44 protein-coding genes and 1 tRNA gene are annotated in these 45,735 nt (G+C 64.2%); 19 read left to right on the forward strand and 26 right to left on the reverse strand.

From position 1 onward, the window contains the following. Positions 1-190 precede the first annotated feature (190 nt). The 12 genes from BLA15945_RS35235 to BLA15945_RS35290 all read right to left on the reverse strand — a co-directional run bounded on the left by BLA15945_RS35235 (position 191) and on the right by BLA15945_RS35290 (position 13,797). Entirely contained in the window at positions 191-847 is a 657-nt protein-coding gene (locus tag BLA15945_RS35235; protein WP_059233656.1) for a TerD family protein, read from the reverse strand. 100 nt (positions 848-947) lie between these two features. Continuing rightward, a complete protein-coding gene (locus BLA15945_RS35240) occupies positions 948-1,964 on the reverse strand; it encodes a DUF475 domain-containing protein (protein WP_059233655.1) in 1,017 nt (338 codons plus the stop codon). Positions 1,965-2,007: 43 nt separating this feature from the next. Continuing rightward, positions 2,008-2,748 carry a VWA domain-containing protein gene (locus BLA15945_RS35245; RefSeq protein ID WP_059233654.1) on the reverse strand — a complete coding sequence of 247 codons (741 nt, stop codon included), beginning with the start codon at positions 2,746-2,748 and terminating at the stop codon, positions 2,008-2,010. 20 nt (positions 2,749-2,768) lie between these two features. Next, complete coding sequence (locus tag BLA15945_RS35250; protein WP_174994529.1) at positions 2,769-3,866, reverse strand: toxic anion resistance protein; 1,098 nt, start codon at positions 3,864-3,866, stop codon at positions 2,769-2,771. A 54-nt stretch (positions 3,867-3,920) separates the two neighbouring features. After that, positions 3,921-4,229, reverse strand: a complete 309-nt coding sequence (locus tag BLA15945_RS35255; RefSeq protein ID WP_174994530.1) for a hypothetical protein — start codon at positions 4,227-4,229, stop codon at positions 3,921-3,923. A gap of 33 nt (positions 4,230-4,262) precedes the next feature. Continuing rightward, positions 4,263-5,600 carry a virulence factor gene (locus BLA15945_RS35260; protein WP_174994531.1) on the reverse strand — a complete coding sequence of 446 codons (1,338 nt, stop codon included), beginning with the start codon at positions 5,598-5,600 and terminating at the stop codon, positions 4,263-4,265. 47 nt (positions 5,601-5,647) lie between these two features. After that, the gene (locus BLA15945_RS35265) at positions 5,648-5,911 is read right to left on the reverse strand and encodes a PAAR domain-containing protein (RefSeq protein WP_027784933.1); all 264 of its coding nucleotides are present in this window, start codon (positions 5,909-5,911) and stop codon (positions 5,648-5,650) included. A 9-nt stretch (positions 5,912-5,920) separates the two neighbouring features. Beyond that, positions 5,921-7,402 (reverse strand): virulence factor, encoded by a 1,482-nt coding sequence (locus tag BLA15945_RS35270; protein WP_174994532.1) that lies wholly within the window; start codon positions 7,400-7,402, stop codon positions 5,921-5,923. Continuing rightward, positions 7,399-9,660 carry a T6SS effector phospholipase Tle3 domain-containing protein gene (locus BLA15945_RS35275; protein ID WP_059233650.1) on the reverse strand — a complete coding sequence of 754 codons (2,262 nt, stop codon included), beginning with the start codon at positions 9,658-9,660 and terminating at the stop codon, positions 7,399-7,401. The genes BLA15945_RS35270 and BLA15945_RS35275 overlap by 4 nt, the downstream gene beginning before the upstream one ends. A gap of 23 nt (positions 9,661-9,683) precedes the next feature. Beyond that, the gene (locus BLA15945_RS35280; protein WP_059233649.1) at positions 9,684-12,461 is read right to left on the reverse strand and encodes a type VI secretion system Vgr family protein; all 2,778 of its coding nucleotides are present in this window, start codon (positions 12,459-12,461) and stop codon (positions 9,684-9,686) included. Positions 12,462-12,700: 239 nt separating this feature from the next. Then, complete coding sequence (locus BLA15945_RS35285; protein WP_059233648.1) at positions 12,701-13,114, reverse strand: hypothetical protein; 414 nt, start codon at positions 13,112-13,114, stop codon at positions 12,701-12,703. Positions 13,115-13,167: 53 nt separating this feature from the next. Next, the gene (locus tag BLA15945_RS35290; protein WP_059233647.1) at positions 13,168-13,797 is read right to left on the reverse strand and encodes a LysE family translocator; all 630 of its coding nucleotides are present in this window, start codon (positions 13,795-13,797) and stop codon (positions 13,168-13,170) included. A gap of 349 nt (positions 13,798-14,146) precedes the next feature. Here BLA15945_RS35290 and BLA15945_RS35295 point away from each other — a divergent pair, with 349 nt between their 5' ends. Both BLA15945_RS35295 and BLA15945_RS35300 read left to right on the forward strand, forming a co-directional pair. Next, entirely contained in the window at positions 14,147-16,327 is a 2,181-nt protein-coding gene (locus BLA15945_RS35295) for a TonB-dependent receptor (protein ID WP_174994533.1), read from the forward strand. Positions 16,328-16,384: 57 nt separating this feature from the next. Beyond that, a tRNA-Ser gene (locus BLA15945_RS35300) sits at positions 16,385-16,475 on the forward strand. 241 nt (positions 16,476-16,716) lie between these two features. Here the strand turns inward: BLA15945_RS35300 and BLA15945_RS35305 are convergent. Further along, on the reverse strand, positions 16,717-16,929 hold the full coding sequence (locus BLA15945_RS35305) for a hypothetical protein (protein ID WP_174994534.1): 213 nt from the start codon (positions 16,927-16,929) through the stop codon (positions 16,717-16,719). Positions 16,930-17,140: 211 nt separating this feature from the next. Between BLA15945_RS35305 and BLA15945_RS35310 the strand changes: the two genes are divergently transcribed. Continuing rightward, the gene (locus BLA15945_RS35310; protein ID WP_174994535.1) at positions 17,141-17,761 is read left to right on the forward strand and encodes a DUF2939 domain-containing protein; all 621 of its coding nucleotides are present in this window, start codon (positions 17,141-17,143) and stop codon (positions 17,759-17,761) included. A 99-nt stretch (positions 17,762-17,860) separates the two neighbouring features. Continuing rightward, entirely contained in the window at positions 17,861-18,463 is a 603-nt protein-coding gene (locus BLA15945_RS35315) for a hypothetical protein (protein ID WP_059233644.1), read from the forward strand. 28 nt (positions 18,464-18,491) lie between these two features. Here the strand turns inward: BLA15945_RS35315 and BLA15945_RS35320 are convergent, their stop codons facing one another. The 3 genes from BLA15945_RS35320 to acs form a co-directional block, all read right to left on the reverse strand. After that, a complete protein-coding gene (locus BLA15945_RS35320) occupies positions 18,492-20,507 on the reverse strand; it encodes a sodium:solute symporter family protein (protein ID WP_059233643.1) in 2,016 nt (671 codons plus the stop codon). A 3-nt stretch (positions 20,508-20,510) separates the two neighbouring features. Then, a complete protein-coding gene (locus tag BLA15945_RS35325) occupies positions 20,511-20,855 on the reverse strand; it encodes a DUF4212 domain-containing protein (protein ID WP_059233642.1) in 345 nt (114 codons plus the stop codon). 83 nt (positions 20,856-20,938) lie between these two features. After that, positions 20,939-22,921: an acetate--CoA ligase gene (gene acs / locus BLA15945_RS35330; protein ID WP_174994536.1), complete on the reverse strand. Its 1,983-nt coding sequence runs from the start codon at positions 22,919-22,921 to the stop codon at positions 20,939-20,941. Between the two features lie 318 nt (positions 22,922-23,239). On the opposite strand from acs, the gene BLA15945_RS35335 reads away from it, so the two are divergent. The 9 genes from BLA15945_RS35335 (at position 23,240) to BLA15945_RS35375 (ending at position 30,538) form a co-directional block, all read left to right on the forward strand. Further along, positions 23,240-24,148, forward strand: a complete 909-nt coding sequence (locus BLA15945_RS35335; RefSeq protein WP_174994537.1) for a DMT family transporter — start codon at positions 23,240-23,242, stop codon at positions 24,146-24,148. 113 nt (positions 24,149-24,261) lie between these two features. Continuing rightward, the gene (locus tag BLA15945_RS35340; RefSeq protein WP_059233639.1) at positions 24,262-24,870 is read left to right on the forward strand and encodes a TIGR00645 family protein; all 609 of its coding nucleotides are present in this window, start codon (positions 24,262-24,264) and stop codon (positions 24,868-24,870) included. Between the two features lie 34 nt (positions 24,871-24,904). Continuing rightward, positions 24,905-26,428 carry a fumarate hydratase gene (locus BLA15945_RS35345; protein WP_174994538.1) on the forward strand — a complete coding sequence of 508 codons (1,524 nt, stop codon included), beginning with the start codon at positions 24,905-24,907 and terminating at the stop codon, positions 26,426-26,428. Between the two features lie 193 nt (positions 26,429-26,621). Then, positions 26,622-27,098 carry a bacterioferritin gene (gene bfr, locus BLA15945_RS35350; RefSeq protein ID WP_174994539.1) on the forward strand — a complete coding sequence of 159 codons (477 nt, stop codon included), beginning with the start codon at positions 26,622-26,624 and terminating at the stop codon, positions 27,096-27,098. A 28-nt stretch (positions 27,099-27,126) separates the two neighbouring features. Then, a complete protein-coding gene (murI, locus tag BLA15945_RS35355; RefSeq protein ID WP_174994540.1) occupies positions 27,127-27,990 on the forward strand; it encodes a glutamate racemase in 864 nt (287 codons plus the stop codon). 151 nt (positions 27,991-28,141) lie between these two features. Then, entirely contained in the window at positions 28,142-28,378 is a 237-nt protein-coding gene (locus BLA15945_RS35360) for a (2Fe-2S)-binding protein (RefSeq protein ID WP_039370093.1), read from the forward strand. Positions 28,379-28,596: 218 nt separating this feature from the next. Then, complete coding sequence (locus tag BLA15945_RS35365) at positions 28,597-29,328, forward strand: energy transducer TonB (protein ID WP_059233637.1); 732 nt, start codon at positions 28,597-28,599, stop codon at positions 29,326-29,328. Between the two features lie 36 nt (positions 29,329-29,364). Further along, entirely contained in the window at positions 29,365-30,096 is a 732-nt protein-coding gene (locus BLA15945_RS35370) for a MotA/TolQ/ExbB proton channel family protein (protein ID WP_059233636.1), read from the forward strand. 13 nt (positions 30,097-30,109) lie between these two features. Beyond that, on the forward strand, positions 30,110-30,538 hold the full coding sequence (locus BLA15945_RS35375) for an ExbD/TolR family protein (protein WP_006478310.1): 429 nt from the start codon (positions 30,110-30,112) through the stop codon (positions 30,536-30,538). A 446-nt stretch (positions 30,539-30,984) separates the two neighbouring features. On the opposite strand, the gene BLA15945_RS35380 is transcribed toward BLA15945_RS35375, so the two are convergent. After that, complete coding sequence (locus tag BLA15945_RS35380; protein ID WP_059233635.1) at positions 30,985-31,959, reverse strand: LysR family transcriptional regulator; 975 nt, start codon at positions 31,957-31,959, stop codon at positions 30,985-30,987. Positions 31,960-32,081: 122 nt separating this feature from the next. Between BLA15945_RS35380 and BLA15945_RS35385 the strand changes: the two genes are divergently transcribed. The 3 genes from BLA15945_RS35385 (at position 32,082) to hemP (ending at position 33,922) form a co-directional block, all read left to right on the forward strand. Then, entirely contained in the window at positions 32,082-32,954 is an 873-nt protein-coding gene (locus BLA15945_RS35385) for a pirin family protein (RefSeq protein WP_059233634.1), read from the forward strand. 100 nt (positions 32,955-33,054) lie between these two features. Then, positions 33,055-33,537: an SRPBCC family protein gene (locus BLA15945_RS35390; protein WP_059236679.1), complete on the forward strand. Its 483-nt coding sequence runs from the start codon at positions 33,055-33,057 to the stop codon at positions 33,535-33,537. Between the two features lie 139 nt (positions 33,538-33,676). Next, positions 33,677-33,922, forward strand: a complete 246-nt coding sequence (hemP, locus tag BLA15945_RS35395; RefSeq protein ID WP_034190354.1) for a hemin uptake protein HemP — start codon at positions 33,677-33,679, stop codon at positions 33,920-33,922. A gap of 274 nt (positions 33,923-34,196) precedes the next feature. Here the strand turns inward: hemP and BLA15945_RS35400 are convergent, their stop codons facing one another. The 5 genes from BLA15945_RS35400 to uvrB form a co-directional block, all read right to left on the reverse strand. Beyond that, positions 34,197-35,594 carry a 4Fe-4S binding protein gene (locus BLA15945_RS35400; RefSeq protein WP_059233633.1) on the reverse strand — a complete coding sequence of 466 codons (1,398 nt, stop codon included), beginning with the start codon at positions 35,592-35,594 and terminating at the stop codon, positions 34,197-34,199. Beyond that, positions 35,591-36,433, reverse strand: coding sequence for an FTR1 family iron permease (locus BLA15945_RS35405; RefSeq protein ID WP_059233632.1), 843 nt, complete (start codon positions 36,431-36,433; stop codon positions 35,591-35,593). The genes BLA15945_RS35400 and BLA15945_RS35405 overlap by 4 nt, the downstream gene beginning before the upstream one ends. A 58-nt stretch (positions 36,434-36,491) precedes the next feature. Further along, entirely contained in the window at positions 36,492-36,824 is a 333-nt protein-coding gene (locus BLA15945_RS35410; RefSeq protein WP_034190351.1) for a cupredoxin domain-containing protein, read from the reverse strand. Between the two features lie 55 nt (positions 36,825-36,879). Further along, the gene (locus tag BLA15945_RS35415) at positions 36,880-37,431 is read right to left on the reverse strand and encodes an iron transporter (RefSeq protein WP_059233631.1); all 552 of its coding nucleotides are present in this window, start codon (positions 37,429-37,431) and stop codon (positions 36,880-36,882) included. 227 nt (positions 37,432-37,658) lie between these two features. Then, positions 37,659-39,749, reverse strand: a complete 2,091-nt coding sequence (uvrB, locus tag BLA15945_RS35420) for an excinuclease ABC subunit UvrB (protein WP_174994541.1) — start codon at positions 39,747-39,749, stop codon at positions 37,659-37,661. Positions 39,750-40,009: 260 nt separating this feature from the next. On the opposite strand from uvrB, the gene BLA15945_RS35425 reads away from it, so the two are divergent. After that, positions 40,010-41,209 carry an amino acid aminotransferase gene (locus BLA15945_RS35425; RefSeq protein ID WP_059233629.1) on the forward strand — a complete coding sequence of 400 codons (1,200 nt, stop codon included), beginning with the start codon at positions 40,010-40,012 and terminating at the stop codon, positions 41,207-41,209. A gap of 117 nt (positions 41,210-41,326) precedes the next feature. Here BLA15945_RS35425 and BLA15945_RS35430 read toward each other — a convergent pair whose 3' ends face one another. Further along, positions 41,327-42,115 carry a 3-hydroxybutyrate dehydrogenase gene (locus BLA15945_RS35430; protein WP_174994542.1) on the reverse strand — a complete coding sequence of 263 codons (789 nt, stop codon included), beginning with the start codon at positions 42,113-42,115 and terminating at the stop codon, positions 41,327-41,329. 165 nt (positions 42,116-42,280) lie between these two features. On the opposite strand from BLA15945_RS35430, the gene BLA15945_RS35435 reads away from it, so the two are divergent. Then, positions 42,281-43,252: a potassium channel beta subunit family protein gene (locus tag BLA15945_RS35435; RefSeq protein WP_174994543.1), complete on the forward strand. Its 972-nt coding sequence runs from the start codon at positions 42,281-42,283 to the stop codon at positions 43,250-43,252. 111 nt (positions 43,253-43,363) lie between these two features. Beyond that, positions 43,364-44,209, forward strand: a complete 846-nt coding sequence (locus BLA15945_RS35440; RefSeq protein WP_059233626.1) for a 23S rRNA (adenine(2030)-N(6))-methyltransferase RlmJ — start codon at positions 43,364-43,366, stop codon at positions 44,207-44,209. A 15-nt stretch (positions 44,210-44,224) separates the two neighbouring features. On the opposite strand, the gene BLA15945_RS35445 is transcribed toward BLA15945_RS35440, so the two are convergent. From BLA15945_RS35445 to cueR, 3 genes are all read right to left on the reverse strand, one after another. After that, positions 44,225-44,590: a hypothetical protein gene (locus BLA15945_RS35445; RefSeq protein ID WP_174994544.1), complete on the reverse strand. Its 366-nt coding sequence runs from the start codon at positions 44,588-44,590 to the stop codon at positions 44,225-44,227. A 115-nt stretch (positions 44,591-44,705) separates the two neighbouring features. After that, a complete protein-coding gene (locus BLA15945_RS35450) occupies positions 44,706-44,852 on the reverse strand; it encodes a DUF3563 family protein (protein WP_006478295.1) in 147 nt (48 codons plus the stop codon). Positions 44,853-45,067: 215 nt separating this feature from the next. After that, the gene (cueR, locus tag BLA15945_RS35455) at positions 45,068-45,472 is read right to left on the reverse strand and encodes a Cu(I)-responsive transcriptional regulator (RefSeq protein WP_059233625.1); all 405 of its coding nucleotides are present in this window, start codon (positions 45,470-45,472) and stop codon (positions 45,068-45,070) included. Between the last annotated feature and the right edge of the window lie 263 nt (positions 45,473-45,735).

Here is a 45,735-nt window from a genome sequence, read left to right on the forward strand (position 1 = left end):
CCTGCGGCGCGGGCCGCTCGGGCGCACGCGCGGCCTGCGCGCCGGCCGCGGGCGGTGCGTCGAACGCAAGACGCCCGGGCGTGCGCCCGGGCGTCGTATCGAACTCGAGCCGCTTCGGCTCATCGGACGGATTCGTCATCGCTGCTTCCTGCCCGGCGCGGCGGTGTTCCGCACGCCGGGCTGCCGCCAGTCAGACCGCGCCGCCGTATGCGCGCACGAAATCGCCGAGGCCGCGGTTGTAGCCGGCGCCGACCGCCTTGAACATGAAGTGGCCGTCGCGGCGATAGAAGCTGCCGACCTGCACCGACGTCTCCATCGAGAAATCCTCCTCGAGTGCGTACTTCGCGATCACGGCGCCCGTCACCTCGTCGGCGATCTGGATGTAGCTGTTGCGAACCTGCCCGAAATTCTGGCGGCGCGCTTCGGCCTGGTCGATCGTCACGACCACCGAGATTTCCTCGACGTCGGCCGCAAGCTTCGTCACGTCGATGAAGATCACTTCGTCGTCGCCGTCGCCGCTGCCGGTGCGGTTGTCGCCGCTATGCACGACGCCCAGGCACTTCGACGCGGGCATCCCGCGCTTAGGGAAATCGTCGCCCGGCTGGATGAAGGTTTCCTTGCGCTCCATCGTGCGCACTTCGCTGTTGTAGAACACGAAGTGCTGATCGGAGATCAGCCTCGGATTGCTTTGCGTGTCGTACTTGCACAGGAACACCGACACGTCGAGGTCGAAGTCCGTGCCCGTGTCCGTTGCGTTCGCGTCCCAACCGAGACCGATGCGGAATTTCTGCGTGCCGGGCGCTTCCTTCGACAGGTTGACGCGACCGCCTTTCGACAAATTGATCATCTGAACCTCTTCTGCTGGAACCGCCGTTGCGCCGGCGGCAATGCCGGGCCGCACGGTGCGGCCCTTCGTTGATGGTGTTCGCGCCGCGCGTGACGCGTGCTTACTCGCCCGCCACCGCGGTGCGGTCTTCCCTGCGCTGCACGACGATCGACGACCATACGGCCGCGGCGATCATCGCTGCGCCGATCAGGCCCGTGACGACCTCGGGCACCTCGAACTTCACGCCGAGGAACATGATCGTTGCGAGCGCACCGATTGCCCAGAACGCGCCGTGCTCGAGAAAACGGTACTGCGCGAGCGTGCCCTTCTTTAGCAGCACGAGCGTCATCTCCCGGATGTAGGCCGCACCGACGCCGAGGCCGAGTGCGATCAGGAAGATGTTGTTCGACAACGCGAACGCGCCGATCACGCCGTCGAAGCTGAACGACGAATCGAGCACTTCCAGGTACATGAAACCCGCGACGCCTTCGCGCACCACGCGCGTGCCCGTCTCCCCGCCGCCGACCAGGTCGCCCACGCCGTGCGCGATCACGAAGCCGATCACGCCGAACGCGCCCGCGAGCAGGAAGCTGACCTGCTCGGCCGCCGGCACGTAGAACGACGCGACGATCACGATCGCGAGCGTCAGCGCCACTTCCAGTGCGGTGATGCGGCCGAGATGGCGCATCGGGCCTTCGAGGAAGCCGATCCAGTGTTCGTCCTTCTCGGTGTCGAGCATGAACTTGAAGAACACCATCAGCAGGAACGCGCCACCGAATGCCGACACCTCGTGATGCGCGGACGTCAGCACGGCCGCGTACTTCTCCGGCGATTCGATCGCGAGCGTCAGCGCATCCCACAGGCCGATGTGGCCGATCACCGCGACGATCAGCAGCGGGAACACGAGCCGCATGCCGAACACCGCGACCGGCAGGCCGAACACCATGAAGCGGTTGCGCCACTTCTCCGACCAGTTCTTGAGCACCGATGCGTTGACGACCGCGTTGTCGAGCGACAGCGAAATTTCGAGCACACACAGGACCGCAACGATCAGCATGTCCTTCACGCCGCCGAGGAGATAGGCCGCGATCAGCGCGAGCACCGTGAGCGACAACGGGATCTTGAAGTCTTTCAACATGATGGGGTAATCGAGTTCGGAAAAATGGGCGTGCGGGCCGCGCTTACTTCGCGCGCACCCAGTCGCAGAATTCTTGCGTGATCAGCTGTTCGTAGATCTGTTCGTCGCTGATGTTCAGCGATTCGAGATGCAGGAAGCCGACGTTCGGCATTTCGTCCGCGATTTCCGCGAGGAAGCCGAATTCGCTCGGATCGCCGACGCCGACGAGCGACCAGTACAGCGGGAAGTGCTGCGACTCGGCCAGCAGCTGGCGCACGCGTTTGCGGTCGTTCTTCGGGTTCTGGCCGTCGGTGACGAACAGTACCCACGCGGGCAGATGGCCATTCGCCGGTGCGGAGGCGGCCGGCGTGGACGGTTCGTCCGTACTGCCGAACAGCCGGCTCAGGAAACCGCGCCTGGCTTCGCGCTTCGGCTCCGGCGCGCGAAAGAAGAAGTCGACGATGTCGTTCATCACCGGCGCGTACTGCGTGCCGCCCCACTTCTCGATCCGTGCTTCGAGCACGTGATCGGAGATGTACGAGCCGTAGTTGTCCGGCGTCGCGGTCGGCAGGCGGTCGTAGCCTTCGGTGAAGGTCCACGTGTCGACTTCGCCGTTGTCGTCGAACTTCAGTGCGATGCCGAGGATCCGGTCGTGCGTCTCCTGGATCACGCCCGACTGGTACAGCGGCTTCGCGGAGCCCGAGATGTCGAGCGCCGCGCCGACACGCACGACGGGCGGCTTCAGGATCTGGCGTTTTTCGAGGACGATCGCGACCTTCGCCGCGCGTTTCTCAAGCGTAATCATGCGGTGTTCTCTCAGTTCTCTCAGTTGTGCTTCGGAGCGAATCGGGTGATCAGGTCCTGTTCGAGCTGGCGCAGGCGCGGCGCGTCCTGTTCGCGCTGGCGCTTGCCGTCGGCGATGATCTGCGTGATGTCGTCGAATGCGCCGAACAGCTGCTGCTGCGCGTATTCGAACGTGTCGGTCGAGATCACCGGACGCTGGCCGAGCTTCGCGACTTCCTGCGCGTTCTGGCGGTTCAGGTCGGCCTGCGCGCGGATCGCCTCGTCGGCCGCGTCGTACGTCGCGTTCGCGAGCGCCGCCGCGCGCTTCGTGCTGAGTTGCTCGAGATAGAGCGCGAACGCGTTGGTCCACGCGGGGATCAGCACGGTCTTGATCGTCATGAACTTCGACGTCAGCGTGCGTTTCTGGTCCTGCTCCATCCGGATCTGCGGCGCGAGCTGCTTCGACATCAGCATCGCGCGGTCGAGGTCGTCGAGCTTGCTTTCGAGTGCGTCGACCTTGCGCTTCACGTCGAGCAGGCGCTGTGCCGCGAACGCATCGTCCGCCGGCTGCTGGCCTGCCGCGAGGTGCGCGCGCAGCGTCGCGAGCGCCGTTTCGCCGTGCGCCTTCGACTGCGCGAGCTCCTGGTGCAGCGCGTAGTTGTCGTTGTACATCCGCTCGAGTTCGTCGATGCCGGCTTTCTGACGCTGCGCATGGTTCTCGAGCTCGACGACGAGCGTGTCCATCCGTTTGCTCACCGACTCGTATTGCGACAGCAGCTTCTCCTTGGTCGAGCGGAACAGCCGCGTGACCTGCGTGAGCAGCCCGCCCTTGTCGGCGCCGCGCGGGTCGAGCCCCTTCGCGGTCGCGATCAGTTCGTTGAGCTTGTCGCCGAACTGGTCGGCATCCGACGCGCGGACACTCGCGAGAATCTGTTGGGAAAAGGCGGCGATCCGCGTGCCCTGCGTCGCGCCGAGCTGGTCGATCTCGTCGACGGTGATCAGGCGCGCGTGCTCCGTCGGCTGCGCGGCCGGCACGACGACGTTCGCGACGGCGGCAGGCACTGCGACGGGTGACAAAGACGGGGTGGAAGGACGATCGCTGACCGCATCGGATTTCTTGTCATCGAATAGCGGCTTCATGTGGCTACCACGTTTCCTTTTCTGCTTTTTGCTACGTGTTGTCGTCGTGCTCTCTCACGGGCGGCAGACGGACAATAAATGGCGACGGTGCGGTGCGTCAAGCGACGCAAATCTTTCAATCGCCATACGCTTTGTAATGTATTCGATGAAAACCTCGATGACGCTTCTGGTGACGCGGGGGCCAATGCCTTGATGGAGCGAGAATCCGGATTTCTCGGGAAGTACCAGCAACGAGAAATAGAAAGTAGTTTGAAAGAATTTGCTTCTCGCTATTCCGCTGATTGTTACAGATTGCTTAACGCCGGAGGGGCGTCGCACCGCATCGGTCGACGGCGTATCCGTCGATGCCTGACGTGCGGACATGCGATGTATTGCGGCAGTCGCCTGCGCCAGGTCCTACTCCGAATAGCCTTGCGACGCTGGACGCGCATCGTGACGACGGCCCCACCACGGCAAATACGCGTTGTTTCCGCCGCGAGCGCGGAACCAGTTCTTGCTGGCGTCGATCGGTGTCAGCTTCGATGGCGCGACCACCACCACTGCTGTCGGATGCTCGGCGTCGGTCGTTCCCGCCACGAGCACGTTTCCACCGAGGTGATTCGCGCGACCGATCGCGAGTGCCACATTGGTCAAGGCCGCACCGGCCCCCATGTCACCGAGCAATGCCGACGTGTTGAAGGTATTTCCGCGAAGGTCGTTTTCCGGCAAGGCTTCCGCGAGTCCTTGCGAGAAGGCCGCAGCCCTTGCCGACGCGGCATCGCTGCCCTTGCCCGCGTCATGAATGACATAGTTCAGCGACGAAACCGTGACGCCGGCATTGCTTGCTGCCGCATCGATAATCGTCGATCTCCACGCATGCGCCGCACGCATTGCATCGTTGCTCCCGTCGAAATCCCGAAGGTTGCCCCGTGCGGCCTTGCCGATCCAGGCGAGCGGCTCTCGTTCGGTCTTCAAACCCGGACCCGCGAGGAACAGCACCACCATGTTTTCGTTGATCTGTTCGTCCTGCGGCGGAAAGCTCGGCGCGTCCCAGTTCATCACCCATGCGCTTTTGTCGGGGTGCGCGGCGAGGTAGTCCAGCGCAGCGTTCAGCGACGTGAAGCCGGCATTGCCCCGACCCGAGGTCACGTGCACATCGGGCGGCGTGTCACGACTCCATAGATCTTTTGCGGAGGGGTTGCCGATTTCATACGCACTCACCATTTCGTCGCGCAAGAACGCTCCGGCAGCTACCGGGTCGAGCCGGCCGGCAGGAAGTGCTAATTCGACACGCACCCCGGCCAGTTCGCGCCACTCTCTCTTGTACTTCGAGCTGACGGTGTAAAAATAGTCCGGGTTCATCACATAGCGCGTCCGAAACAACACAAGAAGTTCGCTAATATATTTCTCGTAGAAACCCACGAACGACTCGCGCCCCCGCGCCCCGTCCGCCACGATAGAGATCGCCTGCAACGTCGAGTATTTTTGGGGATTTGTCCGCACCATATCGTCGTCGACGTTCGGCTTCACCAACCCGAGCGTCCACAGCAATTGCCACTCGGTCGGATAGTCACGGCGCTGCAGCGGATTGAGCCATTCAAGTCCGACTACCTGGGCAACGAACGGCGCGGCAGCCCCCTCTTCGACAGATGGCGCCAGCGCAGTACTCGTCTCGGCCCGCAACGGCGAGACCGACAGAAGTGCCGCCATGGCGAGTGAGACGAATCCAAAGCGTCCGGCAAGAATGCGATACATGAATATTCCTGGTCGAACCGGCCAACGACGGAGGCCGGTTCGACAATTCATTCCCGTCCGGACGACGCCAGACTCGAAATCAGCGTCGCGCCACACGATGTCTTGTGGCCATCGAATGCAGCGGGTTTGCCATCGACGATGACCTGCGGATCGCCTTCGGCGATAAAGCAGGCCTGATGGCCCGCGATCGGGCAGACACACGTATCACCGAGTCGGGCGACCGGCCGCCCCATCACTTCACTGACCGCGCTGCCGGTTACGACCTGCCCACCATGGCTCGTCGCGTCGCCGACTCGAATGATTCCGCGCATGCGTGCTCCTTATTCCGAATAGCCTTGCGATGCCGGACGCGCGTCATGACGGCGGCCCCACCACGGCAAGTACGCGTTGTTCTCCCCGCGTGCGCGGAACCAGTCCTTGCCTGCGTCGATCGGCGTCAGCTTCGAAGGCGCAACGACTACCACTGCCGTCGGATGCTCGGTGTCGGTCGTTCCTGCGACAAGCACGTTGCCGCCGAGGTGATTCGCCCGGCCGATCGCCAGCGCCACATCGGTCAGCGCCGCGCCAGCTCCCATGTCGCCGAGCAACGCCGATGTGTTGAAGGTCTGCGTACGGAAATCGTATTCCGGCAGCACTTCCGTCAGCGTCTGCGACAGCGAGGCAATCCGTGTCGATGCAGCATCGCTGCCCTTGCCTGCGTCGTGCACGATGTAATTCACCGACGACACCGGCACGCCTGCATTGATCGCCGCTTTATCGAGCGTCGACTTCCATGCCTGCACCGCGCGGCTCGCGCCTTGCTTCGCCTCGAAATCCTTGACGTTGCTTCGCGCGGCTTTGCCGATCCACGCAAGCGGCTCACGTTCCGTCTTCAGGTCCGGACCCGCCAGGAACAGCACCACCATGTTCTCGTTGATCTGTTCATCCTTCGGCGGAAAGCTGGGGGCGTCCCAGTTCATTACCCACACGCTTTTGTCGGGGTGGGCAGCCAGATAGTCCAGTGCCGCGTTCAGCGACGTGAAGCCGGCATTCCCCTGGCCCGTCGTCACATGCACATCGGGCGGCGTATCGTGACTCCATAGGTCTTTCGCGGACGGATTGCCGATCTCATACGCATTGGTCATTTCGTCACTCAAGAATGATCCGGCAAGCACCGGATCCAGACGCCCCTTCGGAATGGCGAGCTCGACGCGGACACCAGCCAATTCGCGCCACTCCTTTTTATTATCAGACTTTACCGTATAAAAATAATCAGAACTCGTTACATATCGAGCACGAAAAAGCACGAGCAATTTTCTAACATACTTCTTATAAAACCCAACAAATGACTCACTACCCCATTGACCATCGGCCACAATAGAAATTGCTTGCAACGTCGAATATTTCTTCGGATTTGCCCGAACCATATCGTCGTTGTTGTTCGGCTTCACCAATCCCAGCGTCCACAACAATTGCCACTCTGTCGGATAGTCACGCCTCTGCAGTGGATTCATCCACTCAAGGCCCACCACTTGAGCCACGAAAGGCTTGGACGGCTCTGCCCCCGCACCTGCGGAAGCCGATCCGGCAGCCGGCGCAGCGATCGCTTTCGGTGCTACAAGAACGGTCGTCAACGCCAACACCACAATTGCCAGAAGTCCCGGCAGCAGCACCAGTCGCTTCATCAATTCCCCCAAATTCAATAGCCCACCAGTCGAATCACCGGTCGAAGTCGCCAGTACAAGCGAAACGATAGAGGTTACGATCATCACAACGCATGCCATTCCTACACGACGAGGCCATGTGGCGATGATCGTTCTCACAGAATACCCCCGATCTTCAGGAAAAGCCCTCCATCGCGTTCGTCATATATCTTAGATGGCATCATTGCATCCTTGTCCTTCTTCACCCAATTCTGAAGGAAATCCTTTTTATATTTACCGTACGAGAGATATTCAGAAAATTTCTGACTCGGATGACTGTCATCCAGATCACCGATAAACCTCCAGTCAGCCTCAATGCGAAGCTTATAGAAATCAAGCTCCGTCAGATAGCAAAGACCAATTGCCACATCATAAGCGAGTGCCTTTTCAGCATGGTCCTTGTTGGTCATGATGGTCGAATGGTTGGTGGGGTTATTTTTGTCCCCACCGTTCAGAATCTGAAAAATCTCCTTGTTCCGCCATTCGGTGTAGTCAGCACTTGCTGACTCTGGATTGTCCTCTCCGACTACCTTTCCATCTTTGTCGACCCAGCGGCGATTTCCGGATCTCCGCGCCTCCATACGGAGAATGGAGTGATCCTCGTACCGCTGCGCAGCCTCGGATGCGGCATCCCCCTGCGCTTTCAGCGCGTCGCTTTCGGTCGCAAATTTTTCCGACTTCGTGTCGAAGTTGTCGTATGGGTCGTCATCCCGCTTACCCTCCTTATTGGCATCGCGGCCAGCCGACGGCGGATCGTAACCCTCGTTGAAGCGCCCTTCCTCGATCGGTTTCCCGTGCGCATCACAAGCGCCTGATGGTTTGCCGTAACGCAACGCCTTTGGAAAGAAGCGTGTTTCCTTGTCGAGCATCGGAGCCGTAATCGGGATTTCCCATTCTTTCGGCGGCAGGGCATTGACCTCCATGTCCGACAAGTTGAACAGGTAGAGGGCGGGGCTCGTTACAAACGTGACAAACTTCGCGAACCACCCCTCGTTGGAATGCATGCCTCGCGCAAAACCGTATCGCGCGGGCGGTGACGGGGGATACCAAAACCCCTCCGTTTTGTTCTTGCCACTACGCCAGTCATCCTCCCAATACCGGTATAGCTTATTGTCACCGCCGACCTCGAAATTCGACGCGAACACACGTTGCGAGAAAACACCCCACGCGTTCGTCGCACTGATCTCTTCGATATTCATGCCGCGCCATCCGATCCCTTGAACGGTCAGGGCGGAAATGACCTGATCATGCGGACAGCAATACAGTGTCACTCTTCCGTAGGTATTCTTCTGGTACAACCCGTGCGCCTCCCGGTCCTTGGCTGCGCTATACGGCTTCCCCCCGCACTCCGACGGTCTGGCGTTTTCCATCGCGCGATCGAGATCCTCCGCAGGCATCTCCAGATCGGCTCGAGCGCGCAGGATATCGAAGTACTCCCTCAGCGTTTCCTTGCGGGCGACATAGGTCTCGCGCCCCACGTGTCCGTTCTTGTCGCGTACCCCGCGCTGTGCCCAGGTATCGGTGAAGTTGCTCTCCACCAGGCTGTACGGCGGATTGGCAAGAACATAAGTGTCCGCCACGCAGCGTCCTTTCTTGCCCCACCGGTCCTCCACCTCCGGCAACCGGTCGCCGAGGAACGCAGCGGCAAGACCGATCATGTTTCCCTGGCTGTGGCACACGATCGTGATCGGCACGTCGGCCTGGCGCTTGCGGATCGATTCGACCAGGCGCGCAAGCCGTAGCGCACCCAGCACGCCATAGGTACGCGGCGGCGTCGAATAGATCTTGCGGTTGCCGATCGAATTCATATGCTGGACGGTCAACCAGAGAAAAAGCCGGTCGTGCAACCCGTCGTTCCACAGATCCGGCAGACTCGAACACCCGCCCGCGAACGGCCCGCCGCCCCAGTAATTCTTCTCGTTGAGCATGATCTTGTCGCCATACTCCTTCAGTTCCTCAGCATTGGCGGCATAGCCCCACCGGAAATGAATGACGGGAGAAAAGGACGGATCGGGCTTGATGTACGTCTTCGACGTCATTTCCGGATTCAGGAAGCCGTCGGACGTCAGGCTCTCGATATAGCTGACCGGCGTCATCTGCCCGGCCACTGGCCCGAAATGGAACAGTTGATCGTCATAGCGCCCCATGCGCCGGTTCAATCCGGCGCACAGCCCCTGCTCGGCGTCCTTGAACCATTCGCCCTCAGAATTCACCCCGTGCACGAAGATGACCACACCCGGCAGCGGCATCTGCATCACGCATTCGAGGTCGTTGCGATTGAACAGCGTCGTCCCCGCCCCACCGCCCACCGAAGTCTGCGACGCATCGTCAGCCGACGTTTGCCCGCTCGGGTTCTGCGCAAAGTTGTAGTTGAACATGTTGTTTTTCTTGAAGACTCAGCTCAGGTTCTCGACTTGAAGAAGCGCACCGCCAGTTGTTCGAACTGATCGCTGCTGACCGGCGCCAGCTTGCCTTGCGCATCGGTCTTCCCCTTGATCAACTCGCCCGACGCCTTGCGCACCTCGGCTTCCATGCCCTCGACCGGCTGCCCGTCGGTAGCCCGGACCAGCTTCGGCACGCGCCCCAGCGAGCCCTGGTCGAACTTCGGAAAATCGGCGCTCATGCTCGCCGGCCCGGCCCACGTATGCGACGCGGATTTGACGGTGAAACTCCCCGGACACCCGAGCTCGATATCGCCGCCATGCAGCTTCAGATACGCGCCGCCCGACGTCACGAACACGACCTGCTCGCTGGCCATGCCCGCGAGCTTGCCGCCCCCCGCCGTCATCTGGATGTTCTTCGCCGAGTCGATCTGCGTATCGTCGTTCTGGCTCTGCAGCGCCACCTTCCCCTGGTTGGCGATCGCCGACACGCCTTCGCTGTGTGCGAACATCGCCACGCCATGCCCGGCCTGCAGGTTGATTCGCTGACCGCTCGTGTACTGCAAGTGGTTCTGCGCGACGACGTCGACGTTGCCGCCCGCATGGGTCGTGACGGTCTTCGGTGTCGCCATGCTGATGCCGGCCGGCGCGGTGATGCCGATCGCGGCCATCGACGCGCCTGACGATTCACCGCCGCCGGACGCCTCGCCATTCGGCCAGCCCTTCACCGTGGTCATGAGCGCGTCGTGCGGCTGCGTATCGGGCGCCACGCCCTGGTGCTGGCCCGCATAGTCGCCGAGGCTCTTGAACAGCTCGACGCATTCCTGCATCAATTGCAGATACTCGTCCCGCGCCAGGTGGCCGTCGCTCGCGCGCAGCCGTTCCCACGCCGAAATCAGCATCGCCTTGCCGCTGCGAATCGCCACGTGCGCATCGCTGCGCAACTCGGCGCCCTCGCCGCGCGCCGCACCCTGCCCGTTGTCGCGCGGCTGCGTCAGATAGCCGAGGTTCAGCTGACTGTACGCGTGCTCGCTCGCCAGCTGGCTGCTGATCTGGCCGGGCGTATCGTCGAAGCGGATCTGGTTGTAGCGCTGCCCCTTGATTTCCTTCGTCTTCGTGCCGGACAGGTAACGGTTGCCCGGCAGCGCGCCCGTATGGCTGAAGGTCGCCGGCATGTTCGGCCCGTTGGCCAGCACGCCCATCACGACGAGCCGGTCCGGATCGCCGCCGATATGACCGATCAGCACCTCCATGCCGACGCGCGGCAACGTATTCGCGCCGAAACTCGGCCCGGCGAGCGCGCAGGCGACGCGCACCGGCGCGCTGTCGGACGGCGTGCCGCTCGTGCCGGCGCCCTGCGCGTGCGCATGATCGTCCGCATTCAGCCCCTGGATCCGCACACGGATGCGACCCATTTCATCGCAGAACACCTCCTCGCCCTCCGGGCCAACGACGACGGCCGTCATCGGATGCACGGGTGGCAGGTCGACGTGGGGATCGTAGGCAGGCGTCAGCGGTACGCCGCGCCGCACGCACGAGAACGTGTTCTCGTAGCGCCTGTCGCTCTCATCGCCCGGCTTGCCGCTCACGTCGGCCGGCACCGCGTTGAACAGCACGCGGCTTGCCGCGAACAACGACTGCGCGCGCTCGTTCAGTTCCTTCGGCAGGTTGTTCCGCACGCGATGGTGAAGCGACGTGACGACGAACTGCCGCTGTTCGGCCGGCAAGGTGTCGAGCTGCGGATGCTCGGCAAGCGCAAACCAGTGACCGACGGCCAGATCGCGCACATTGCTCACGCCGTCGACGGATTCGGCACGCAGTTCATGCGCCAGCATCCGGTCCTTGCCGATCCGGTCGAGGTCGGACGACGAATCCCCCGCGTGCGGGATATCGATGACGGCATCAGCCAGCAAATGCCCGAGGTCGTTGCCGCCGTCGCCCTGGTCGACGATCGTCGCCTGTTCGGTTTGCGACATCCGGCCGGTCTTGTAATCCCACGTCGGCCGGACGATCTTGCCCGGGATCAACCGGCGGCTCGTCGCCCACAACGTGATCGAATCGCGTTCTTCCGTAGCGGCGTCGCGGTGGTAACGGATGGTACCGGCGGCCGTGTCCGGCAGCTTCATCGAGTCGTCGGCGAAGACGAGCGTGTGAACCGGCGTGTCATGCGCGTTGCCGCTTGCCCGCTCGCCGGCCTTGCCCGCCTTGACGAATACGGTCGCACCGTCGCGCCGCAACAGCCGCCGGATGAAATGCGCGTCCGACTCGTTGACCTGCCGCGTCAGCTCGCGCGCCGGGTATCGTTCGCCGTGCAGGCCGGACAGGTCGAATTCGAATGCGCCGGCGAGCGCCGGGCTGCGCTGGCGCCACTCCTGAAGCAGCACGCCCAGGATGTCGGGCAGGCTCTTGGAGCGAAACAGCCGCGAATTGGTCCGCCGCTCCATCACGGACAGCACGTCGCGAATCGTCAGCTGGTAGCAGGTCAGCGAACCGTCTGACTGTCCGGTGCGAACGTCGGTGACGATGCCGTTGATGGTGTGGAGACGCCCACGATCGGTCGTCATCTCGACGGAAACCGGCAGCCCGATGAAGCTGCGGATCGGGAGATCGGTCCGCGCGGACACGCAGGTCAGATGCCCGTCGACGCCCGTCATCAACCCTTCGCGGATGTCGGCATACTGAAGCGCAAGCACCTGCTCGAGCGTCTTCTGAGCGGGCCCCCAGTTCATGCGAACCGGCCGATTGTTCTGATCGACCACCCCGGACGCAAACGTGCGTAGCAATTCGGCTGTATTCACAGCGTGACTCTCAGGATTTTGTTTTACTTCGTTATTCGTCGAGCAATCACGCCCGCCGGTCCGTCCTGGGAGTGCCGCTCGTCTGGTTTTCGGCGAGCATAGCAAATTTGTCAGGTTGATGACGGCTTTTTGACAGGATTTAGAATCCTTGTTGCAAGGTCGCCGGCCGGATTCAAAAATTCACAGTCTTTCGAATCGATTCGGGCATCATCCGGCGGCACCCGACCATCGTCCCGGTGTCATCCGCGTACGTGCCGCATGCCCAATCCGGGCAGGACGAACGGCACGGATCGGTCACGAATCGTGAAATCCCATCGCCCGTCGAACCCGACGAACGTCGCGCTGAAATGCCGGTCGTCGGCCCACGTCAGGTCGTCCAGATAGAACGACGCATACATCGCGCCGACCGTGCGCTGCGCGAGCACCTTCAGTGGATCCTTCGACACGAGCGTGAACGTGACGGCTTCCTCGAACGGGCAGTCGTAGTCGGTGACGAGCAGATACGCGGCCGGCGTTTCGAACTGGCGCAACAGCACATAGCCGGAAACGGCGAGCGCGGAACGCACGCCATCGACCCGCACACGCGTGCGCGGCGGCCACGCTTCATACGGCCCGTCGTGCGTCTCGAGCGCGAAGCGATCGACCGGCGTCATCGCCGCACGGCCTTCAGCGTGCCGCTTTCCCGCTGCATCGCTGCATCGCCGCGTCAGTGCGCGGCCTTGCGATACAGGGCAACGTACGCCGCGAGCATCAGCAGCAGCGACCCGCTGACACGGTTCAGCCACTTCTCCCCGGCCGCTTTCCACACGCGGACCGAATGCACGCCCAGCAGCGCGTAACCGGTCATCCCGATCACGTCGATCGCGACGATCGTCGCCGCAAGGATCGCGTACTGCGGCGCGATCGCCTGTGACCGGTCGACGAACTGCGGCAGCAGCGCGGACATGAACAGGTAGTACTTCGGGTTGCTCATCGCGACGAAGAAACTCTTCAGGAAAGCGGTCCGGCGATCGGGCGTCGCGGGTACGCACGCCTGCGCATCGGCAGGGCTGCCGCTCGACATCAGCATCCGGATGCCCACGTACGCGAGCCACGCCGCGCCGAGCAGCTTCAGCGTCACGAACGCCGTTTCGGACGCCTCGAGCAGCACGCCGAGGCCGAACCCGACCAGCGCGACGAGCACGACGTCCGCCGTGACGGCGCCGAGCATCCCGACCATCGCGTGACGCAATCCGTACCGCGAGCCGTTGCTCATCGCGAGCAACACCGTCGGGCCAGGCGTCGCGACGCCGACGGACAGGATCAGGGCAAAGGCGAGCAAGGCGGAGAGCGACATGGCGTGGCGTTCCTTCTGAAGAGAGCGATCCGAGCGGATGGCATCGTCGTTCACCAGCCACGCGGACAGAAATCGACACGCGCGATTTGTTACGACGAATGCGGCCGGTCAATGATCGCATGTTCATCGCGATCCCTGCGCAGCGGCTGAGCGCCGTCGATCCTGCACGGCGACCGCCCGCCTTCCCGAATAGTGAGTCGATCATTTAGTAAACGACAATCATTCGCGTTTACGCTAGACTCCGCCGCTCGATAAAAACCGCGCCCGCGACAGTACGGACGCGCCACGCCGCCCGGATTCCGATTTGCCGCCCTGGGATGGATCACCGACCACATCCGAATTGCGTCCCATGTCGACACTTTCGTTACCCGTCCGGCGTCTCACGCCGATTGCCTTCGGCATTGCGCTCGCCTGTACCGTCCCTGCCGTCGCCCTGGCCCAGCAGGCCACTTCCGCCGCCGGCGCCGCACCCGACGCGGCCGTGCTGCCGTCGATCAACGTGACCGGCGCAGCCGAGCCGCTGCCTGGCGACCTCGCGCCGACCTATGCAGGCGGCCAGGTCGCGCGCGGCGCGGATTTCGGCGTGCTCGGCCGGCAAAAGGCCAGCGACGTGCCGTTCAGCATGACCACCTACACGTCGAAACTGATCGAGGACCAGCAGGCACGCACGCTCGCCGACGTGCTCGACAACGATCCGGCCGTGCGCAGCGCGTCCGGCTACGGCAATTTCTCCCAGGTGTTCGTCATCCGCGGTTTCACGCTCGCCGGCGACGACGTGTCGCTGAATGGCCTGTATGGCGTCACGCCGCGTCAGCTCGTCGAAACCGAGGCGGTCGAGCGTGTCGACGTGTTCAAGGGCGCGAATGCCTTCCTGAACGGCGCGTCGCCGGGCGGCTCGGCGATCGGCGGCGGCGTGAACCTGCAGTTGAAGCGCGCGGACGACAAGCCGCTCACGCGCGTCACCGTCGACGGCGCCACATCCGGTTCGCTCGGCACGCATGTGGACATCGGCCGCCGCTTCGGCAGCGAAGGCCAGTTCGGCGTGCGCGTGAACCAGTCGATCAACGGCGGCGATACGGCCGTCGACGGCGAGCGCCGCCGCGACAACGTGACGGCCGTGTCGCTCGACTGGCGCGGCGACAAGCTGCGCCTGTACGGCGACTTCCTGTATCAGCGGCAACGGATCGACAACGGCCGCCCGGTCGTGCTGATCAGCGGCAACCAGTTGCCGGCCGTACCGTCCGCGACGCACAACTATGCGCAGCCGTGGAGCTTCAGCGAGCTCGAGGACACGATCGGCATCGTGCGCGCCGAGTACGATTTCCTGCCCGCGTGGACGGCCTACGTATCGGCCGGCGCGCGCCATACGAACGAACACGGCGACTATTACACGCCGACCTACTCGTCGTCCGGCACGACCGGCTCGCGCCTGAGCGTGCCGCACAAGGAAGATGCGCAATCGGCCGAAGCCGGCGTGCGCGGGCGCTTCACGACCGGCCCCGTGTCGCACTTCGTGACGGCCGGCGCGTCGTTCATCCGCATCGACAGCCAGTCCGCGTACACGATGTCGAGCGCATTCCCGACGACGCTCTACGATCCGGCGCCGGTTGCGTTCCCGGCGACCGCCTACTCGGGCGGCGACATGAACGATCCGGGCACGATCACGAAGACCTGGCTGCGCAGCTTCGCGGTGTCCGACACGCTCGGCTTCCTCGACGACCGCGTGCTGTTCACGATCGGCGCGCGCCGCCAGTCGATTTCGGTCGACAACTTCGACTACACGGGCGCGGTCACCACCACGTACAGCGACGCGATCACGACGCCGGTATTCGGTCTCGTCGTGAAGCCCTCGCGCAACGTGTCGATCTTCGCGAACCGCAGCGAGGCGCTCGCGCAAGGCGAAGTCGCACCGAACACCGCGCGCAATGCGGGCCAGGCGCTGTCGCCGTTCCGGTCGAAGCAATACGAAGCCGGGATCCGCTACGACACCGACAAGTACGGCGCGTCGCTCGCGCTGTTCCAGATCGAGAAGCCGATGGCGTACACCGATCCGGCGTCGCAGTTGTTCGGCGCCGACGGCACGCAGCGGCACCGCGGCATCGAGACGGCCGTGTACGGCGAGCCGTGGAAAGGCGTGCGGGTGATCGCCGGTGCGACGTACCTCAAGGCGACGCTGCAGAACACGGCGGGCGGCGCGAACGACGGCAACCGGCCGATCGGCGTGCCGTCGTTCCTGTTCAACGCGAACGCCGAATACGATGTGCCGATGCTGAACGGACTCACGCTGACCGCGCGCTGGATCCACACGGGGCCGCAGTACCTGGACGTCGCGAACACGATGTCGATCCATGCATGGGACCGCTTCGATCTTGGTGCGCGATACGCGACGGACGTGTTCGGCAAGAAGACGACATTCCGCGCAACCGTGCGCAACGTCGCCAACAAGGCGTACTGGTCGTCGGCGACCGGCGGGTATCTGACGCAGGGCGAGCCGCGGTCGGTGTGGCTGTCGATGACGACGGATTTTTGACGGGCGCCGAAGGGAGTGGCGGGCTGCCGCCAGAGTTTGCTATACTCTCGGTCTTCCGGAGAGATGGATGAGTGGTTTAAGTCGCACGCCTGGAAAGCGTGTATAGGTTAATCGCCTATCGGGGGTTCGAATCCCCCTCTCTCCGCCAGGATTCAATGCCCGCGCCAGCGGGCATTTTCGTTTCCGGAGAGAAGCGAGCCGATCGTTCGGCCTGCGCGTGGGATTCGAAGGGATTCGCCTGCAAGCGAATCCGCGGCCCGCGCCCGTGTGGGCGAAGCCCCCTCTCCGCCGGCACACGGTAAAAGCGGGCCTCTCGGCCCGTTTTTTTATTTCTCCCTGCGAAAACGCACGCCAATCGTCGGCGCAGGCTGCCCCGACGGGCTCTTGCTTCATTGTTCGCCCTCCCGCCGCGCGTCGTCGAACAGGGTCGAGTGAGCCGCCAATCCGGGTGACGGCACGCCTTTCGTCCACGTCTTCAATTCCGATTCGCCACGCTCACCCGCGCGGGCCACGCAGTTCAACTGCGGTTTCCATCGCGGCAATATCGTTTCAGCCTCGATGCGCCAATTAATCCGCCATTCAAAATCGAACGGCGATCGCATTCCGACGACTCATCCGGCCGCTTGGCACGATACGAGCGCAGCACTGCATCCGACAGGACGATATCTCCCCCACCGCAGGCACGGCCGCCCGTCCAGCCATCATGCGAAACCGCGCAGCGATTCCCCGTGCGAACAGTCAACGCCTCAAACTTTCCGGCGCACGACCGTTAAACTGCTTTCCCGATAAACAATATCGACACACGCCGAGACCATGAAAAAGAAAACACGAATCGTGATCGCAGCAATCGCCATCGCCGCAGGCGTCGCGTCCAGTTACGCGAGCCCATACTTCACGATGTATCAAATGCGATCGGCCATGACGGACAAGGATGCCGACTCGTTTTCGTCGCACGTCGACTTTCCGTCGCTGCGTGAAAGCCTGCGTGGTCAATTCTTGACCATGGTGCAATCGAAAGTGGCGAATTCGCCCGATATGAAAGGCAATTCATTCGCCGGTCTGGGAATGATGGTGGCGATGGGTTTCGCGAATCAGCTCATCGACACGATGGTGACGCCGGCCGGCGTCATGACCATGATGGCCCAGGGGGCGGCCAAACCCGCGCACCCCGCCGGTGTCCCGGCTGCCCCCGCATCGTCTGGCGCCCCGACGGAAGCGACTCACGCGAGTTCCGACAGCGGCGCGGCGCCGCACGAAGCCAACACGGCGCCGAAGGTCGACTATTCGGTACGCTACAAGAACTGGTCGACCGTCACCGCGACTGCGCGGAAAGGAACCGTCGACCAGGTGACGCTCGTATTCAAGCGTGACGGCCTCTGGTCGTGGAAGCTGAGCGGCATCGACCTGCCGATCGACCAGTTCGGTTCGAACTGATCGCCGGGCGTGCGACGCACGGCGGATCCCGAGCGCCGCACGCTAAAGATCCGCATTGATCTGACGATATAGGAGGTTTCGGCTCCGCGAGTCACGTCCATGCGATTCAGCCTGCGGTTCGTCATGACGGCCGGCATCTCGGCCATGCTGTCGGCGTGCGCGACGGTAACGTCCGCCCCGACGATCAGTACCACCGTGGCCGTCACATCGGCTCCGTCATCGCAGAAAGTACTACGCGACGGCGGGTCCGCAACCGACCTGTCGGTCGTCGGTCAGCCTGCGCCGACGTTCCACACGCTCCTTTCCGTTCGCGAATGCGTTGCCGGCAAATGCACCGCCGGCATCGCAAAGCCGGCGGTCGCGGTGACCGTCCAGCGCGTGTCCGAAGGGCAAGCGACCCTACGCTTCGCGGTGACGATGGATATCGCCGGCAGCCAGACGCTGAAATCGCAAACCGGCCAGGCAACGTCGGAAGTGACCCTGTCGATCCCGGCGGGCGCGACGCCGATCACCGATCAGTTTGCCGTTGACCGGGTCGCGACGATCAAGGTGGGCGAGTTTCGGCACGTGGCATTGCCACACGGCATTCGTGCCTATGTCTGCGTCGCGATCCCCAACGCAAACGGCATGACGGATGGAAGCTGCGATGTCGGTCGTGTGCAAACGGCCAAGAGTGCCGAACTCGGGACTTCCGCGCTCTGACCCGCGCCATACGACGCCCGCCCCTGCGTCACGGATGCCGGATGTAATCCACCAGCGCCCGCGTATATTCATCCGGCTTTCGATCGAGCAGACTCACGACGATCGCCACCGCAAACCCCGCCGGCACGCCGAACACGCCTGAGCTGATCGGCTCGATCCCGAACCACGTGCGCCCGGCGAACCCGGTCAGCTGCGTGAAGTACGGATAAGTCGACACGATGTAGTACACGCACACCGTCAACCCCGTCACCATCCCGGCGATCGCCCCGCGCGTCGTCGTGCGTTTCCAGAACACCCCGAGCACCAGCACCGGAAAGAAGCTCGACGCCGCCAGCGAAAACGCGGCACCGACGAGAAACAGGATCTTCCCCGTATTGAGCGACGCGACGTACGACGCGAACAGCGCGACACCGAGCAGCAGCACCTTCGAGATCGTCACGCGCCGCTGGCTCGACGCATCGGGCGCGACCATGCAGTAATAGACATCGTGCGACAGCGCGTTCGCGATCGTCAGCAACAGCCCATCCGCGGTCGACAGCGCCGCGGCCAGCGCACCGGCCGCGATCAGCCCCGACACGACATACGGCAGCCCCGCGATCTCCGGCGCGGCCAGCACGACCATGTCCGGCTGCATCTGGATTTCCGACCAGTGCACGATGCCGTCGCGAATCACCTCGACGACGCTGATCAGGTCCGGCTCGAAGTGATGCCATTGCGTGACCCACGCCGGCAATTCCGCGAACGGCCGCCCGACGAGGTTCGCGAGGATCTCGTACTTGATCAGCACCGCGAGCACCGGCACGCTCAGGTAGAACAGCGCGATGAAGAACAGCGTCCAGCCGACCGAGCGCCGTGCGGACGCGACCGACGTGGTCGTGTTGTAGCGCGTCAGGATGTGCGGCAGGCTCGCGGTGCCGAGCGACAGGCACAGCAGCAGCGCGAGAAAATTCCGCTCGCGCGGCTTGCGTTCGTCGTCGCTCGCGGCGGGAAACGGCTCGTGCATCGGCACGGGCGGCTCGGCACGGGCAAGCAGGTCGTCACGCGCCTGCGTCCACGCGACCCGCGCCGCCGCCGGATCGCGCGGGAAATCGGCCAGCTCGCGCTCGCGCTGGCTGATCTCGCGCAGCGGCCCGTTGTGACGCCGCAGGTCGGCGAGCTGGTCGGCAAGATGCCTGCGTGCGTCCGCATAGGACGCCGGCAGCCGGTCGAGCCGCGTCTGGATGTCCGCGGCTTGCCGGCGGTACGCGTCGCGCACCTGCTGCTCCCCGGACGCATCGCGCACCTGCGCCTCGCGCGCCGCGACGCGCTCCATCAGCTTGCCGTAGCTGAATTGCGGCACGGGACCGAGCCCGTTCTTCATCGCGATCAGCGACACCGGAATCAGGATCGCGCTGATCAGGATGATGTACTGCGCGACCTGCGTCCACGTGACCGCGCGCATCCCGCCGAGAAACGAGCACACGAGAATGCCCGCGAGCCCGCAGAAGATCCCGATCGCGAAATCGACGCCGATGAAGCGCGTCGCGATCAGGCCGATCCCCTGGATCTGCGCGACCAGATACACGAACGAGCACAGGATCGCCGCGCCGGCCGCGAGCGCGCGCACGGCCGTGCTCGAAAAGCGCGTGCCGAGAAAATCGGGAATCGTGTAGCGCGCGAGCTTGCGCACATACGGCGCGAGCAGGAACGCAACGAGGCAGAACCCGCCCGTCCAGCCCATCACGTACGCGAGCGCATCGTAGCCGGTGGAATAGAGCGATCCGGCCAGGCCGATGAACGACGCGGCCGACAGCCAGTCGGCCGCCGTCGCCATCCCGTTGAACGCGGACGGCACGCGCCGCCCGGCCACGTAGTATTCGACGAGATCGGACGTGCGCGACAACAGCCCGATCACCGCATACACGGCGATCGGCACGAACAGGAACACGTAGCCGATCCAGACGCCGGAGCCGGTCGCGCGCTCGATCCGCCACATCAGCAGCACGAAACCGAGAAAACCCAGCGTATAGAGCGCGTACGCGCGGATCAGTCGATGCGTCAGCATGAATCAGCGCCCGCCGTTCGGCGTGCCGGCGTGCGCCGCGTGGTCGTCGTATGCCCGGCGCAGCGTGCGGTCCGCGCGCTGCATCAGCCCGATGTAGACGACGATCAGCACGAGATACACGAGAATCGCCCCCTGCGCGCCGACATAGAACGGCAGGCTGAAGCCGGCGAAGTGGACGCCCGCGAGCGCGGGCCCGAAGAACGGCACGATGAACGACACCGAGAAACCGATCACCATCAGCACCGCGATCAGCGCGACGTTGAAACGCCAGTAGCGCGCATGGGCACGCGCGAGCGGCTCGGGAACGGGCGGTGGCGCAGCAGGCGCCGAACGGGTCGGAACGGTCATGCCGTTATGTAGCAAAAAGCCCCTGCGCGGGCAATCGGGATTGCCGCGCAGGGGCTCGTGCGCGAGACGCGCAGCCGGTACGATCAGCGCACTTCGGTGAGCTGTTCGAGGATGGCCGGGTTCTCGAGCGTGGACGTATCCTGCGTGATCGCCTCGCCCTTCGCGAGCGAACGCAGCAGGCGCCGCATGATCTTGCCCGAACGCGTCTTCGGCAGGTTGTCGCCGAAGCGGATGTCCTTCGGCTTCGCGATCGGCCCGATCTGCTTGCCGACCCAGTCACGCAGCGTCTTCGCCAGTGCCGCCGCTTCCTCGCCTTCCGGGCGCGAACGCTTCAGCACGACGAACGCAACGACCGCCTCGCCCGTCGTATCGTCCGGACGGCCGACCACGGCCGCCTCGGCCACGAGCTCGTGCGACACCAGCGCCGATTCGATCTCCATCGTGCCGAGCCGGTGACCCGACACGTTCAGCACGTCGTCGATCCGGCCCATGATCGTGAAGTAGCCGGTGTCCTTGTCGCGCACGGTGCCATCGCCGGCGAGATACAGGCGGCCGCCGAGTTCCTCGGGGTAGTAGCTCTTCTTGAAGCGCTCCGGGTCGCCCCAGATCGTGCGGATCATCGCAGGCCACGGACGCTTGACGACGAGGATGCCGCCCTGCCCGTTCGGCACGTCCTGGCCCGTCTCGTCGACCACCGCGGCCATGATGCCCGGCAGCGGCAGCGTGCACGAACCGGGCACGGTCGGCGTGGCGCCCGGCAGCGGCGTGATCATGTGGCCGCCCGTCTCGGTCTGCCACCACGTATCGACGATCGGGCAGCGCTCCTGGCCGACGTGCTTGTGATACCACATCCACGCTTCCGGATTGATCGGCTCGCCGACCGTGCCGATGATGCGCAGGCTCGACAGGTCGTAACTCTTCGGATGCACCTTGTCGTCGGCTTCGGCCGCCTTGATCAGCGAACGGATCGCGGTCGGCGCGGTGTAGAACACGGTAACCTTGTGATCGCCGATCATCTTCCAGAAACGGCCGGCGTCCGGGTAGGTCGGCACGCCTTCGAACACGACCTGCGTGCCGCCGCATGCGAGCGGACCATAGGTGATGTACGTGTGGCCCGTGACCCAGCCGATGTCGGCCGTGCACCAGAATACGTCGTCGGGTTTCCAGTCGAAGGTCCACTTCATCGTCTGCGCGGCCCACAGCAGGTAGCCGCCCGTGCTGTGCTGCACGCCCTTCGGCTTGCCGGTCGAGCCCGACGTATACAGGATGAACAGCGGATGCTCGGCGCCGACCCACTCCGGCGCGCACGTGTCGGACTCGCCGTCCGCGATGTCGTGCATCCACAGGTCGCGGTCCGCGTGCCAGTCGATCTTGCCGCCGGTGCGGCGATAGACGATCACGCTCTTCACCGCTTCGCAGCCGCCCATCGCGATCGCCTCGTCGGCGATGCTCTTGAGCGGCAGCGTCTTGCCGCCGCGTGCCTGCTCGTCGGCCGTGATCAGTGCGACCGCGCCGACGTCGACGAGCCGCTCGTTCAGCGATTTCGCGGAGAAGCCGCCGAACACGACCGAGTGCGTCGCGCCGATGCGCGCGCAGGCCTGCATCGCGACGATACCTTCGATCGACATCGGAATATAGATGACGACGCGATCGCCCTTGCCGATCCCGCGCTTCTTCAGCGCATTCGCGAAGCGCGACACGCGGCCGAGCAGATCCGCATAGGTGACGCGCGTGACCGTGCCGTCGTCGGCCTCGAAGATCACCGCGACGCGCTCGCCGTTGCCGGCTTCGACGTGACGGTCGAGGCAGTTGTACGACGCGTTCAGCTCGCCGTCGTCGAACCACTTGTAGAACGGCGCGTTGCTCTCGTCGAGCACCTTCGTGAACGGCTTGTGCCACGCGAGGCCTTCGCGCGCGAGACGCGCCCAGAAGCCCTCGTAATCCTGCTCGGCCTCGGCGGCGAGCGCACGGTAGGCCGGCATGCCGGAAATGGTCGCCGCCTTCTCGAGCGCCGCGGGCGGCGCGAACTGACGGGTTTCGTGAAGAACCGATTCAATCGCAGACATCGACTACCCCTTGGTGAACATGAATCCTCTGCATGGCGGCGCGATCGTGCGCGCCGCGTGTCTTGGCCGGCGCATGCGCGCCGCTGTCTCCCACCCACCCGCACGCGGCCACGAAGGCTGCGCACGATGCTGCACCGCACCACATCACGCGAACGTGACCATGCGGCCCGGCAGTGTCCACGATAAGCGCTCGAACTTACCCGTCACTTACGCGGCAAGGTCGTTTCGTGCACCGGACGACATCGCATGACGGCCAGCTTTACGCTGTTACAACCGCGACCCTACAATCGTAACTGAACTCGCCTTCCGGATTCCAGCTTGAATCGCTACGCCCTCTTCCTCATCCTGTCGATGCTGTTCGTCGGCAGCAACGTCGGTATCGGTAAATCCATCGTTGCATTCGTCCCCGTCGCCATCCTCGCCACGCTGCGCTTCGTGATCGCGATCGCCGTGCTGTGGCCGCTGTTCAGCCCCGTGAAGATGCGCGCGGTCAAGCGCGGCGAGTGGCTGAACCTGTTCCTGCAGGCCTTCTTCGGCACCTTCATGTTCACGCTGCTGATGCTCAACGGCGTGCAGCGCACGAGCGCGGTGGCGGCCGGCGTCATCACGAGCACGATCCCGGCGATCGTCGCGCTGTTCGCGTGGCTGATCCTGCGTGAAAAACCGAACGGCCGTGCGCTCGTGTCGATCGCGCTCGCGATCGCCGGCGTCGTGACGATCAACCTCGCCAACGGCGGTACAACCGGGCATGGCGCCCACGGCGACGCATCCGGCTCGCTGACCGGCAACCTGCTGATCCTCGGCGCGGTGTGCTGCGAATCGATCTACGTGATCCTGTCGCGCCGGCTCACGCAGACGCTCGCGCCGATCGACATCTGCGCGTATACCCATCTGTTCGGGCTGTGCCTGATGCTGCCGCTCGGCGCGACGGCGCTGTGGCATTTCGATTACGCGAGCGTGCCGGCCGGCACCTGGGCGCTCGTGGTCTGGTACGGCCTGTCGGCCAGCATCTTCTCGTTCTGGCTGTGGATGAAGGGCATCCGCCACGTGCCGGGCAGCCTCGCCGGCGTGTTCAGCGCGGTGCTGCCGATCGCTGCGGCCGCCTACGGCATCGCCTTCCTCGGCGAGCGCCCGACGCTCGCGCACGGCATCGCGCTCGCCTGCGTCGTCGCCGGCATCGTGCTCGCGAGCCTGCGCGTGAAACGCGTGCCGGCCGCCGCGTCCTGATCCGTCCCCGGCACCGCCGGCGCGTCGCTGCAGCCGCGCCGGCCGACGCGTTACAATAGCGCGCCTTTTCAAGATTACCCCCGATACCTGCGCACCGCGCCCGCACCGCCATCATGTCCGCCCCGCATTCGCCCGGCCGCCCCGCCCGTCGCCCGCTTCGTCCGCTTCCCGCCTTGATTTTCATGAGCCGCTGGCTCCAGGTTCCGCTTTACCTCGGCCTGATCGTCGCGCAGGCCGTCTACGTGTTCCTGTTCCTGAAGGAAGTCTGGCACCTGCTGTCGCATGCGACGGGCCTCGACGAAATCAGCGTCATGCTCGCGGTGCTCGGCCTGATCGACGTGGTGATGATCTCGAACCTGCTGATCATGGTGATCGTCGGCGGGTATGAAACGTTCGTGTCGCGCCTCGGCATCGAGGGCCATCCCGACGAGCCCGAGTGGCTCGACCACGTGAACGCGGGCGTGCTGAAGGTCAAGCTGTCGATGGCGCTGATCAGCATTTCGTCGATCCACCTGCTGAAGACCTTCATCAACCCCGACCAGCACACGATGCACGCGATCATGTGGCAGGTGATCATCCACGTGTCGTTCCTCGTGTCGGCGCTCGTGATGGCGTGGGTCGACCGCCTGACGACGCACACGCACCCGGCCCATTTCCACGAGACGCATGCGCCCGTCGCGGCTGCGTCCCGCAAGACGGCCGAAGCAGCCGTCAACGCATAAACGCATTCCCCACAGTCCTCACAGAGTCTCAGCCATGACCGTCATCAAACAGGAAGACCTGATCCAGAGCATCGCGGATTCGCTGCAGTACATCAGCTACTACCACCCGCTCGACTACATCCAGGCCCTCGGCCGCGCGTACGAGCTGGAAGAGAGCCCGGCCGCGAAGGACGCGATCGCGCAGATCCTCACGAACAGCCGCATGTGCGCGGAAGGCAAGCGCCCGATCTGCCAGGACACCGGCATCGTCACGATCTTCGTGAAGGTCGGCATGGACGTGCGCTGGGACGGCGCGACGATGGGCCTCACCGACATGATCAACGAAGGCGTGCGCCGCGGTTACACGCACCCGGACAACGTGCTGCGCGCATCGATCGTCAATCCGCCGGAAGGCGCCCGCAAGAACACGAAGGACAACACGCCGGCCGTGATCCACTACGAGATCGTGCCGGGCGACACGGTCGACGTGCAGGTCGCGGCGAAGGGCGGCGGCTCGGAGAACAAGTCGAAGTTCGTGATGCTGAACCCGTCCGACTCGATCGTCGACTGGGTGCTGAAGACGGTCCCGACGATGGGCGCGGGCTGGTGTCCGCCCGGCATGCTCGGGATCGGCATCGGCGGCACCGCCGAGAAGGCGATGCTGATGGCGAAGGAATCGCTGATGGAGCCGATCGACATCCAGGAAATCATCGCGCGCGGCCCGAAGGACTGGGTTGAGGAACTGCGCGTCGAGCTGCACGAGAAGGTCAACGCGCTCGGCATCGGCGCACAGGGCCTCGGCGGCCTGGCAACCGTGCTCGATGTGAAGATCATGGCGGCACCGACGCACGCGGCCTCGAAGCCGGTCGCGCTGATCCCGAACTGCGCGGCCACGCGCCACGCGCACTTCGTGCTCGACGGTTCGGGCCCGGCCAAGCTCGAAGCGCCGTCGCTCGACGCCTGGCCGAAGGTCCAGTGGGAACCGAACACGGAAACCAGCAAGCGCGTCGACCTGAACACGCTGACGCCGGAAGAAGTCGCCAGCTGGGCACCGGGCCAGACGCTGCTGCTGTCGGGCAAGATGCTCACCGGCCGCGACGCCGCACACAAGCGCATCGCCGACATGCTCGCGAAGGGCGAGAAGCTGCCGGTCGACTTCACGAACCGCGTGATCTACTACGTCGGCCCGGTCGATCCGGTGCGTGACGAAGTGGTCGGCCCGGCCGGCCCGACGACGGCCACCCGCATGGACAAGTTCACCGAGACGATGCTCGCGCAAACGGGCCTGATCTCGATGGTCGGCAAGGCCGAGCGCGGCCCGGTCGCGATCGACGCGATCAAGAAGCACAAGGCTGCATACCTGATGGCGGTCGGCGGCGCGGCGTATCTCGTGTCGAAGGCGATCCGCGGCGCGAAGGTGCTCGCATTCGAAGACCTCGGCATGGAAGCGATCTACGAGTTCGACGTACAGGACATGCCGGTGACGGTCGCCGTCGATTCGTCGGGCACGTCGGTGCACCAGACCGGTCCGAAGGAGTGGCAGGCGAAGATCGGCAAGATCCCGGTCGCGACCGCTTAAGCGCGATCGAACGAAAGGCCGGACGGAAGTCCGGCCTTTTTACTTCTCATTCTCATTATTGTGTCCGGCCGGTCATTCGAGGCTGATTCTCATTACACGCAAAAGGCAGGCCAGACAAGGCTTTGAGGCTTGGCTTTTCTCGTTCGAGCGATTATCGTTCGGTTTCTGAAGCCCCACTGAACAAGGAACAGCCATGCAAGGCGACAAGAAAGTCATCGAATATCTGAACGCCCAACTGAAGAATGAGCTCACGGCGATCAACCAGTACTTCCTGCATGCCCGCATGTACAAGCACTGGGGCCTCGAGAAGCTCGGCAAGCACGAGTACGACGAGTCGATCGGCGAAATGAAGCACGCCGACTGGCTGATCGAGCGCGTGTTCATGCTCGACGGCCTGCCGAACCTGCAGGATCTGCACAAGCTGCTCGTCGGCGAGGAAACCGAAGAGATCCTGAAGTGCGACCTGAAGCTCGAGCAGATTTCGCAGTCCACCTGCAAGGAAGCGATCGCCTACTGCGAAACGGTTCGCGACTACGTGTCGCGCGAGATCTTCGAAAAGATCCTCGACGACACCGAAGAGCACATCGACTGGCTGGAAACGCAGATCGACCTGATCGGCAAGGTCGGCCTGCAGAACTACCAGCAAACGATGATGGGTTCGGCAGAGTAATCGGCCCGTCCGCCGCCGCACCGTCCGCATGACGATGACGAACCATCCAGCCGCTCCCGCGATGCGCGCCGCCGCTCCTGTCGGAATCTTCGACTCGGGGATCGGCGGCCTGTCGGTGCTGCGCGCCGCGCGCGCGCACCTGCCCGGCGAGTCGTTCGTCTATACGGCCGATACGCGCTACATCCCGTACGGCGAACGTGACGACGCGTTCATCACCGAGCGCACGCTCGCGATCGGCGAATGGTTCGTCCGGCAGGGCGCGAAGGCGCTCGTGGTCGCCTGCAATACGGCGACGGCCCAGTCGATCGCGGCGGTACGCGAGCGTCTCGCGATTCCGCTCGTCGGCGTCGAGCCGGGCATCAAGCCGGCCGTCCAGCAATCCGCGAGCGGCGTCGCCGGCGTGCTCGCCACCCAGTCAACGCTGCGCAGCGCCCGGTTCCAGACGCTGCTCGAGCGCCATGGCGCCGGTTGCCGCTTCATCTGCCAGCCGGGCCACGGGCTCGTGCAGGCGATCGAGAGCGGCGACACGGACTCGCCCGCGCTGCGCGCGCTGCTCGACAGCTATCTGCAACCGATGCTCGACGACGGCGCCGATACGGTCGTCCTCGGCTGCACGCACTACCCGTTCCTCACCGCAACGATTCGCGACATTGTCGGCGACCGCATGGCGATCGTCGACACGAGCGACGCGATCGCACGCCAGCTCGTGCGCGTGCTCGACCAGCACGGCCTGCGCGCACCTGCAGGCACGCCGGTCGCCCCGCCCCGCTTCTGCTCGACCGGCGACGGCCGGCAGTTGCAGGCGCTCGCGTCGACATTGCTCGGCCTCGATGCGCCGGTCGAATCCGTCACCATTTCCTCGCCGAACGCGCAAGCCTGCGCAACCGCCTGACGCGGGCCCGCACGCCCGCTCCTGCCGCGGCTCCGCCGCTCCCCGCCGTTTCAAGGGTCCGATGACCTTAAAAAAAGCCCGACCCAGGCTTGTCAACGCCCGCAAATTTAATGATAATAATTCGCATTAACGTTAGCTATCGCAACTCACCATGATCGTCTGCGTGTGCAAGTCTGTTTCCGATCGCAAGATTCGCGCGTCCCTCGCAGAGGGCGTGAACTCTTTCGATGAACTCCAGTTCGAGCTCGGCGTGGCCACGTGCTGCGGCAAGTGCGAGGAGTCCGTACGCGACCTCATGGCCGAACAAGGCGTCTGTGCGAGCCGGTGTGGCGTCGAGCATCACGCTCACCCGATCCCGGTCACCTTCTACGAACGCAAGGCTGCCTGACCCGCGCCGAGTGTGCGCATGCGGCCCAGGCCGCATTTTTTGTCTTGACCGTCAGCAAGCCATCGTCTGCGCGAGCCAGCGGCTTACCTGCCAAGGAGCCTGTCATGGAATTGCTGATCGGATTTGTGACCACCGTTTGCATCTCGCTGCTGATCTTCCGCAAGTGATGCCGATTCACCCGCCGCGCCCCGGGTGCGACATCGTTCTTTCAAGCTAACATGCAGGCTTCGCATCTCGCTCCTGCCGGCGCCTTGCCGGCTGCACCACGTATGAATCCCCGAGTGATCGTCGTCGCGGTCGGTGTGCTTGCCGCACACGCGATCATGCTGACGGCCGCCTGGCTCCATCGCAACGCGCCGCCACCGAAATCGGTCGAGGTCCAGACGATCACCGCGCAGCTCATCACGCCGGCGCCGATCGCCCAGCAGGTCGCGGCCGAATCGATTCCGCAGCCTACGCCGCCGAAGCCGACACCCGTCAAGCAGAAGGTCCAGCCAAAGCCGGTGCCGAAAGTGGCAAAGCCGACGCCTCAGCCGGTCACCCCATCGCCGACCCCGTCGCCGACGCCCGCACCAGCGGCCGCCGATCCGACGCCTGCCCCGGCCGCCCCCGCTCCTGCGGCGCCGGCCGCGACGCCCGCCCCGGCACGCGAAACGATGCAGGTCAGCGCGCCGAAGAACGTGCCGACGCTCCAATGCAACTTCGTGAAGCCCGACTACCCGTCGATGTCGCGCCGCCGCGGCGAATCGGGTACGGCCTATGTCCACTTCGTCGTCGGCGTGACCGGCAAGATCGAAAGCATCGATCTGCAGAAGAGCAGCGGCTACCCGCGCCTCGACGATGCCGCACTCGACGCGATGCGCTCGACCACCTGCCGTCCGTACATCGAGAACGGCCAGGCGATCCGCGCCGCCCGCACACAGCCCTACAGCTTCGGGCTCACCGACTAACCTGCCTCATCCGGAAGATTCAAAGGAAACAAAAAAATGCAAAGCTACGGTATCGCGCACGTCTGGGCGCAAGGTGATTTCGTCACGCGCGCCATCGCGATCACGCTGCTCGTGATGTCGGTCCTGTCGTGGATGGTGATCGTCATCAAGGGCTGGAACGTGATCCGCCTGAACCGCCTCACGAAGAATGCCGAACAGGCGTTCTGGCATTCGGACGATTTCGACGACGGCATCAAGAAGCTCGGCCTCGCCGCGTCGACGCCGAACGACAACCCGTTCCTCGCGCTCGCGCTGTCGGGCAAGGAAGCCGCCGACCATCACCACCAGACGCAACCGCACCTGCACGACCGCATGGACGTGTCGGACTGGGTCACGCGCTGCCTGAAGGACACGATGGACGAAGGCATCTCGCGCATGCAGAGCGGTCTCGCGATCCTCGCATCGATCGGCAGCACGGCACCGTTCGTCGGCCTGTTCGGCACGGTGTGGGGTATCTATCACGCGCTGCTCGCGATCGGCGCCACCGGTCAGACGTCGATCGACCAGGTTGCGGGCCCCGTCGGCGAGTCGCTGATCATGACGGCCTTCGGCCTGTTCGTCGCGATTCCGGCCGTGCTCGGCTACAACGCACTGACCCGCGCGAACAAGGGTATCGTCAGCAAGCTGCGCCGCTTCGCGCACGGCCTGCACGCATACTTCGTGACGGGCGCGAGCCTCGCATCGTCGTCGACGCGCGACGGCCTGCGTCTCGCGACGCGCGCCAGCTAAGACGAGGTGAACCATGGCCATGAACACCGGTTTCAGCGACGATGACGACGATGCCGTGATGAGCGAGATCAACATGACGCCGCTCGTCGACGTCATGCTCGTACTCCTGATCATTTTCCTCGTGACGATCCCGGCGATGCAGCATGCGGTGAAAATCGACCTGCCGCACGCCAGCAGCCAGCCCGTCGACGAAAAGCCGCAGACGGTCGACGTCGCAATCCAGGGCGACGGCACGATCCTGTGGGACGACCACACGGTCACACGTGAACAACTGCAAGCCCGCATCGCGGAAGCGGCGAAGCGCACGCCGCAGCCCGAGTTGCACCTGCGCGCGGACCGCAAGGTTGCCTACGAGCACGTCGCGGAAGTGATGTCGGATGCGCAGGCCGGCGGCCTGACGAAGCTCGGCTTCGTGACGGAGCCGGGCGCGAAAGCGAAGTAACGCGCGCACGTCTTGCGGTGACGCATCGCCGGCCGCACCTTGCCGGCCACACCTCGCCGGCCACACCTCGCCGGCCGCACCTCGCCGGCCACACCTCGCCGGCCGCACCTCGCCGGCCACACACAAAGTAAAAGGCCTTCATCGCCAGATGAAGGCCTTTTTTCATGCGCACGCGGGCGCCTTCGGGCGGCGGGCTCTTTGGCGGTATCGGTTGCGCCTCGAGCAACGCAAATGCGACTCTGCCGTGGTCTGCACGGACTGCGCGTTCTGCCCTATCTGGCTCACAATATATGCGGCCACCTGATTTCGCTCAGAACTTCCTTCACGAAATGGGATTTCAATATAGGCCCGCGCGCGCGCGCATTCAAGGTTCCGGCGATTGAAACTTGCGATTGCAGGCGACGCTTCAATGACAAAACAAATTTGCGTCGTCGTGCACGCCGTGTTCAGGTCGCCGAAACATCGGCCGCAGCTTCCTTCTTCGCGCGCTCGGGGCAACCGGGTTCCTTGTACGCGCCGTGGTCGAGCTTCTCGACCAGGTAGTCGACGAACGCACGCACCGCGGGCGGCATCCCCTGCCGCGACACGAACACCGCATACAGCTGCGGCACCGGCAACGTCCAGCCCGGCATCACGGGCGACAGTTGCCCCGCACGCAGCGCGTTGCCGTACATCATCTCCGGCAGTGCCGCGATGCCCAGGCCGTCGAGCACGGCCTCGCGTATCGTCATCAGGTCGGCCGTCACGAGCCGCGGCTCGTGCTCGTGCACGTGACGCGTCCCGTCCGGTGCAATCAGGTTGAACACGTGCCGCCCGTCGACGCTCGGCGTATCGAGTGTCTCGAAGCCGGTCAGATCATCCGGCACCAGCGGCGGCGCATTCTGGCTCAACAGGCTCGGTGCGCCGACCAGCATCTGCTCGGTGCGCCACAGCGGCCGCACGACGATGTTGGCGTTCTGCGGCGGCTCCGAGCGCACGCGCAACGCAACGTCGATCGAATCCTCGAACAGGTCGATCACGCGATTCGTCACGCGGACGTGCACCCTCACCTCGGGATAGCGGCGCAGGAATTCGGGCAGGATGCGCGACAGCATCGTCTGCGACAACGTCACCGGCACGCTGACCCGCACCGAGCCGCGCGGCGACGCGCGCAACTGCTGCACGGCGTTCATCGCGGCCTGCGCTTCGGCGAGCATCGCCTGGCAATGCTGGTAGAACAGTTCCCCCGCCTCGGTCAGCGCGAGCTTGCGCGTCGAGCGCTGTAGCAGGCGCACGCCGAGCGCCGCCTCGAGCTCAGTCAGGCGCCGCGACAGACGCGATTTCGAGATGCCCAGCACGCGCTCCGCGGCCGAGAAGCCGCCATGTTCGACGACCTGCGAAAAGTACATCAGGTCGTTCAGGTTATGTGCATCGATATTCATCTCATCGTTCCAATTTCAGAACAATCCATTGCGGAGCACCGCAAATCGAACGGTAAAACGCCCAATATAATAGCGCTATGTTTCAAAAATAACGCTATTCCGACGATTTCGAGGGCTTCCCCATGACGACCGCTCGCTCGCTTGACCGTACCTACCCCGCCCTTCGCACGACCGAAGGCGGTGGCTTCGTGGTTCACCGTCCGTTCCCGACGCGGCTGCTGATGGATTTCGATCCGTTCCTGCTGCTCGATGAAATGGGCCCCGTCGACTACGCGCCCGGCGAAGCCGTGGGCGCGCCCGATCATCCGCATCGCGGCTTCGAGACCGTGACCTATGCGCTCGACGGGCGCTTCCGTCATCGCGACTCGTCCGGTCATGCAGGCACGCTCGGCCCCGGCGACGTGCAGTGGATGACGGCCGGCGCCGGCGTCGTGCACAGCGAGATGCCCGATCCCGCGTTCGCGCAGACAGGCGGCCGCTCGCACGGCTTCCAGCTGTGGGTCAACCTGCCGCGCCGCGACAAGATGATCGCACCGCGCTACCAGGAGATCCCGGCCGGCCGCATCCCGACCGCGACGTCACCGGACGGCCGCGCGCGCGTCCGCGTGATCGCCGGCGAAGCATTCGGCGTCCAGGCCGCGATCGAGACGCGCACGCCGATCCTCTACCAGCATTTCACGCTGGAACCCGGCGCAACGGTCACGCAGCCCGTGCCGGCCGGCTATCGCGTGTTTGCCTATCCGATCGACGGAACGGGCCTCTACGGGCCCGACAGGCAGGCTGTCGACGCACGGCACATGATCGTCTACGGTGACGACGGCGACACCGTCGCGTTCGCCGCTGGCGACACGTCGCTCGACCTGCTGCTGATCGGCGGCGTGCCGCTCAACGAACCGATCGTCCGCTACGGCCCGTTCGTGATGAATACCGAAGAAGAGATCCGGCAGGCTGTCGTCGACTACCAGACGGGCCGCATGGGCCGCATCGAAGCATGACGCCCGATCGGGGACGGCAGGTGCCGCGAAACGAGTCGTTTTGCGTCACAATAACTTCTTGAACCATGTGGCCGCCCGCCACCAGAAGGAACCCGTCCCCTTGAACTTCGAACATCTGATCCAGATCAACGCCGACGATCCGGCCGTGCCGACCCTCACCCGCGACCAGCTCTGGGAAGGCCTCGTGCTGCGCGCCGAACAGCCGCAGCTGTTCGTGCTCGGCCTCGACAGCTGCGTCGTCCTTGAACGGACGGACACGACGCTCGAACGTGAACTGCACTACGGCCATGCGACCGTGCGCGACCACGTGACGTTCACGCCGAACCAGCAGGTCCGCTACGACATCCTTGCGGCCGACGGCGAGATCGGCGGTTCGCTGACGATGACGATCGAGGAGCGCGACGACCACGAGCTGTTCCTGCGCTTCGAGTACCGCACGACGCTGACCGTCACGGACGACAGCGAGGACGCGCGACAGACGCACGGGATCGTCAAGGAGGCGTACCGCACGTCCGACATCGACACGGTGCGCCTGATCCGCGAATACGCGCAGGGCCGCAAGGCGCCCGATCCGCTGCACTGAACCCGGCGGCGGCCTGCGGGCCGCCCCTTTGATTCAAACTATCAAGTCTGATGTTTCGATCGATAAAGAGTTTTTGTAAATGGGAATAGTTATCATTTAGAATTCATTCCATCGTATCGACAGTCACCGATCAAACCGAATGACCGACACCATGCGCCCGACCACGCTGACCCTGCGCCGCACGACCGGCACTGCAGCCAGCAGCCGTCAGAAGACGGCAGCGGTCACCACGCCGGCGAAACCCGCCGGCAACCGCGATACAGGCACGCGGGTCGTGAACAGCGACGCGCTGTTGCAAGGCCACAGCCACATCAGCATCGCGCATAACGGAGAGACGTATCAGTTGCGCGCCACACGGCTCGGCAAACTGATCCTGACGAAGTAAGACAGCGTATTGTGGGGACCACCTCCCTGAGAGGTGTTGGGCAGTAGCCAGCGTAACGGCTTGCACGCGAGATCTAGACCCCTTCGTGCAAACACACTCAAGCAGCCGTTGCAGCAAGCCAAGCCACTTTTTTTGGTTCTCGCACAAGGTAGGAAAAAAAGCGGCACGTCGAAGGACGTGCCGCTTTTTTGTTTGGGCGGCCCATGCGTGAAGCATGCCGCCCGTGTGCGTTACTGCATCGATGCGTGACAACCGAAGCGGCATGCGAGCCGCCTCAGAACCCCCAGAACATCAACCACCATGCGCTGTCGACGACGGCCAACCCGGCGGCAAACCACGCGAATGCCGCCAGCCGGCGCGGCCATGCCGCGTAGCGCCCCGTCACTTTCCACGCGAGCCACGCACTCCACGTGTTGGCGCCGACCAGGATCGCGACGCGCACATCGGTTGCCCAGCCGAGCGGCACATGCTCGGCGCGCAGCAACGACAGCGTCGTGGCCGACAGCCCGAGGAACACGCCTGCGCCCGCGATCGGGATCAGCGCCTGCGCGAGGTGATGCAGCCGCACGCGATCGAAGCGGCCGAGCATCAGCGTGGCGCCGGCCAGCAGCACCAACAGCGCCGTGCCGTACACGAGCCCCGTCCCGACGATGTAGCTGACGACCAGCCCGCCATCGAGCCAGGAGAACACGTCGTTGCGATCCGGATAGTGCGTGAGCAGGAACCACGGCGCATTGGTTTCGAGCGGCCACGTGATGTCGCGGTCGATCAGCCAGCCTGCGAGCCATTGCTTGATCTGCACGAACCACGGGCTGACGGTCCAGTGGAATGCGCCGATCGCAACGCCGAGCAGGCCGTACAGGATCAGCGCGGTGTCCCACGGGTTCGCCTGCTGCGCACCGAGGTTCACGACTTCGTCGGACGGCGAGCGCAGCGACAGCGAGATCGCGTCGCGGTGCCCGCTGCAGCGGCCGCACATATGGCAATCGGCCGCGCCCTTCATGTTGCGCAACGGCACGAGCGGCGCGCAGTTGATCGGAATCACGCGATGGCCATGCTCGCCGTTCTTGTACGAACGGCGCCACGCATCCTCGTCGACCTTGTAGCGCATCGGCGCGAGCCGCGCGAGCAGCCCGAACACGCCGTTCACGGGGCACAGGTACTTGCACCACACGCGCTTCTCGCGGCCGTACAGCACGCCGATCACGATCGCGCCGACGGTCGAGCCGCCGAGCACGAACAGCACCGCGAGCGGGTACTGGTACACGCTCACCATCTGTCCGTAGATCGTCGTGATCCCGAACGCGACGAACGGCCAGCCGCCCCACCGGATCCAGCGCGGGATCGGGCCGCCGCGGCCGAACTTGCTCGCGTATTCGGTGAGCGCGCCTTCCGGGCACAGCACGCCGCACCAGACGCGGCCGAGCATCACCATCGACAGCAGCACGAACGGCCACCAGATGCCCCAGAACGCGAACTGCGCGATCAGCGTGAGGTTGTTCCACAGATGCGCGGAATCGTCCGGCAGCGGCAACACCGCCGGCACGATGATCAGGAATGCGTAGACCGCGACGACGATCCACTGGATACCGCGGATCAGCGCGCCGTGGCGCTGCATCCACTGGCCGGCCTGTGCAAGCCAGCCCGGCTTGGCTGCGGCGACTACGCTCATGCCGCGCGGCCTGCGGCAACGGCCGGACGACGGCTCGCGCGCTTCATCAGCAGCCAGACGACGGCCCAGTACACCGCATATGCGACCAGGTTGGTCAGTGCCGGGTGCGCGCGATAGCCGGTCAGCGTCGCGACGAGCGAGCCGAAGGTGCCCGAGTCATCGAGGATCGCGGACGTATCCCACACCTGCGAGATGCCGAGCGGCAGGATTTCCTTGTCGATCAGCTTGTCGACACCGGTCTGGAACAGGCCCGCGCCGAGGAACAGCAGCATCACTTCGGTGACGCGGAAGAAATGCCGCCACGAGAAGTACTTGCCGCCGAGCTGCAGCAGATAGAACGTGAAGAACGCCAGGCCGAGACCGATCAGCACTGCGAGCATCTGGCTGCCGTCGACGTGACCCGACTGGCCGAAACCGAGGCCGTACAGGAAGATCACCGTCTCGCTGCCTTCGCGCGCGATCGCGAGCGCGACCAGCACGGCGACGCCCCACCAGTTCGAATCGCGCGTGCTCTGCTGCAGCGATTGCTCCATGTCGCGCTTCAGCGTGCGGCCGTGCCGGCGCATCCACAGCACCATCTGCACGATCAGCACGCATGCGATCAGCACCATCGCGGTCTGGAAGTAATCCTGCGCGTCGCCGGACAACACTTCGGTGAACCCGACCAGCGCGGCGCCGAGGCCGACGGCCATCAGCAGGCCGACACCGACGCCGGCCCACAGGAAAGGCAGGCCGCGGCGCGCGTCGTCGTCGCCGTTTTTCAGCCATGCATAGAGAATGCCGACGACGAGCAGCGCTTCGACGCTCTCCCGCCAGACGATGAACAAGATCTGACCCATCGATACCTCCTGACGCGCGGAGCAAGGGACTGGTGCACCCGCGCGCAGATAAAACGCGTTACTTCGCGACGATCACGCCCTGTGCCTGCTGGTGGAAATCGTCGAAAAACTTGTATTCGCCCGGCGACAGCGGAGCGACGACCACGAACGAATCGGCACCCGGTGCGAGCACCTTCTCCTTGCGCAACTGCACGCTCTCGAATTCGGCGGCGCCCTTGCCGGTGTTCTTGATCTCGATCTTGAAACGCTGGCCGGCCGGCACTTCGATGCGGGCGGGATTCAGCTTGCCGTCCGTCATCTCGAGCTTGAACGTCGGCAGGTCGGCAGCATGCGCTGCGCCGGCAAGCCACAGCGCAGCGGCTGCGGCAACGATTTTCTGGGGAATTTTCATTCTGGGTTCTCTACGCCAACGGCGCGCCGAAGCGCGCCGTTCGTGATGCCACCGATCAGTAACCGCCCTTCTTGCCGATACCGGCGAACGGGAAGTCGTACTCGAGCGTAACGGGCTTGAACCACGCGCCCACGCCCGTTTCCTTGTCGATGTGACGGCCGAACGCCATGTGACCCGACTGCATCGGCGGCTTGACGACCATCGTCAGGTGATACTTGCCCGGGCCGTTCAGCTTCACGTTGTCGCCATAGTGCGGGCCGTCGCTCGCGACCATGCCCATCAGGTCGCCTTCAGCCTTCCACTTCGTGTCGCCCTGCTTCGTCAACTTGTACGTGACCTGCAGGTACGGCATCCAGTCGCCTTCCGCGAAACCCGTCGGGTTGTTCTTGACCGCATGGATGTCGGCCTCGAGGTGGATGTCGGAATCCGACGCCTTGCGCATCATCCCTTCCGGGTCCATCGTGATCGGCTGCAGGTACACCGCGCCGATTTCCATGCCGCCCTGGATCTGCTGCTTGCCGATCGGATATTCGGCAGCCGAGGCCGACATCGCGGCAAGCGCCGCCGCTACCGCAACCGTCGTGCGGATGAACGAAGAACCCAACATGGACACTCCTTGTTATTTGTCTGACTATCTTGACGACACGCGGGCCGCCGCCGGGGCCGCCCGCTGGAAACACTAACGCGACGAAGAACGTTAATGCGAACAATTCTCAATAATTGCGAAGTTTAGCACCGAACCGGTTTCGGAACAAACGAAGAGCCGTGTAAACCCCTGATCCGACAAGGCTTACAGGCTCGTTACCAACCCGTTTCGGTGACGCTTGGAAAGATTTACCGGCCGCCGCTGATGTGGTCGCCGACGTTCGCGCCGAACACGCGCTCGCGCAGCACCGCAAGCTGGTCGCGGGTCGCGGCCGCCTTCTCGAACTCGAGGTTCTTCGCGTAGTCGGCCATCTGCTTCTCGAGACGCTTGATTTCCTTCGCGAGCTGCTTTTCCGACATGTCCTCGAATTTCGCGCGCTGCTGCGCCTCCTTCAGCTCCGCGCGCGCCTCGTCCGCGTTGTAGACGCCGTCGATGATGTCCTTGATGCGCTTCACGACGCCGCGCGGCGTGATGCCCATCTTTTCGTTGAAGGCCATCTGCTTCGCGCGGCGGCGCTCGGTCTCGCCGATCGCGCGCGTCATCGAATCGGTCATGTTGTCCGCGTAGAGGATCGCCTTGCCGTTCACGTTCCGCGCGGCCCGGCCGATCGTCTGGATCAGCGAGCGCTCGGCGCGCAGGAAGCCTTCCTTGTCCGCGTCGAGGATCGCGACGAGCGACACTTCCGGAATGTCGAGCCCCTCGCGCAGCAGGTTGATCCCGACCAGCACGTCGAACGTGCCGAGCCGCAGGTCGCGGATGATCTCGACGCGCTCGACCGTGTCGATGTCGCTGTGCAGGTAGCGCACCTTGACGCCGTGGTCGGCCAGGAACTCGGTGAGCTGCTCGGCCATGCGCTTCGTCAGCACGGTGATCAGCACGCGCTCGCCGGCCTTCACGCGCGCATTGATCTCAGTCAGCACGTCGTCGACCTGCGAGCTCGCCGGGCGCACCTCGATTTCCGGATCGACGAGCCCCGTCGGCCGCACGACCTGCTCGGCGATCTGCCCCGTCACGCGCTTCTCGTAGTCGGCCGGCGTGGCCGACACGAACACGACCTGGCGCATCTTGCGTTCGAACTCGGGGAATTTCAGCGGCCGGTTGTCCAGCGCCGACGGCAGGCGGAACCCGTAATTGACGAGGTTTTCCTTGCGTGCGCGGTCGCCGTTGTACATGCCGTTCAGCTGGCCGATCAGCACGTGCGACTCGTCGAGCAGCATCAGCGCATCGGGCGGCAGGTAGTCGACGAGCGTCGGCGGCGGATCGCCGGGTTCCGCCCCCGAGAAATGCCGCGAGTAGTTCTCGATGCCCTTGCAGAAGCCGAGCTCCTGCAGCATCTCGAGATCGAAACGCGTGCGCTGCTCGAGGCGCTGCGCCTCGACGAGCTTGCCGTCGCGGTGGAAGTACTCGAGGCGTTCGCGCAATTCGTCCTTGATCGTCTCGACCGCCCGCATCACGGTATCGCGCGGCGTCACGTAGTGCGACGACGGATACACGGTGAAGCGCGGAATCTTCTGCCGCACGCGCCCCGTCAGCGGGTCGAACAGTTGCAGCGTCTCGACCTCGTCGTCGAACAGTTCGACGCGCACGGCCATTTCCGCGTGTTCGGCCGGGAAGATGTCGATCGTGTCGCCGCGCACACGGAATGTGCCGCGCTGGAAATCCTGCTCGTTGCGCGTGTACTGCATCGCGATCAGCCGCGCGATCACGTCGCGCTGGCCGAGCTTGTCGCCGGTGCGCAGCGTCAGGATCATCTGGTGGTATTCGGACGGGTTGCCGATACCGTAGATCGCCGACACCGTCGCGACGATCACCACGTCGCGGCGCTCCATCAGGCTCTTCGTCGCCGACAGCCGCATCTGCTCGATGTGCTCGTTGATCGACGAATCCTTCTCGATGAACAGGTCGCGCTGCGGCACGTAGGCCTCAGGCTGGTAGTAGTCGTAGTACGAGACGAAGTACTCGACCGCGTTGCGCGGGAAGAACTCGCGGAACTCCGCATAGAGCTGCGCCGCGAGCGTCTTGTTCGGCGCGAACACGATGGCCGGGCGGCCGAGCCGCGCGATCGTGTTGGCCATCGTGAAGGTCTTGCCCGACCCCGTCACGCCGAGCAGCGTCTGGAACGACAGGCCGTCCTCGACCCCTTCGACGAGCGTTGCGATCGCGGTCGGCTGGTCGCCTGCGGGCGGATACGGCTGGTACAACTGGAAGGGCGACCCTTCGAAGGTAGCGAATTTGGATTCGTCGAGCGCGTCGCCGACTTCAGCATGATGTTCGGACATGGAATGCGGCCGGAGCAAGGGCAAAGAAAGCATTCTAGCGCTTCGCGGCCGCGCGAACTGCTGCCGGCTCCTGACGCGCGACGGCTGCCCGAAATCGCGAATCGCCGCCGAATCGCGACGGATTCACCGCCCCCGCCAGCGCGAATTCGCTACAATATCAGGCTGCTGCGCTTTCCGGCGTCGCGCCGTTGGCGCGCGGTCCGCTGCGCCCGCCCCGCCGGCTGAAAGCCTGACCCTCTTTTCACTACTGCCGAATCATCATGTCGCTCTTCTCCGCTGTCCAGCTTGCCCCCCGCGACCCGATCCTGGGCCTGAACGAAGCCTTCAACGCCGATGCGCGTCCGACCAAGGTCAACCTCGGCGTCGGCGTGTACACGAACGAAGAAGGCAAGATTCCGCTGCTGCGCGCGGTCCGCGAAGCCGAGAAGGTGCGTGTCGAGGCCGGCCTGCCGCGCGGCTACCTGCCGATCGACGGGATCGCCGCCTACGATGCGGCCGTGCAGAAGCTGCTGCTCGGCAACGATTCGCCGCTGATCGCAGCGGGCCGCGTGGTCACGGCCCAGGCACTGGGCGGCACGGGCGCACTGAAGATCGGCGCCGATTTCCTGCGCACCGTGAACCCGAACGTGAAGGTCGCGATCAGCGATCCGAGCTGGGAAAACCACCGCGCGCTGTTCGAAGCAGCCGGCTTCGAAGTCGTCGCGTACCCGTACTACGACGCGGCCACCAACGGCGTGAACTTCGAAGGCATGCTGTCGGCGCTGAACGGCTACGAAGCCGGCACGGTCGTCGTGCTGCACGCGTGCTGCCACAACCCGACGGGCGTGGACCTGACCGAAGCGCAATGGCAGCAAGTCGTCGACGTCGTGAAGGCGCGCAACCTCGTGCCGTTCCTCGACATGGCGTACCAGGGCTTCGGCGAGAACATCGAAGCCGATGCCGCCGCCGTGCGCCTGTTTGCCTCGGCCGACCTGAACGCATTCGTGTCGTCGTCGTTCTCGAAGTCGTTCTCGCTGTACGGCGAGCGCGTCGGCGCGCTGTCGATCATCACGTCGAGCAAGGAAGAAGCCACGCGCGTGCTGTCGCAACTGAAGCGCGTGATCCGCACGAACTACTCGAACCCGCCGACCCATGGCGGCGCCGTCGTCGCTGCCGTGCTCGCGTCGCCGGAACTGCAGGCTTCGTGGGTGCAGGAACTCGGCGAGATGCGCGATCGCATCCGCGCGATGCGTAACGGTCTTGTCGAGCGCCTGAAGGCGAGCGGCGTCGATCGCGACTTCAGCTTCATCAACGCGCAACGCGGGATGTTCTCGTATTCGGGCCTGACCTCGGCGCAAGTCGATCGCCTGCGCGACGAGTTCGGCATCTATGCGGTCGGCACGGGCCGGATCTGCGTCGCCGCGCTGAACACGCGCAACCTCGACGCGGTCGCCAACGCAGTCGCAGCCGTCCTGAAGTAAAGCGGCGCCGGGCGGCCGCCGTCACCGGCTCCGCCCTGCCGACATGAAAAACGCGCTCCACGGAGCGCGTTTTTTTTGGCCGTTCGTCAGCGGGCAGCGACGCCGCCCGCGCCGGCGTTACTGCATGAACCAACCGTGGCTGACGACGACCGACTGCCCCGTGAGCGCGGCGCTCGGGAACGCCGACAGGAACAGCACCGTCTGCGCGACGTCCTGCACCGTCGTGAACACCCCGTCGACCGTGTTGCCGAGCATCACCTTCTTCACCACTTCCTCTTCGCTGATGCCGAGCTCCTTCGCCTGCTCCGGAATCTGCTTGTCGACCAGCGGCGTGCGCACGAAGCCCGGACACACGACGTGCGAGCGCACGTTGTGCTTCGCGCCTTCCTTCGCCAGCACCCGTGCCAGACCGAGCAGGCCGTGCTTGGCCGTCACGTATGCCGATTTCAGCGGCGACGCTTCGTGCGAGTGCACCGAACCCATGTAGATCACGACGCCGCCGCGATCGTCCTTGTACATGTGCTTGAGCGCGGCCTTCGTCGTCAGGAACGCGCCGTCGACGTGGATCGCCTGCATCTTCTTCCAGTCGGAGAACGAATAGTTCTCGATCGGGTTGACGATCTGGATGCCCGCGTTCGACACGAGGATGTCGACCGAGCCGAACGTTTCGGCAACCTTGTCGATGCCGCTGTTCACGGCTTCCTCGTTCGTCACGTCCATCGCGACGCCGATCGCCTTGCCGCCTGCCTTGTTGATCTCGTCGGCGACCGCGTTCGCGCCGTCCTGGTTCAGGTCGGCGATCGCGACGGCCGCGCCTGCCTTGGCGAGCTCGAGTGCGATTTCCTTGCCGATGCCGCTCGCGGCGCCCGTGACGACTGCGGTCTTGCCGCTCAGATCTGCTGCCATGTCCGTCTCCTCCCGTTTGTCGGATCGATAAATCATGCGCCCGCCGCATCCGCGCTCGTCGCGAACTCGTAACGGCGTGCCAGCCGTCATTGTGCACGATCGGCCCCGCCGTTCGCGCGCAAAACGTCTAAGCTTAAGGTCGGTTCCGTTACGCAGGAGATTCGCATGCACTATCGACGGCTAGGCCGCTCCGGCCTGCAGATCAGCGAGCTTTCCCTCGGTTCGTGGGTGACATACGGCAACCAGGTCGACCAGCGGGTCGCGCGCGAATGCCTCGCCGCGGCACGCGACGCGGGCGTCAATTTCTTCGACAACGCCGAGGTCTACGCCGGCGGCAAATCCGAGGAAATCATGGGTCAGGCGCTCAAGTCGCTCGACTGGCCGCGCGTCAGCTATATCGTGTCCACGAAGTTCTTCTGGGGGCTCGCTGAAGCGCCGAACCAGTACCACACGCTGAACCGGAAATACCTGTTGAATGCGCTCGACGGCTCGCTGCGCCGGCTGCAGCTCGACTATGTCGATCTCGTCTATTGCCATCGCCCCGATCCGAACACGCCGATCGAGGAAACCGTGTGGGCGATGAGCGACATGATCGCGCGCGGCAAGGCGCTGTACTGGGGCACGTCGGAATGGAGCGCCGACGAGATCCGCGCCGCATGCGAGATTGCCGAGCGGCATCACCTGCGCAAGCCGGTCGTCGAACAGCCGCAGTACAACCTGTTCCACCGCACGCGAGTGGAGCAGGAATATGCGCGGCTCTACGACGATTACGGTCTCGGTCTCACGACCTGGAGCCCGCTGGCATCGGGCCTGCTTACCGGCAAGTACCGCCACGGCGTACCGACCGGCAGCCGCGCGCAGTTGCAGGGCTACGACTGGATGCGTGAACGCCTGACCGACCGGACCGCCAACGACATCGTCGAACGGCTCGGCGGGATCGCGGCCGAACTCGGCTGCAGCACGGGCCAGCTCGCGATCGCGTGGGTGCTCGCGAATCCGCGCGTGAGTTCGGTCATCACCGGTGCATCGCGGATCGAACAGATCGGCGACAACATGCGCGCGATCGACGTTGCCGCGAAGCTGACGCCGGATGTGAAGCAACGCATCGAGGAACTGGTCGGCGACGCATACGAGTAAGGCGACTTGCGGCCACTCGCGTACAATACGCGGCCGCATCGGCGCCCGGCCTGACGGCCGCGCACGATCGACCGCTTTCATCGATTCACCTTTCGTTTCAGGCAGCCAGCCATGCTCAGTTATCGTCACGGTTTTCACGCAGGCAACCACGCGGACGTGCTCAAGCACGCCGTCGTCGTCCAGCTGCTGCGCTACCTGAACAAGAAAGACAAATCGTACTGGTACATCGATACGCACGCAGGTGCCGGCGTGTACTCGCTGCGCGACGGCTACGCGGCGAAAACGTCGGAATTCGACACCGGCATCGGCCGGCTGTGGAACGAAAGGAATCTGCCGGAAGCGCTGGGCGAGTATGTCGACGAAGTCCGCGCGCTGAACGACGATGGCGAGCTGCGCTTCTATCCGGGTTCGCCGTACATCGCATGGAGATCGATGCGCGAGCAGGATCGCATGCGCCTGTTCGAAATGCACACGACCGAAATCGACGTGCTGCGCCACAATTTCCGCGACGCGGGACGGCGCGCGATGATCTTCGCCGGCGACGGTTTCGAAGGGATCAAGGCGCTGCTGCCGCCGGCGCCGCGACGTGCACTCGTGCTGATCGACCCGTCCTACGAGGACAAGAAGGACTACGCGCGCACGGTGAGCTGCGTGACGGAATGTCTGAAGCGATTCGCAACGGGCTGCTATGCGATCTGGTACCCGCAGGTCACGCGGCTGGAGTCACAGCGCTTTCCCGAGCAGCTGAAGCGCCTGCAACCGAACAACTGGCTGCACCTGACGTTGACGGTATCGAATCCACCGACGGATGGATTGGGCCTCTTTGGCAGCGGGATGTTCATCCTGAATCCGCCGTATACGCTCGCGCAGAGCATGAACGAGGCACTGCCCTATCTGGTCGAGACGCTGGGACAGGATAGCGGCGCCCGCTTTCAGATCGAGCAACGCGGCAACTGACCGGACAACCGGCCGTTACTGCGGCCTCGGCGCGAGCCTCGGCTGGTTGGCTGGCTGCCCGCCCCATGCGGGAACGTTGATATACGGCGCGACGAACAGCGGAACCGACGTGTTCGGCGCCTGCCCGGCCGGGGCGCGCATGCCCGCCGGCTCGACGATCGGCTCCGAGGACAACGGGGCCGTCTGCAACACCAATCCGCCCTTGCCGTCCTGGATACCACGTTGCGTATCGAGAACCAGCGGTTTGGACGACGTCGCGGCACCGGCCGCGAGGCCATGGACAAGCACGGCCGCGCCCAGCACGAGACGCGCGCGGGCACGGCGACGCACATCGAGACGCAAACGCATGATCGTGTCCTTCAGGATGAAAAGCAGGCTCATACCATAGCGCTGCACTGACGATTTCGCCAGATCCGGCGCACAAAAAAACAAAGCCCCGTCAAATACGGGGCTTGCTTATCGTTCGGTGCCACACGGCACCTGACGGTGACTCCGATTACAGCGAGTAGCCGTTGGTTTCGAGCGAGCGGATGCGGCTCTCGAGCTGGACGATGTCCGACGACGTGGCGAGGTAAGCCTCACGGCGCTCACGTTCTGCGGATTCGAACCAGTTGCTCAGCTTTTCGACGATGTAGGCAATCATGACATTCTCCAAGGAAGAGGGACCCCTGGTGAACCGAGATTCAGGGATTTCCCGTATAGGGTTATCCCGAATTATAGCGATGCCGCACCAAGATGCTAGTGAAATACTTGCATGGAAACCATTCCAGAATGGAATGATCGCCCACCAACACACTGTAACCCATTGATTTTTATAGATATTGAATCGAAGCCCATTTTGAGGCTCGAGGGCGCGCACTAATTTGGTTCAACGATGGGGTCGGCGAGGCGCGCCAAAATCGGGCATTCGGGCCGTCCGTCACCATGGCAGTGCGCGGCCAGGTCGGCCAGCGTGTCGCGCATGTCGCTCAGCTCCGCGATGCGTTTGTCGAGTTCGGCCACGTGCTCGAGGGCGATCGACTTCACTTCGGCGCTCGCGCGGGAGCGATCCTGCCAGAGCATCAGCAGCTTGCGGATATCCTCGACGAGAAAGCCAAGCCGCCGGGCCTGGCGAATGAAGCGCAGGATGTGGATTTCGTCCGCGCCATAGATCCGATAGCCGGCATCGGTCCGCTTGCTCGGTGCAAGCAGGCCAACCTGTTCGTAGTACCGGATCATTTTTGCGCTGACTCCGGATTCGCGCGACGCGTCGCCGATATTCATTCCCTGCCCTCTTCATCAAGCCCCGGTTTCGACCGTGAACGTCGACGAATGCAATCGCCGACGACACTTCGATCGTATCAAATCACGTGACTTCGTTCCGCGATGAAGGCCGGCAAGCAGGATGGAAGGTGGTCGAATGTGGCGGGTGGCGTGGATGCGACCTCGGTCCGAATCGACGCCCATCGGCGCCCATCGGCGCCGCAGCGCCGGGCGCATTTCGTGTGGCCGGCACGCACATTTCCGTCGCTCAAATGCAAAAACCC

The organism is Burkholderia arboris (assembly GCF_902499125.1).
Classification (GTDB): Bacteria; Pseudomonadota; Gammaproteobacteria; order Burkholderiales; family Burkholderiaceae; genus Burkholderia; species Burkholderia arboris.

Bases quoted from the DNA above. Each gene is read 5' to 3' on its own strand.
- BLA15945_RS35285 (WP_059233648.1), bottom strand. From the start codon at position 13,114: ATGACGCCGGTCGATCGCTTCGCGCTCGAGACGCACGACGGGCCGTAT.
- uvrB (WP_174994541.1), bottom strand. From the start codon at position 39,749: ATGTCCGAACATCATGCTGAAGTCGGCGACGCGCTCGACGAATCCAAA.
- acs (WP_174994536.1), bottom strand. From the start codon at position 22,921: ATGTCTGCGATTGAATCGGTTCTTCACGAAACCCGTCAGTTCGCGCCG.
- BLA15945_RS35430 (WP_174994542.1), bottom strand. From the start codon at position 42,115: ATGGCAGCAGATCTGAGCGGCAAGACCGCAGTCGTCACGGGCGCCGCG.
- BLA15945_RS35375 (WP_006478310.1), top strand. From the start codon at position 30,110: ATGGCCATGAACACCGGTTTCAGCGACGATGACGACGATGCCGTGATG.
- BLA15945_RS35445 (WP_174994544.1), bottom strand. From the start codon at position 44,590: ATGAGCCTGCTTTTCATCCTGAAGGACACGATCATGCGTTTGCGTCTC.
- BLA15945_RS35450 (WP_006478295.1), bottom strand. From the start codon at position 44,852: ATGATTGCCTACATCGTCGAAAAGCTGAGCAACTGGTTCGAATCCGCA.
- bfr (WP_174994539.1), top strand. From the start codon at position 26,622: ATGCAAGGCGACAAGAAAGTCATCGAATATCTGAACGCCCAACTGAAG.
- BLA15945_RS35315 (WP_059233644.1), top strand. From the start codon at position 17,861: ATGCGATTCAGCCTGCGGTTCGTCATGACGGCCGGCATCTCGGCCATG.
- BLA15945_RS35320 (WP_059233643.1), bottom strand. From the start codon at position 20,507: ATGCTGACGCATCGACTGATCCGCGCGTACGCGCTCTATACGCTGGGT.
- murI (WP_174994540.1), top strand. From the start codon at position 27,127: ATGACGATGACGAACCATCCAGCCGCTCCCGCGATGCGCGCCGCCGCT.
- BLA15945_RS35305 (WP_174994534.1), bottom strand. From the start codon at position 16,929: ATGCGATCGCCGTTCGATTTTGAATGGCGGATTAATTGGCGCATCGAG.
- BLA15945_RS35360 (WP_039370093.1), top strand. From the start codon at position 28,142: ATGATCGTCTGCGTGTGCAAGTCTGTTTCCGATCGCAAGATTCGCGCG.
- BLA15945_RS35290 (WP_059233647.1), bottom strand. From the start codon at position 13,797: ATGTCGCTCTCCGCCTTGCTCGCCTTTGCCCTGATCCTGTCCGTCGGC.
- BLA15945_RS35410 (WP_034190351.1), bottom strand. From the start codon at position 36,824: ATGAAAATTCCCCAGAAAATCGTTGCCGCAGCCGCTGCGCTGTGGCTT.
- cueR (WP_059233625.1), bottom strand. From the start codon at position 45,472: ATGAATATCGGCGACGCGTCGCGCGAATCCGGAGTCAGCGCAAAAATG.
- BLA15945_RS35365 (WP_059233637.1), top strand. From the start codon at position 28,597: ATGCAGGCTTCGCATCTCGCTCCTGCCGGCGCCTTGCCGGCTGCACCA.
- BLA15945_RS35255 (WP_174994530.1), bottom strand. From the start codon at position 4,229: ATGTCCGCACGTCAGGCATCGACGGATACGCCGTCGACCGATGCGGTG.
- BLA15945_RS35340 (WP_059233639.1), top strand. From the start codon at position 24,262: ATGTCCGCCCCGCATTCGCCCGGCCGCCCCGCCCGTCGCCCGCTTCGT.
- BLA15945_RS35310 (WP_174994535.1), top strand. From the start codon at position 17,141: ATGAAAAAGAAAACACGAATCGTGATCGCAGCAATCGCCATCGCCGCA.
- BLA15945_RS35325 (WP_059233642.1), bottom strand. From the start codon at position 20,855: ATGACCGTTCCGACCCGTTCGGCGCCTGCTGCGCCACCGCCCGTTCCC.
- BLA15945_RS35405 (WP_059233632.1), bottom strand. From the start codon at position 36,433: ATGGGTCAGATCTTGTTCATCGTCTGGCGGGAGAGCGTCGAAGCGCTG.
- BLA15945_RS35240 (WP_059233655.1), bottom strand. From the start codon at position 1,964: ATGTTGAAAGACTTCAAGATCCCGTTGTCGCTCACGGTGCTCGCGCTG.
- hemP (WP_034190354.1), top strand. From the start codon at position 33,677: ATGACCGACACCATGCGCCCGACCACGCTGACCCTGCGCCGCACGACC.
- BLA15945_RS35385 (WP_059233634.1), top strand. From the start codon at position 32,082: ATGACGACCGCTCGCTCGCTTGACCGTACCTACCCCGCCCTTCGCACG.
- BLA15945_RS35370 (WP_059233636.1), top strand. From the start codon at position 29,365: ATGCAAAGCTACGGTATCGCGCACGTCTGGGCGCAAGGTGATTTCGTC.
- BLA15945_RS35260 (WP_174994531.1), bottom strand. From the start codon at position 5,600: ATGTATCGCATTCTTGCCGGACGCTTTGGATTCGTCTCACTCGCCATG.
- BLA15945_RS35400 (WP_059233633.1), bottom strand. From the start codon at position 35,594: ATGAGCGTAGTCGCCGCAGCCAAGCCGGGCTGGCTTGCACAGGCCGGC.
- BLA15945_RS35275 (WP_059233650.1), bottom strand. From the start codon at position 9,660: ATGTTCAACTACAACTTTGCGCAGAACCCGAGCGGGCAAACGTCGGCT.
- BLA15945_RS35345 (WP_174994538.1), top strand. From the start codon at position 24,905: ATGACCGTCATCAAACAGGAAGACCTGATCCAGAGCATCGCGGATTCG.
- BLA15945_RS35435 (WP_174994543.1), top strand. From the start codon at position 42,281: ATGCACTATCGACGGCTAGGCCGCTCCGGCCTGCAGATCAGCGAGCTT.
- BLA15945_RS35295 (WP_174994533.1), top strand. From the start codon at position 14,147: ATGTCGACACTTTCGTTACCCGTCCGGCGTCTCACGCCGATTGCCTTC.
- BLA15945_RS35380 (WP_059233635.1), bottom strand. From the start codon at position 31,959: ATGAATATCGATGCACATAACCTGAACGACCTGATGTACTTTTCGCAG.
- BLA15945_RS35235 (WP_059233656.1), bottom strand. From the start codon at position 847: ATGATCAATTTGTCGAAAGGCGGTCGCGTCAACCTGTCGAAGGAAGCG.
- BLA15945_RS35245 (WP_059233654.1), bottom strand. From the start codon at position 2,748: ATGATTACGCTTGAGAAACGCGCGGCGAAGGTCGCGATCGTCCTCGAA.
- BLA15945_RS35265 (WP_027784933.1), bottom strand. From the start codon at position 5,911: ATGCGCGGAATCATTCGAGTCGGCGACGCGACGAGCCATGGTGGGCAG.
- BLA15945_RS35415 (WP_059233631.1), bottom strand. From the start codon at position 37,431: ATGTTGGGTTCTTCGTTCATCCGCACGACGGTTGCGGTAGCGGCGGCG.
- BLA15945_RS35250 (WP_174994529.1), bottom strand. From the start codon at position 3,866: ATGAAGCCGCTATTCGATGACAAGAAATCCGATGCGGTCAGCGATCGT.
- BLA15945_RS35425 (WP_059233629.1), top strand. From the start codon at position 40,010: ATGTCGCTCTTCTCCGCTGTCCAGCTTGCCCCCCGCGACCCGATCCTG.
- BLA15945_RS35440 (WP_059233626.1), top strand. From the start codon at position 43,364: ATGCTCAGTTATCGTCACGGTTTTCACGCAGGCAACCACGCGGACGTG.